Genomic DNA, 57,671 nt, shown 5'->3' with positions numbered 1-57,671 from the left:
GTCGGGTGACGCAGTGGTAGAGGGAGGCGATGTTCTCGTCGCCGCCGACCGCCGCGATGATCGCGGCGGCGTCTTTCTGGTACTTCATGGAACTCTCCGATGAGTAGAGAATCCCGGGCTTCACGCGGAGGGTCCTGACGCGGCTTCGGATTCGGTGGTGGGGTGTGGGATGTGGGGTGGTGCGGGTTCGTGGTGCGGGTCTAGAGGAAGTTCGCGATGTGCAGGCCGATGTAGACCTTCTCCGAGGCGCTCATGGCGTGCCCGTGGCTGCGCATCACGAAGGCATCGACCTTGTCGACGCTCGCGAACGCATCCGGTTTCTGCTCGCGCAGGATGCGCAGCAGTTCGGCGTCGTCGCGCTGCACGGTCTCGCCGAGCAGCACGCGCTGGGCGAAGAAGCGCAGGTGGGTGACGAAGCGGAGGTAGGCGGGGCTGTCCTCCTCGTAGTCGAGCCCGTAGTGCAGGCGCACGATCTCGAGGATGGCGTGGGTGAGCTCCATCAGGCGGGCCGCGCTGTCGGCCGCCCCGCCGACCTGCGCGTTGATGACGTGCAGCGCGATGCTGATCGCCTCCTCGGGCGGCAGCTCGACCTCGAGGCGGTCGTTCAGCTCGGTCACGGCGCTCTTCGCGAAGGCGTACTCGGTAGGGTAGAAGCGGCGCACCTCGACGGCCAGGGGCACGGTGAACTCGCCGCCCTCGCGGGCGCGCTGCACGGCGAAGCTCAGGTGATCGGCGAGCGAGGCGTAGAGGCTGTCGCTGATCTTCGACGACAGCTCGGCGCGTGCCCGGGTGACCAGGTCGGCGGTGGCCGACAGGATCTCGGCCGGGATGGAGCCCACGATGCTCGCGAAGTGGCGGCTGGCCGCGTCGTCATCGAGCCGGAAGACCTTCTCGATCAGCGACTCGTCGATGCTCTCGCCGGGCTTGGAATGAAATCCGAGGCCCTTGCCGAAGACGATGACCTCTTGCAGCGAGTCGTCGAGAGCGTCGACCACGCTGTTGTTCAGTACCCGCCGTACGATCACTTCTGCCACTCCTAGGAACACGATCGGCGGCCTCGTCGTCGAGTGCCGCTACGGTGTTGCCTGCAGATGCAGTGACAAGCCACAGGGATACTAACATGACCACTCCGACCTCCGCCCCGACGCCGTCCGGCTCGACGGATCCGATCCGCTGGGGCATCCTCGGTGCCGGAAAGATCGCCTCGGCCTTCGTCGGCGACCTGACCTCCGCCGGGCACACCGTCGCCGCCGTGGGGGCCCGCTCCGGCGACTCGGCCCGGGCCTTCGCCGACCGCTTCGGCATCCCGCACGCGCACGGCGGCTACGACGCGCTGCTGGCGGACGACACGGTCGACGTGGTCTACATCGCCACCCCGCAGGGCCTGCACGAGGAGCACGCGGGGATGGTGTTCGCGGCCGGCAAGGCGGCGCTGATCGAGAAGTCGTTCACGGTCGACGGAGCGAGCGCGCGGCGGGTCGCGGATGCCGCCCGGACCGCCGGGGTGTTCGCGATGGAGGCGATGTGGACGCGCTTCCTGCCGCCCATGGTGGAGCTGCGGCGGGCGATCGACGACGGCAGCATCGGCGAGCTGCGCTCGGTCGACACCGGGCACTACCAGGCCATCCGTCCGCAGCCCGGGAGCCGCCACCTCGACCCTGACCTCGGGGGCGGCGCCCTGATCGACCTCGGCGTCTACGGCGTCTCGTTCGCCGTGCAGCTGCTCGGGGCGCCGACCTCGATCGAGGCGGTCGGCGACATCCTGCCGAGCGGTGTCGACGGCGACGCGACGGTCCTGATGCGGCACGAGCGCGGCTATTCCAGCACCCGGTTCTCGATGCAGCAGGCGGGGCCGAGCCGGGCCGCCGTGATCGGCTCCGAGGGGTACCTCGAGCTCGACCCGTACTGGTTCACCTGGACCTCGCTCAGCCGGCACAGCGGCGGCCGCCCCTCGGTCGAGCTCGAGCGGTTCGACGCCGGACCGACCCCTCGCGGCCTGCACTTCCAGGCCGCCGAGGTCGAGAGGTGCCTCCGCGCCGGGCTGACCGAGAGCCCCGTGATGCCGCTGGAGGAGAGCGTCGTGGTGATGCAGACCCTCGATCGCATCCGGGAGCGGCTGCACGCGAGCTGATTTGACAGCCGCCGCATCGCGCGGTGGACTAGGGGCCGAAACAGGATTGTTACCACGTCCGGGCAAAACCTGAGGTCGTCCCCCCACCCTTTCAGGAGTCATGCCATGCCCGAACGCCGTTTCACCGTCACCGCCCCCTCCGGCCTGCACGCCCGCCCCGTGGGCATCATGGTCAAGGCGGTCACCGAGAGCGGGCACGCCGTGACCATCGGGCGTCCGGATGCGACGGCCGTCGACGCGCGCAGCATCCTGGCCGTGCTCGGCCTCGGCTTCGGCCAGGGCGACGAGGTCGTGCTGCATTCGGACGACGAGTCGGCCGACGCCTTCCTCGGCGAGCTCGCCGAGACGCTCGCCGCCGCGGAGTAGTCGCCGCCGGGGGCAGCGGGCCCCGAGATGGCATGCTGGTCGCATGAGTGACCAGACACAATCCGGAAGCCCCACCCCCGCCAGCCCGACACCCACCACCGTGACCGTCGGCCAGTACCTCGCCACCCGCCTGGTGCAGCTCGGCGCCGACCACGTGTTCGGCCTGCCGGGCGACTTCAACCTCAGTCTGCTCGACCAGATGGTGACCGTTCCCGGTTTCCACTGGACGGGCTCCACCAACGAGCTGAACGCCGCCTATGCGGCCGACGGTTACGCGCGATTGCGCCGCGGCATCGGCGCGCTCGTGACCACCTTCGGGGTGGGTGAGCTCTCGGCCATCAACGGCGTGGCGGGCAGCTTCTCCGAAGACGTGCCGGTGGTGCAGATCACCGGGATGCCGTCCACCGCGGCCCGCGCGCAGGGGCTGCACCTTCACCACACGCTGATCGACGGCGACTACGAGCACTTCTTCCGTGCCTACCGCGAGGTGACCGCCTCGGCCACGATCGTGCGCCTCGCCACCGCCACGCGCGACATCGACGCCGCGCTGATGACGGCGCTGCGCGAGTCGAAGCCGGTGTACCTCGGAATCCCGTCCGACGTGGCGGTCGCGCCCGTGCACGCGGCGAACCTGCGCACGCCCCTGGTGGCGGCCTCCAGCGACGCCGCCGAGCTCGCCCGCTTCACGGCGGCGCTCGCCGAGGCCGTGGCCGCGCAGTCGCGGGTCACGATGCTCGTGGGGCCGCAGGTGCACCGCCGGCGTCTCGAGCCGCTCATCCGGTCGATCGCCGATCACGACGGGGTGTACCTGGCCTCGCAGAACATGTCGAAGGCCATCCTCGACGAGTCGCACCCGGCGTCGCTCGGTACCTACATGGGTGCGTTCACGCGGGTCGACGCGGCCCGCGAGGCCGTCGATTCGGCGCCGTTGCTGGTGCTGGCCGGCACGGTGATGAGCGACTTCCTGACCGGCTTCTTCACGCAGCGCTTCGATGAGGATGCCGCGATCGAGCTCGGGCTGACCTCGGCGCGGATCGCCGACACGACCTTCTACGACGTGCGCCTGGAGGATTCCCTCCGGGCGCTGCACGCGGTCCTCGGGGAGTCGTCCCGGCCGGCGGTCTCGCCGGTCGGGCATCCGGATGTCCCGTCCGCCGCCTCGCCCGTGGCCGGTGAGCCCTTGTCCCAGGAGTATTTCTGGGGCGCGATCCAGGACTGGCTGCAGCCGGGGACGACCGTGATCGCGGATGCGGGCACCTCGTTCTACGGGGCGCTCGACCTCGTGCTGCCCGACGAGTCGGCGCTGCTCGGGCAGCCCGTGTGGTCGTCGATCGGCTACACGATCCCGGCGACGCTCGGAGCCTGCGTGGCCGACCCGTCACGCCGGGCGGTGCTGTTCGTCGGCGACGGAGCGGCGCAGCTGACCGTGCAGGAGCTGGCCACGGTGCTGCATCGCGGCTACACGCCGGTGATCTTCCTGCTGAACAACGACGGCTACACGGTCGAGCGCAAGATCCAGAGCCCGGCGGCGGTGTACCAAGACATCACGCCCTGGGACTGGACCCTCATCCCGGCGGCCTTCGGTGCGGCCGACCGGGTGGTGACAGCGAAGGCCTCCACCCAGGATGAGCTGGCGGCGGCGCTGGAGGTGGCGCATGCCACGACCGACCGATCGGTCTTCATCGAGGTGTGCCTCCCGGAGCGCGACTCTCCACGCCTGCTCACGGTGCTCACCGAGGCCATCGCCGCTGCGGCCGCGAAGCACTGACCCCCGCCCGGCCTCGGCGACTTGCGGGTTTGTGCTCTGATTCCGCAGGAATAGAGCACAAACCCGCACGTCAGTAAGGGGCTCAGCCGGGGAGGAGGGTGCGGGTCCAGGGGGCGCCGGGGGTGGCCTCGGGGCGGGTGAACTCGGTGCGGCGGCCCGCCGTGTCGGGGCGACCCTCCCAGAAGGTGAGGCGGATCGGGGTCACCCGGTAGCCGACCCAGGTGTCGGGCGGGGTGAGCGTGCCCTCCGGATGCTCGGCATCGAACGCGGCCCAGCGGGCGATGCGCTCGGCCAGCGGGAGGGCCGCGAACTCCGGCGTGTTCAGCCAGGCCAGGATCTGCAGGTAGCGCGAGCGCCGGGCGTACACGCGCTCGGCCTCCTCGGCGGGCGCGATGCTCGCGTCTCCCTGGATCACCAGCTGGCGCCCGGGGCCGAGCAGGGTGAGAGCGGCCCGCGGCGACGCCGTGCCGACGATCTTGCGCGAGCGGGAGTCGGTGTGGAAGAAGAAGCCGCTCTCGTCGTATTCGCTGAGCAGCACGGTGCGCGCATCCGGGTATCCGTCGACGCCGAGGGTCGAGAGGGTCATCGTGGGGCGCACCGGGTCGTCGTTCCGCGGCAGCCAGTCGGGCAGGATACGGTCGGGCGTCGCGTTGTCGGGGATCTGCACCGGACTCGTGGCGGTGGCGCCGGGCAGGCCGGGCGGCGGCACCGCGCCCGAGGTCTGGCCCTGCATGGATCGGGGAGCGCCGGTCTCGGACGAGTCGCTCACGCCGCCCCGCCCGCGGCGTCGAAGCGGGCGATCTCGGCGAAGGCGGCGACCGAGTCGGCGACCGCCGCATCGAACAACTCGGCGCCGTAGGCGGCCGTTGCGCCGGTCGGGTCGCCGAGTGTGCCGTTGGTGGCGAAGTCGTTGGAGAGCCAGCCGAAGGTGACCCGCTTCTTGAAGCCGATGTGCTCGTAGCCGGCGAGATGCTCCGGCACGCTGCGCTCGGCGAGCGAGAGATCGACCAGCTCGGGCCGCAGGTGCAGCACCAGCGAGGTCTCGGCGTGACCGGCGTGGATGCCGAGACCGAGCTCTTCGGGCCCGTCGTGCGCGCCGGCGGGCACGGTGGCGCCCATCAGGAAGGTCTGCAGCCCGAAGCGGCGGCGCAGCTCGCGGCAGGCCACCTGCAGCAGTGCCAGGTTGCCGCCGTGCCCGTTGAAGAACACGAGCTTGCGGGCGGGGGTCGCGGCGATGGAGTTGCCGAGTTCGACGACGGTCTGCATCAGCGTGTCCCAGCTGATCCACATCGTGCCGGATGCCCAGTGGTGCTCGTCGGACTTGGTGTAGGCGAGGGTCGGCAGGATCCAGACGTCGTGGCCCTCGGCGGCCGCCTGCTCGACGGCGGCGTTCGCGACGCTGTCGGCGATCAGGTAGTCGGTCATCAGAGGCAGATGCGGACCGTGGTGCTCGATGGCGCCGGTGGGGAGCACGATGACGGAGTCGTCGGACAGCGCAGCCGTGGCCGCCGTGCCGGACAGCTCGACTAGACGGCGGCTCATGCGCGCTTCTCCGGGCCGAGCAGGGCGCCCTCGGGCGGAAGCTTGCCGGGGTTCAGGAGGCCGTCGGGATCGGTGTCCGCGGCCAGGGCGCGCGTGCGCTCCACCTGGTGGTCGACGAACCACTGGTGCGGGCTGTGGTAGCCGACGTCGATGGCGAGCAGGCGTTCGAAGCCCTCGTAGACGGCCTCGGGGCTGACGTAGGGTGCCGCGAGCATACCGATCGGGTAGTCGCGCTGGGCCTCGATGTGCAGCAGGCCGCCGGGGTAGACGGCGTGCACCTCGTCGAGCCGGTCGACGAGCGCGTCGCCCGAGACCTCGACGTGGAACCAGCTCTCGTCGGGAACCGACTTCTGCAGCCACTCGATCGGGTGATTGTAGGAGAGCATCGAGATCTTCACCGTGGACTGCGGGCCCTCGCGCACCTCTTCGACCCGGCCGCCGGCGCCCTCGACGAGAGCGGTGGCCGCCTCGATCGTGGCGGCGTCGAGGATGGCGCGCAGCGACGCGCGCCCCTTCGGGATGGCATCGTCGGCGGGCAAAGCATCCGCGATCCGGGGCAGGTCGGCCGAGACCAGCCGGGGGGTGGGCTCGAGCCATCCGACCTGGCGCAGGATCGACGTGGCCTGCTCGAAGGTGGGGAAGCTGGCGTAGAAGCCGCGCCAGTCCTGCATCGGCTCGAGTGCGATGGTGGCTCGGGCGATGATGCCCGCGGTGCCGTAGGTGTGCACGAACGGCTGCGCCTCGGCGCCCTCGACGTGCACCAGTTCGGGCACGGGGGAGGCGTAGACCACGTCGAGCGCGAGCACGTAGTCGCCGCTCATGTTCGAGCCGTGCTTGATGGAGCCGGTGCCGCCGGAGCCGCCCGACAGAAAACCGCCGATGGAGGACTGCGCGGTGGACGGGTACATCAGGATCTGCTGCCCGCTCTCCCGCGCCGCCTGCTCGATCGTGACCATGGGCGTTCCGGCTTCGGCGGTGAGCCAGCCGTCACCCACCTCGGTGACCGCGCGGGCCTTGGACATGTCGAGCACGAGCCCGCCCTCCAGCGGGATGGCCTGCCCGTAGTTGCCCGTGCCCTTGCCGCGCGGCGTCACGGAGACGCCATGGCGCACGGCGGCCGCGACGACCTGGGCGATCTGTTCGGCGTTCGTGGGGAACGCGACGATGTCGGCGAGGCCGAGCGGCAGCTGCTCGGCGAGGATGGGGGACATCTTCGCCCCGTCGACCGAGGCCTTCTCGCGCCCGCGCAGTTCGGTGCTGACGCCTCGCTCTCCCAGGATACCGGCGAGTTCGGCGGCGAGGGCGGTGATGTCTTCAGGGCTGGTCATGCGGCGGATCCTTTGGCGCGGTAGAGCGGATGTGAGAGAAGGCGGGGCTGCTCAGGACATGAGCATCCCGCCGGTGACGTTGAGGGCCTGCCCGGTCATGTAGTCCGAGTCGGCCGAGGCGAGGAACGCGGCGACGCCGGCCACGTCGGCCGGGTCGGCCAGCCGCCCGAGCGGCGAGTACGACGACCACTCGGCCACGTCGTCCGCGGTGCGGGTGTCGGCGCCCATCTCGGTGAGCACGTAGCCCGGGCAGATGCAGTTGGCGGTGATCCCGGATGCGCCGAGTTCGAGCGCGGTCACCCGGGTCAGGGCGATCACGGCCGACTTGGACGCGGCGTAGTGCCCCTGGCCCGCTCCGCCGGTCTTGCCGGCCATGCTGGCCATGTTGACGACCTTGCCGCCGGTGCCGGCCGCGATCATCGAGCGGGCGGCGAGCTGGGTGGTGATCAGCATCGCCGTGGTGTTGATGGCGAACATCGTCTCCCACTCCTGCACCGTGATCTCCAGCAGCGGTGCGAAGCGCAGGATGCCCGCGTTGTTCACGAGCACGTCGATTCCGCCGAGCTTCTCGAGCGCTGTGCCGAAGGCGTCTTCGGTGTTCGCCTGGTCGCCCAGGTCGACCGGCACGAAGTGGCAGCCGATCTCCTGGGCGAAGGCGGAACCCTGCTCGGCCAGACGGTCGAGCACCACCACCTCGGCGCCCTCGGCGGTGCAGCGCCGGGCGATGGCGGCGCCGATCCCACGCGCCCCACCCGTGACGAGCATCCGCGTGCCCTCGAGTCGTCGACTCGGAGCGCGCTGCTCCGTCACGGATGGGAGCGTCATGGTCTCAGCTGCTTTCTGTTCGCGGTGGAGGGGCCGGTGCTCGGTCGGCTACTTCAGGCCGATGGAGGTGTCGATGAACTCGTTGGTGTAGATGTCGTCCACCGCGAGCCCGTCGGACGGGGGAGTGCCGAGACCCGAGAAGATCGGCACGACCGTGTCGAAGAAGGTCCCCATGCGCTTGTCGTCGAAGTCGCCGATGGTGTCGTTCGGGCCGTTGCCCACGATGCCCTCGTCGATCATCGTCTTCACCGAGTAGTCGGCCACGCCCTGAGAGTAGACCCAGCCGGTGTCGAACTTCTCGACCAGGTCGAGGATCATCGTGTTGACCGGCGCCGGGTCGGCGAAGTAGTCGACCTCCGCCTGCTGCAGCACGGGCACGAGCGCCTTGAGGCAGTCGCTGTCGGCAGCCAGGTCGTCCGTGCGCACCGCCATCGCCGACTGGTACGCCTCGTAGCCGGTGTCGTTGATGAGCTGGTACGCGACCGGCTTCATCCAGTCGGCGACCTCGTTCTCGTAGATGTAGGGCTCGGCCGAGGCGAAGCCCTGCTGGGCGTCTTTTCCGCCCGAGGCGATGAAGCTGGCGGGGGTTCCGTCGTAGCTGCCGTCGGCCTGCGCGGTGGGGATGATGTTCGTGGTGTTGAGGTACTCCATGTACGCCGATCCGCCGAAGTAGCGCACCACGGCGCCGGCCTTCACGACGTCTTCGATGGTCTTCGCGTCGGGGTAGGTCTCCGGATCCCACATCACCATCAGCGGGCTGATGTCAAGCGGCGCGAACACGGCCGTGGTGGGCATGTCGGCCGAGAGCAGCACGGCCTCGTCGGTGGTGACGTAGCCGAGCATGATGTCGGGGTCGGTGTACATCTGGCTGGAGACGGTCTGGAAGCCGATCGCCGGCCCGCCGGAGCGGATCTCGACGTCGACGCCGGTGTACTCGCCGGCCGAGTAGAGCGGGCCGGAGACGAGCTTGTTGTCCGAGTCGATCACGGGGTCGGGACCGAGCAGCTGGTACAGGTGACCGTGCTCCGACTCGGGGTTCCAGTCGGTCTGGATGACGACCTTCGCCGGACAGCCGGCTGCCGCGAGGTCGACCGAGCCGATGGTGAGATCGGCGGATGCCGTGGATCCGTCGCTCGCCGAGGATCCGCTGCTGCAGGCGGCGAGGGCGAGGGCGGTGGTGGCCACGAGGCCGGTGGTGAGGATGAGCCGTGTTCGGGTGCTGCGCATGTCTACTCCTTGTGTCTGTGGTGCAGGGAGGGATGGTGCGGTGGTGCGGTGGAACGCTGTGGGCCGGCAGGGCCGGCGGGGGATAGGCCGGCGGGGGATCAGCTGGCGGAGAAGTCGTACCATTTGCCGACGACCCGCTTGCCGAGCCAGCCGAAGAGGATGAAGATCAGCACGCCGAACAGCGAAGCCGTGATGATGGCGGCGAAGAGTTCGGCCGACTGCACCCGGGACTGGTAGTTCGAGATGAGCGACCCGAGACCCGGCTCGCCGCGGCGGAAGAAGTAGTCGCCCACGATCGCGCCGACCACGGCGAGACCGGCGGAGATCCGCATGCCCGCGAAGATGGCGGGCAGGGCGGCCGGGAACTCGAGCTTGGTGAGCACCGTCCAGCGGGACGCCTTCTGCAGCTGGAACAGCTCGCGCTGGCCCTTGTCGACCGACTGCAGCCCGAACAGGGTGTTCGACACCATCGGGAACAACGCGATCATCACGCAGACGATGATGCGGGCCGGGTAGTCGAAGCCGAACCAGAAGCCGATCAGCGGCACCAGGGCGAGGATCGGGATGCACTGCAGGATGACGGCGTAGGGGAACGTCGAGCGCTCGATCCAGCGCGCCTGGCTCATCGCGATGGCCCAGCCGATGCCGATGATCATCGCGATCGCGAGGCCCACCAGGGCCACCACGGCGGTGCGGCCGAGCGCCACCATGATGTCGCTGAACACGTCGGGCTGGAAGAAGGCCTCGGTGAACACCTCGTGAGGGGGCGGCAGCAGGAAGCGGCGCTTGTCGTCGAGCACCACGTAGGAGACGAGGTACCAGATGGCGATGATGCCGAGGGCCACCAGCACCGGCGGCACCCAGGTGGCCGACTTCTTCTTGGTCGGAGTGACCGTGGCCGGCCGCATCAGCGTGCGGTTCTTCGGGGGAGCGGGAGGTGTCGTCGTCATCAGTGGTGACCTTCTCGGAGAGCGTGGGAGACCTGGCCGCAGAGTTCGGCGAACTCGGCGGTGAAGCGGATCTCGGGGTCGCGGGGGAACGGGAACTCCACCGGGAACTCGTCGACGATCTTGCCGGGGCGGCCCGACATGACGACCACCTTGGTGGAGAGGTAGACCGCCTCCGACACGGAGTGGGTGATGAACAGGCCGGCGAACTGCTGCTCGGTGAAGAGCTTGATCAGCTCGTCGTTCAGGCGCTCGCGGGTGATCTCGTCGAGGGCGCCGAACGGCTCGTCGAACAGGAACAGCTCGGGGTCGAGCGTGAGCGAGCGCGCCAGCGAGGTGCGCATCTTCATGCCGCCGGAGAGCGTGCGGGGCAGGTGCTTCTCGAAGCCGGTGAGCCCCACCAGGTCGATCGCTTCCTTGGCGGTCTTCTGCCGTTCCTTCTTCGGCTTGCCGTTCAGCTCGGCGAGCAGCTCGACGTTCGACTGCACGTCGCGCCACGGGAGGAGCGTCGCATCCTGGAACACGTAGCCGATGCGGCTGGTGTCGACCTGCGTCGTGCCCTCCGTGGCCGGGGTGAGGCCGGAGGCGATCCGGAGCAGCGTCGACTTGCCGCAGCCGGAGGGGCCGACGACGGTGACGAACTCGCCGCGGTTGACGGTCAGGGACACTCCGGAGAGCGCCGTGGTGCCGTTCGGGAACGTCATCGCGACGTCGTCGAAATGCAGCAGCTGGTCGGTCGTGGTCGTGGGAGCGACAGGCGGGGTGGCGATGGACATGGAGCTTCTCACCTCGTTTCGAGAATGGGATCGGGGGCGGGGGCGGACGGGGTTTGCTGAGTGATGCTCACCGTAGGAGCACCCTCCGACATCGAGGAGGCTGCGGGGAGGGCGATCTGCCGCCGCACCTCGCTCTGGGCGACGAGGCGGCCCTCGTGCACGACGTACCGGTCGGCGGGCGCGTTGGCGATGACGTCCGAGAGGCTGCCGCCGCGCACGGCCAGCAGCTCCGCCTTCGCGCCCACCGCGACGCCTGCCGCGGGGAGGCTCATCACCGAACGTGCCCCGTCGGACACGGCGGCATAGGCCTCGTCGAGCGTGAGGTGCCCGGCGGTCACCAGCAGCGAAGCCGTCTCCAGCGCGTCGCTGCGGCCGACCGGGTTGAAGGGGTCGCGCACGTTGTCGGCGCCCGCACCCAGGCGAACGCCCGCGTCGAGCAGGGCGCGCACGGCGGTGAGACCGCGAGGCGTGGAGACCGGATGCTCCCAACCCTGCAGATAGAGGTTCGTGATCGGCAGCGTCACCACGCCGATGTTGCTCAGCACCATCTCGCGGATGACCGCGTCGAGCTCGACCGGCTCGAGGGTGCCCAGGCGCACGCAGTGCCCGGCGGTGACGGGGCGGCTCGCGGGCCAGTCGCGCACCACCTCGGCGAGGGTGTGCATCGTCACGGCGCCGTGCAGGCTCTCGTCGGTGTGCATGTCGACACCGCGGGAGCGGCGCTCGGCGATCGCCAGCAGCCGGCGCAGATCGGCGTCGGGGTCGTCGGCCAGGTGCGGGGCGCCGCCCACGAGCTCGACGCCGAGGTCGAGGGCCTCGTGGATGTGCGCATCCGGAACCGTGGGGCCGGCGAGGGCGGTGAGCTCGATGTCGACGATCCCGCGCAGCTCGTCGCGCACCCGCAGCAAGGCCTGCACCCCGCGCATCGGCTGGTCGCCCTGCAGGATGTCGACGTGGCAGCGGATGGCGGTGGTGCCGTTCTGCAGCATCGCCAGTGCCTGGCTGCGGGCCCGGTCGGCGATGCTGTCGACGGTCATCACGGCGCTGTAGCGCTTCCAGGAGTCGATCGCGAGGCCGAGGTCGCCCATCGGGGGGTCGATCAGATCCCAGGAGAGCGCCTTGTCCAGGTGGGCGTGCGGCTCGGCGGGGGCGGTGAGCAGCAGGAAGCCGTCGAGGTCGAGAGTGTCGGCGGCGGCTCCGGATGCCGCGTCGGCGGTCGTCGCCGTGGCAGAGGTGCCCGCATCCGTCGACCCGGCGGGCCGCACCGAGCGCACGAGGGATCCCGACAGCTCCACGTCGACGATCGAACCGTCGGCGAGCCGCGCGTTCCGCAGGTGCCGGAGGGGGCGGGGAAGCGTGGTCATCGATCGTCTCCCCACAGGAATCCTGGGCGCGGTGGCCCGAGTGATGATCATCACGTCGTCGGGGTGATCGGTGCCGGCGGACGCCGGTCGGATGTTGATGGCTTCAACATGGGCCACGCTACGGACGGCGCGTTTCCAGCACGTAACGCAAAGATTTCCGAATGTAAATTGCCGCTCGAGCCGATTTCGCGCCCCGTACAGTTCGTGGTTACTGTCTGTATCGAACGCGGTGCCGACCGCTGTCCCCTCCGCTGTCTTCACCGCCGTCCCACCTCGTCCCGAAAGGGGTTCGCCATCACCTCCGGAAGCGTCGTCCTCGACGAGCAGACCGTGCGCCTGGGCGCGCGCATCCGCTCGTTCCGGCAGGCGCGCGGGCTGACGCTGGTCGAACTGGCCCGCCTGGCGGGGTTGTCGCATCCGTTCCTCAGCCAGCTCGAGCGCGGTCAGGCCCGCCCGAGCATGGTGTCGCTGGAGCGGATCGCCCGGGCGCTCGGCTCCAGCCAGATCGAGCTGATCGCCGCCGCCACCGACGACCTGGTTCCCGGCAACGGCGGCGCCCGGGTGTCGATGGTGCGCCGGATGGAGGGGCCGCAGGGACCCTTCGGCGGGGGCGAGGCGCGCATCCTCGTGCACGGCGACGTGCCGTTCGTGCCGATGGAGTTCCGCGGCCGCAACCGAACGCTGGGCGAGTTCTACCGGCACGACGAGGCGGAGTTCCTGCACGTGGTGCGCGGCGCGGTGCTCGTGGATCTCGGCGACGAGGGCACCTTCGAGCTCGAAGCCGGCGACTCGATCCACTACGCCGGCGGCACGCTGCACCGGTGGTGCTCGCGAGGCGAGGGCGAATACCAGTTGTTCATCGTGAAAGAGCGGAGGGAGGGCGCATGAGTGCTGCTGCTTCTGCCGGTTCCGGCGCCTCGGCGCTCGCCGAGATCGATGCGGTCGTCGCATCCGCCTCCGTCATCGCCGAAGACGTGGTGTTGCTCGAGTTGCGAGCGGTCGACGGATCGCTGCTGCCGGCCTGGACGCCGGGCGCCCACCTCGACGTGGTGGTGCAGCCGGGCGTCGAACGGCAGTACTCGCTCTGCGGCGACCCCGCCGACCGCAGCCGCTACCTGGTGGCGGTGCTGCGCGAGCCCGACGGGCGGGGCGGATCGGAGCACCTGCACGCCCACATCACTGCGGGGTCCGCGCTGCGGCTGCGGGGCCCGCTCAACCACTTCGCACTGGTGCCGCCCACGCCCTCGACCCGGTACCGGTTCATCGCCGGCGGGATCGGGATCACGCCCATCCTGCCGATGATCCGGGCCGCGGAGGCCGCCGGAGCATCCTGGACCCTCGACTACGCCGGCCGTTCGCTGGAGCGGATGCCCTTCGTCGACGAGCTCGTGCGGGAGTACGGCGACCGCGTGACGGTGCACACGCCGGATGCCGGACGCCGGCTGGACCTGTCCGTCCTCGACGCCGAGGACGCCCTCGTCTACTGCTGCGGGCCGGCACGGATGCTGACCGCGCTCGAAGCACGCGCCACGGAGGCCGGATGGCCGTCGGGCACGCTGCACCTGGAGCGCTTCGAGGCGCGCGAGGTCACCGAGCCCGTGCGGCACGAGTCGTTCGAGGTGGAGCTCGAACTCACCGGGGTGACGCTGGAGGTGCCGCCGGACCGCTCGATCCTCGACGTGGTCGAGGAGGCCGGCGTGCTCGTGCTCTCCTCGTGCCGCGAAGGCACCTGCGGCACCTGCGAGACCCCCGTGGTCTCGGGCGAGGTCGACCATCGCGACTCGGTGCTCACCCCCGACGAGCAGGAGGCGAACGAGGTCATGATGATCTGCGTCTCCCGCGCCGCCTGCCCAAGGCTGGTGCTGGAGCTCTAGAGCGACCCGAAGGTCTCCGCGGGAATCACAGTTTTCGCTCCACCCGAGAGCTGAGCACTCGACGTCTCAGGCCGTACTCGACGTCCCAAGGTGATCGTGTGGCCGGAGGGTGCGAGCGAAGCCCGCGCCCTCCGACCGCGCGATCACATATCGCGCGGCGCCGGGCAGGGACCGGCGCCGCGCGATGACGCCGAGCGAAGCCCGGCGCCACCGGCAACAAACACAGCCGGTGTTCGCAGAGACACTCCCGTCACCCCCGTCGAGCCACAAGAAGCCCGCTGAGCCCCGCTGCCAGCACCCGCTCGTCGTGCGCCACCAGCCGGTAGTCGCGGACTACCACCTTCCCGGCTACCACCACGTGCTTGGGGCGGCGGCCGGGGGAGGCCCAGAGCAGGCCGGCGACGGGGTCGGCCACGCCGGCGTCGGCTACGCCGGAGACGTCCCAGACGCAGAGGTCGGCGGCGGCGCCGGGGCGCAGGGTGCCCAGTTCGGGGCGGCCGAGGCCGAGGGCCGATCCCTCGGTGGCCATGGAGAGGATGCGGCGGGCCGGGATGGGGGGACCGACCAGGGGAGCGACCTGCATCGCCAGGCGGGCATCCGCCAGCAGGTGACCGGCGTCGTTGCTGCCGCCGCCGCTGGTGCCGAGTCCGACCGGGATGCCGGCATCCTGGAGCGCCGCCACCGGGGCGATGCCCCAGCCCATCGGCAGGTCGCAGCCGGGCGCGTGCGTGGCGGTGACACCGCGGGCCGCGAGCAACGCGATCTCCTCGGGGGTGACGGCGCACAGGTGGGCCAGGGTCACGTCGTCGGCCAGCCAGCCCCACTCGTCGAGGAGGTCGATCGGGCGACGGCCGTACTTCTCGAGGGCGATGGCCACGTCGACCTGCTCGTTCGCCTGGGTGCGGCGGCGCAGTCCGCGGGCGAGGGCGACCTCGCCCAGCAGCCGGAAGGTCTCCTCGCTGTCGCTGTGCACGCCGGCGGGACCGACCGCGAGCTGCAGCATCCCATCGGCGGTCACGCCTCCGCTCGCACCGGGCACGATGGCCTCGGCGATCGCGTCGGCCGAAGCCGCCGCTTCTTCGGGGTCGTCGCGGGCCGAGCCGCGCACGAAGGCGAGGCGCCCTCCGAGTTCCCGTGCCGCGGCGGCGGTGGCCTCGGCGATGCCGACGGTGTCGGAACCGGCAGGCCAGGTGAGGTGGTGGTCGGCCACCATCGTGACCCCGCTGAGCAGTCCTTCGGCCACCCCCACGAGGGCCGCGGTGTGCGCGAGCTCGGGATCGATGCCGATCGCGGCATATTCGGCCGCCATCCGGGGCAGCCACTCGTGCATCGGCACACCGCGCGTGCCGGGCAGGGTGCGGAACGCGCTCTGCAGCAGGTGGTGGTGCGCGTTCACCAGTCCTGGGGTGACGACGCAGCCCGAGGCGTCGAGGCGCTCGATCGACTCGCCGGCGGCGGGCCCGGCGTCCGGGGCCCCGACCGTGTCGGTCAGACGCAGCTCGGAGCCGGGGCCGGACTCGGTCTCGGCGTCGACGAAGATGCGATGGGCGTCGTGGATGATGAGCATGAGCATTTTCTAACACGCTCATGTGTCAGGCTCATGACGGACCGGATCGAAGAGAGGGGCCCCGGATGCTCGAACTCGCCACCGATCTGCTCGCCGCACGCGACCGGGGGCGCCGTCTCGCGGTGGCGACCGTCATCGCCGTCGACGGGAGCGCGCCGCGGGCCATCGGCACGTCGATGGCGGTGGACGACGAAGGCCGGGTGATCGGCAGCATCTCGGGCGGCTGCGTCGAGGGAGCCGTGTACGACGCCTGCAATCGGGTGCTCGAGACCGGCGCCTCCGAGGTCTGCGAGTTCGGCTTCAGCGATGACGACGCGTTCGCGGTGGGGCTGTCGTGCGGCGGCCGGCTGACCGTGTTCGTGCAGGAGCTGGAGCCTCGGAGGCCGAGCGACCGCGCGAGCGAGGGAGCTCTCCCCGCTGCTGCCGAGCAGGTGCTCGACGAGTTGCGGCGGGCGAGCGAGGGGCGGGACGCGGGCATCGCGGTGCTGCTGCGCCACACCGGAACCACCCTGATGACCCCCCGGCGGCCATCCGAATCCGGGCGATCGGGCGAGTCGGCCGATCCGCTCTCCGCCCGGATCGCCGACGAGCTCGCCGGCGCGATCGACGCGGGCCGCACCGTGCGCCGTCGGGTCGAGTGCGAGGGCGAAGTGCTCGAGGCGGTGCTGCTCGTCAGCGCTCCGCCGCCGCGCCTGATCGTGTTCGGCGCGGTCGACTTCTCGGTGGCGCTCTCGAATGCCGCGCAACTGCTGGGCTACCGGGTCACGGTGTGCGACGCACGCCCCGTCTTCGCCACGCCCGATCGTTTTCCCGGCGCCGACGTGGTCACCCGCTGGCCCGTCGACTACCTCGTGTCGACCGCTGTCGACGAGCGGACCGTGATCTGCGTGCTCACCCACGACGACAAGTTCGACGTGCCACTGATCGAGGCGGCGCTGGCGCTGCCGGTCGCCTACGTCGGGGCGATGGGGTCGCGGGTCACGCACGACCGCCGCTTCGCGAAGCTGCGGGAGCGTGGCCTCGGCGATCAGGAGCTCGCCGCCCTGCACTCGCCGATCGGGCTCGATCTCGGCGCCTCGTCGCCGGAGGAGACGGCGGTGTCGATCCTGGCGGAGGTTCTGGCCGTGCGTCACGGTGGCTCGGGCCGCTCGCTCCGCGGCACGGAGGGCGCCATCCACCTGCGAGCGTCGGCTGAGGCTCCGTAGCGCTCCGGAACAGACGTCGCCGGCTTCCCGGATGAGACGGGCCGGCCTGAGCGGTTCACAGCCCGATCAGCAGAGACGCGGCGATGGCGACCATCACCACCGCGATGAGGCCATCGAGCACCCGCCAGGCCAGAGGTCTGGCGAAGACGGGTCGCAGCAGCCGCGCCCCGAAGCCCAGCGCCGTGAACCAGACGACGCTGGCGGTCGCGGCGCCGATTCCGAACAGCCACCGTGAGTCGCCGTGGGTCGTGGCGACCGAGCCCAGCAGCACCACCGTGTCGAGGTACACGTGCGGGTTCAGCCAGGTGAGCGCGAGGCAGGTGAGCACGGTCGGCAGCAGTCCGGTAGATGCCCGGCTCCCGGCGCTCGCCTCCGTCCCCGGGTCGAGAACCGCGGGCCGGATGGCCCGGCGGGCCGCGAGCGCGCCATAGGCCAGCAGGAACGCCGCTCCGCCGATCCGGGCCACGACCATCAGTGCGGGAACCCGCTCGAAGACGAGCCCGACGCCGCTGATTCCGAGCGCGATCAGGGCGACGTCGGACAGGGCGCAGACGGCCACGACGGCGAGCACCCAGCGCCGCAGGAGGCCTTGGCGCAGCACGAAGGCGTTCTGCGCGCCGATGGCGACGATCAGCGAGAGGCCGAAGCCGAAGCCGGCGAACACGGCCAGGGGATCAAGGGGAGCGCTCACATTCCCGAACCTAGGTGCACTAGCTGATGCGGTCCAGCTAATCTTTCTGATGATCCATTAGAATCACTGATGATGGATCTCGACCTCTCCCAGCTCAGCGCTCTCAAGTCGGCGGTCGCCGAAGGCACCTTCGATGCGGCCGCGCGTACTCTGCGCATCACGCCCTCGGCGGTGAGCCAGCGGATCAAGGCGCTGGAGAATTCGGTTGGCCGGGTGCTGCTGCGGCGCAGCAAGCCGATCGCCCCCACCGAATCCGGCCGGGCACTGCTGCGGCTGGCCCGTCAGCTCGAGGCGCTCACCGACGATGTCGCTCGCGAACTGGACGATCCGGGAGACGATCGTGCGGCATCCGCCGCCGGTGCACCGTCTTTGATCCGGATGCCGCTCGCCGTCAACGCCGATTCGCTCGCGACCTGGATCCTGCCGGCGCTCGCCCCTTTGGCGGGTGAGATCGCGTTCGATCTCTGGCGCGAAGACCAGAGCCAGACCACGGGACTTCTGCGCGAGGGCACGGTGATGGCGGCGATCACCTCGGTGGCGGAACCGGTGCAGGGATGCTCGTCGCGTGCCCTCGGGGTGATGCGGTACCGCGCGGTGGCCGCCCCGTCATTCGCCGAGCGCTGGTTCGCGGATGACCTCGCCCAGGGCCTGCACCGCGCGCCGGTCGTCGTGTTCGACCGGGCGGACGAGCTGCAAGACGGCTTCCTGCGGGATCACGGGCTGCCGTCTTCGACCCCTCCACGGCACTTCGTGCCGGCCTCGGCCGACTTCGCCGAGGCCGTGCGGCTCGGATTCGGCTGGGGGATGCTGCCCGATCAGCAGAGCGTGGGTCTCGGCCTGATCGAGATCGACCCGGGATCGTTCTCGGACGTGCCGCTCTACTGGCAGCAGTGGCAGCTCCACACCACCGCTCTCGACCGCGTCGCGAACACGGTCGCGGCGGCGGCTGCGGCAGCCCTGCGCCCTGTGGCCTGATCGTGCCTGCGATGCCGACCGCGGTCGGTCAGGAATTGAGCAGGCGCCACACCCGATCCCGCGACATCGGCAGTTCGTAGGGCCGCACGCCGGTCGCATCGACGATCGCGTTCGCCAGCGCCGCCGCGACGGCGTTGTACGGAGCCTCGCTCATCGACTTGGCGCCGAACGGTCCCACCTCGTCGTCGGTGTCGGCGAAGTACACCTCCGACTCCGGTACATCCGCCATCTGCGGCAGGTGGTAGCTGCGGAAGACCTGCGTCTTCACCAGACCCTCATCGAGGATCATCTCCTCGTAGAGGGCCGATCCGATGGCCTGGGCCACTCCACCCTCGATCTGCCCCCGGAGCTGTTCGGGGTTGAGCACGAAGCCGGCGTCGGCGGCGTGCACCGACTGCAGGATGCGCACCTCGCCCGTTGCCGAGTTCACGCCCACCCGGAAGGCGTGCACGTTGAAGGCCAGGGAGCGCAGGGCGCCGTCTTCGCTGCCGTTGGCCGTGAGGGAGCCACCGGCAGCCTCTGCGACAGCGCTGAGAGGCACGAATCGCCCACCGATCCGCACGCCCTCGGGTTCGAGCACACCGTCCGCCGAGTCACCCGCGATCTCCGCGGCTGCGGCGAGGATGGCGGCCTTCAGCTGCAGTGATGCCGAGTAGAGCGCCTTGCCGGCGACGGTGGTGCCGGCCGAGCCGAACGCCCCGGTGTCGAACACCGCGGCATCCGTGTCGGACTGACGGATCCGCACCCGATCGGTGGTAGTGCCGAGCACACTGGCGGCGATCTGCGTGTGCACCGTGGTGGTGCCGTTGCCGAACTCCGACGTGCCAACCCCGGCCAGGTACGTGCCGTCGGCCTCGAGCGTGACCGAGACCGTGGAGAAGTGCCCGCGCGGCGGCATCGTGGCGATCATGGAGGCCGCCATCCCGATACCGGTCGACCACTCCGGTCCGCCGGGCGCGGCGACGCCGTTGCCGCGCTGCAGCGCACTCTGCGTCAGGTCGAGACACTGGTCGAGCCCATAGCTGCCGAAGATCAGGTCGTCGCCCTCGACGTGCGCCGCGACGAGTGGTTCTCCCGGGCGCACGACGTTGATCCGCCTCAGCTCGAAAGGATCGATGCCGAGTTCGATCGCGAGCTGATCCATCGCCGCTTCGACCGCGAACACCACCTGCCCGAGGCCGTAGCCGCGGAACGCGCCCGACGGGATGTTGTTCGTGTAGACGACCTCGGCATCCACCTTCTTGTTCGGGGCGGAGTACAGGCTGACGGTCTCGCCGACGCTGTGGAACATCACCCCCGGCCCATGGTTGCCGTAGGCACCGGTGTCGCTCAACACGTCGACCGCCAGGGCGGTGAGCGTGCCGTCGGCGCGGGCGGCGACATCCACCGACACCCGCATGGGGTGGCGGCAGGGCGCGATGGTGAACTCGTCGACGCGCGTGAATTCGAACTGCACCGGCCGCCCGGTGCGGAGCACGCCGAGGGCCACCACGTCTTCGGTGAGGATCTCCTGCTTGCCGCCGAACCCGCCGCCGACCCTGGCGGTGAACACGCGGACGTTCTCGGGGTCCAGGCCGAAGATGTGGCTGATCTCGTCGCGCACGAGGAACGGCACCTGCGTGCTGGTGCGCAGCACGAGCCGGTCGTCGTCGTCGATCCAGCCGATGCTGCCGTGGGTCTCGAGAGCCGCATGCGACACGCGATGCGTCTGCCAGGTGCCGGAGACCCGCGCGGCGGCCTCGTCGAACCCCGCCTGCACCGAGCCGATCTCGCTGTGCACCGAGGCGATCACGTTGCGCTCGGGCTCGGCGATCCGCGACTCGGCGGGCGCCTTGTCGGCGTGCAGCAGCGGGGCACCCGGTCGCCGGGCCGCCTCGGGGTCGAACACGGCCGGGAGGATCTCGTATTCGACGTCGATCAACCGGCAGGCCGCCTCGGCGATGGCGATGGTCTCGGCCACGACGGCGGCGATCCGCTGGCCGCGATAGCGCACCACCGTGTCGAAGAGGCGGGTGTCGTCGGGATCGTCGGTGCGGAATTGGTGGCGCGCAGTGGAGTAAAGGGTGTCGGGCGAGTCGGCCGCGGTGAGGACGGCGAGCACGCCGGGCAGCTGTTCGGCCGCGCGGGTGTCCATGGAGAGGATGCGCGCGTGGGCGTGCGGGCTCTGCAGGAGTTTCAGGTGCGTGACCCCCGGCACCTCCACGTCGAACGTGTAGGCCTCGCGGCCACTCACGATCCGCGGGCCGGCCGGCGCGCCCACCGAGCGCCCGACGCTGCGCACCGCCGTGGAAACGGGTGCGGGTGATGCGGCCGGAGCAGCGGCGGGGCTCGAGCCCGCGGGCGTCGCCGGGGCCGGAGCGGTCGCCGAGGTCGCGGGTGCCGAAGCGGACGCCGGGCTCACCGTTCCCTCGGCCTGCCCGTGCGCGGCCGAGCCGCAGATTCCGGCGCAGGCCGGAGCCGCGCCGTCGGCCCCGGCGGCGCGGCCCGCGGAGGCGCACACGCCCTGCCGGATCGACGCCCGGATGGCCCGGTACCCGGTGCAGCGGCAGAGATTGCCCTTCATCAGCCGCGGAAGATCGTCGAGCTGCTCGGGCTTCAGCGTGGTGGCCGTGACGACCATGCCGGCGGTGCAGAAGCCGCACTGGAACCCGGCGTTGTCGACGAAGCTCTGCTGCACCGCACTGAGGTCTCCCGGCTCGCCGAGGCCGGCCGCCGTGGTGATGATGGCGTCTTCGGCGCGGTACGCCGGGTAGATGCAGGAGTGCACGGGCATGCCGTCGACGATCACCGAACAGGCACCGCAGTCGCCGGCATCGCAGCCCTTCTTGACCTCGAAGTGCCCCTGGTCGCGGATGAAGGTGCGCAGGCACTGCCCGGGCGCCGGATCGGCCTCGAGCTGTTCGCCGTTCATGATGAACTTCACGACCGCACCTCCGGGATGCTCGCCGAGTCGCCGGCCGACGCGGGAGAGGCCAGTTCGTCGCGGACCTCGATCGCGAGCAAGCCCGACACGGCTCGCCGCCAGTCGGCCGCCCCGTGCGGATCGGTGAACCAGCTGGGGATGGCGGCGACATCGCGCTCGAGCGACTCCGCCGACGGGATCGACCGATACCGCAGCTGTTCCGGATGCACCGTGGCACCGGAGACCGTCAGCGTGAACGATTCGTCGGGGTCGAGCCGTCCGACGACGACCGCGCCGGATCGGCCCAGGGGCGAGAGGGCGATCTTGCGGTACGCCGTGCGTGCCTGCAACGACGACAGCGGGACGTGCAGCGATCGCATCACGTCGCCCGGCCGCAGGACGGTGGTGCCGTTCCCGGTCACGAACTCGGCGACCGGCATGCGCTCGTCGATCCCGCCCGCCCGCCAGATCAGCGCCTCGGCGTCGAGCGAGGAGAACAGCGAAGTCATCGGCCCGGCCGGCAGGGCGGAGCAGATGTTGCCGCCGGCCGTCGCCACGTTCCAGACCTTGAACGAGCCGAGCAGGGCGGTGCAGCACTGGTAGAACAACGGATGCGCCGGCCAGCCGTGGTCATCCGGCATCGCGGCCAGCTCGGCGAGCGTGCAGGTCGACGCGACCTCGAGCCCGTCGTCGGTGACCGTGAGCGAGGGCCAGCCGAACGACATCAGGTCGACGAGCGACGTGAGGTGGTCTTGCGGCTCGGAGAAGAGCCACGAGCCTCCGGCGAGCGGCGCGACCTGCTCGCTCAGGGCGCTCAGATCGTCTCGATGGTGAGCCGGGACGATCCGGGTGATGGTGTTCAGATCCACGGTGACTCCGTTCGTGAGCAGGTGCACGACTCAGTAGACCGTAGCAATGTGTCTGCGGTGTAACGCAGACCCCTTCTGGGGACAAATCTCCCGAGAGCGCCGTCTGTGGAGAACTCGCCTAGCCGATCGAGGCGACCCACTCGCTCGTGCCGTCCGTGAAGGCCTGTTCCTTCCAGATCGGCACCGTCGACTTCACCTCGTCGACGAGGGCCGCACAGGCGGCGAACGCCTCCGCGCGATGGGCCGAGGCCACCGCGCAGGCCAGGGCCACGTCGCCGATGCCGAGCTCGCCGATCCGGTGGGCGACGGCGACGGTGACGGCCGGGTAGGCCGCGGCGATGCTCTCGGCGGCCGCCCGGATGCGATCGGCCGCCGAGGGATGGGCGGTGTACGACAATCCCGTCACACCCTTGCCGTCGTCGTGATCGCGCACCACGCCTTCGAAGGTCACGACCGCGCCGTCGGCCGCTCCGGCGACGGCGGCCGAGCACTCCTCGACCGTGATCGGGGTCTCCTCGATCCGGGCGAAGCGCACCCGTGCGGCGCTGTCGGAGGCGCTCGCCGGAGACTCCGACGGTCCGATGTCAGTCGGTCCTGGCATGGTCGCCTCCATGGATCTGATCGACCAGATGGTCAAGCACCGAGCCCAGAACGACGAGTCCGTCGCGCACCCCTCCCGACGAGCCCGGGAGGTTCACCACGAGGGTGCTCCCGGCCACTCCGGCGAGCCCCCTGGAGAGCAGGGCGAGCGGCGTGTGGGCGGTGCCGGCCCGCCGGATCTCCTCGGCCACACCGGGGATCTCGAAGTCGATCACGGAGCGGGTCTGCTCGGGGGTGCGGTCCGTCGGCGAGACACCGGTGCCGCCGGTGGTCACCGCCAGCTGAGCGCGTTCGGCGACGGCCCTGCGGAGCGCCTCGCCGACCGGCTCGCCATCCGGAACGACCTCGACCTCGACCGACCACCCCCGGGCCTCGAGCCAGTCGCGGATCAGCGGCCCGGTGGTGTCGTCGTACACACCCGAGGCGGCACGGTTCGACGCCACCACCACCTGCGCCGTGCGTCCGGCCGGCCCCGTCACGAGCGGCTCCACTCGCCGCTGGCGCCGCCGCTCTTGCTCAGCACCTCGATGTCGGTCACGCGCGCGCCGCGGTCCACCGCCTTGATCATGTCGTACACCGTCAGAGCGGCGACGGATGCCGCCGTCAGCGCCTCCATCTCGACCCCGGTGACCCCGGTGGTCGACACGGTGGCGACCACCCGTACGCTGTCGTCGCCGGTCTCGAAGTCGACGGTCACCCCGGTGATCGGGAGCGGATGGCAGAGCGGGATGAGGGTCGAGGTCTGCTTGGCCGCCATGATCCCCCCCACCCGGGCGACGGCGAGGGCCTCGCCCTTCGGCAGCTCGCCGGCGACGAGCAGGGAGATGACGTCGGCACGCGTGTGCAGCACGGCCTGTGCCGACGCGATCCGCTTGGTCACGGCCTTGCCCGAGACGTCCACCATGTGCGCGGCGCCGCCGGGCGTGACGTGGGTGAGCGCGGTTCCCTCAGCCATCGATCCTCCAGAAGTCGAGTTCGTCGCCCGCGGCGACGTCGGTGACGCCGACCGGCACGTGCACGAGCACGGTGGAGGCGGCGTAGGAGTGCAGCAGGTGGCTCGAGGGGCCGCCCACGAGTTCGAGGGTGCCATCCGGGCGCAGGATGCCCCGGCGCAGCTGGTGGTGCGCCGGTGGCGAGTCGAAACCGTGCGCCACCGGTGCCCGCCGCACTTCGCGCAGGGCCGGCTCGGGAGCCGAGTCCACCCCGGCGAGGAGAACGGCCAGCAGAGCAGGCCGCACGAAGGCTTCGAACGACACCAGTGCGCTGACGGGGTTGCCGGGAAGGCAGACGACGGGCAGCGGATGCTCGCCCGCCCCGATCACGATCCGGCCCAGTCCTTGCGGCCCGCCGGGCTGCAAAGCGACTTTCAAAAACTCCACTCCGAGCGGCCCGAGCGCATCGCGCACGACCTCCCGGGCACCCGCGCTGACCCCGCCCACGGTCACGACCAGATCCGCGTCAGGAGCCCCATCTGCCAGCACCGCGAGAAGGTCGTCGGCCTCGTCGGAGCGGCAGGGCCGGGCGGTCACGGTGCAGCCGATCTGCTGCAGCGCCACCGAGAGCGCGAGCGAATTGGAGTCGAAGATCTGGCCGGGCTCGAGTTCGGTTCCGGCATCCCGGATCTCGTGCCCGGTCGAGACGAGCAGCACCCGGGGGCGCCGGCGCACCGGAACCTCGGTGAGTCCGGTGCCGGCGATCACGCCGTAGTGAGCCGCACCGAGGGGTGTGCCGGCTTCGAGCAGCACGTCGCCGCGGGCCACGTCGCTGCCGGTGGCGCGCACGAAGGTGCCCGCCACCACGGGAGCGGTGAACGCCACGGTGGCATCGCGGACGGCGTCGGAGGGGAAGACCGGCGGATCGGCGCGTTCGATCTGCACCACGGCGTCCGCGCCCGACGGGATCGGCGCGCCGGTCATCACCGGGGTGGCCGTGCCCGGCCGATGTGCGCGGAAGGGATCGCCCGCGGCGACCCGCTCGGCCACGGGAAGCCGCACCGGCTGCCCCGGGGTCGCCTCCGCGAGGTCGGCGGCGCACACCGCGTAGCCGTCCATCTGCGAGTTGTCGAAGGAGGGCAGACTGCTCGGAGCGATCAGATCGACCGCGAGCACGCGGTGGGCGTACAGCGCCGGATCCGCCGCGACCCGGTCGGCCGACAGGGGGAGCGTCTCCGTGCCGAGCGTCTGCGCGATCGGGGCGAGGAGAGCGAGCACGGCGCGGCGGTGATCCTCGATCGTTCGCATCGCCCCAGTCTGCCGCATCCGCTCGCCGGCCGAGCGGTCGGCGGCGGTTCGTGCGCTGCGCCACCGCGTCTCGACCCGAGCTGCCGCGCCTCCTGCCGGGTCTGCCTGGCCTCCCGGCAGGACTGTCAGCGCGAGCGCGTAGGCTTTCGGCATGAGCGTCGTCCTCGGCATGCCCCGGCCGCGCCCCGGTTCCGACCGCGGTGCCGCCTCCGGCGAGGGCATCCGTCGCCCGGTCGTCGCTCTGCCGGGCGAACGCCCGCAGGTCCCGGGCCTGATCGACCGTTTCGACCGCCAGGCGACCGACCTGCGCATCTCTCTCACCGACCGCTGCAACCTGCGCTGCACCTACTGCATGCCGGCGGAAGGCCTGCCCTTCCTGCCCCCGCCCGCTCTGATGTCGAAAGAGGAGATCACCCGGCTGGCCCGGATCGCGGTCACCGAATTCGGCGTGCGGCAGGTGCGCTTCACCGGCGGCGAACCGCTGCTGCGCAAAGACCTGGTCGAGATCGTCCGGTCGGTGGCACAGCTCGATCCCCGCCCCGAGATCTCGCTCACCACCAACGCGATCGGGCTGTCCAGCCGCGCCGAGGCACTCGCCGAGGCGGGCCTGGACCGCATCAACGTCTCGCTCGACTCGATCCACCCCGACACCTTCGCGATCATCACTCGACGACCTTTCCTCGATCGCGTGCTGGCCGGGATCGACGCGGTCGGCGCCGCCGGGCTCGTGCACACGAAGATCAACGCGGTGCTGATGCCCGGCATCAACGACCACCAGGCCGTCGAACTGCTCGAGTGGGCGCTCGCCGGCGGCCACGAGCTGCGCTTCATCGAGCAGATGGCGCTGGATGCCGACCACAGTTGGAACCGCGACACCATGATCACGGCTGCCGGCATCCGCGCCCTGCTGGCCGAGCGGTATGTGCTCACGCCCGACGACGCTCCGCGCGACGGTGCCCCGGCCGAGCTCTACCAGGTGCGGGAGCGTACGAGCGCCTCGGCCGCCACGGGTGCGGCAAGCGCGGTAGGCGGCACGGAGGAGGCGACCGGCCCGGCGCTCGGCCTCGTCGGCATCATCGCCTCCGTCAGCGAGCCGTTCTGCAGCGATTGCCGGCGTACCCGCCTCACGGCCGAAGGTGCCGTGCGCAGCTGCCTGTTCTCGCACACCGAGACGGATCTGCTCGGTCCGATGCGCGCGGGCGCCGACGATGCCGAGGTGGCCGACCTGTGGCGCGGCGCGATGTGGGCGAAGCCCGCCGGTCACCTCATGAACGAAGCGGGATTCGAGCAGCCCGACCGCCCGATGAGCGCGATCGGGGGCTGAGGCGGGCATGGCAGTGACACTGCGTTATTTCGCGGCCGCGAAAGCCGTGCTCGGCCGGGGCGGCGAGACCCGCGAGGCCGCCGGCATCCGGATCGGCGAACTCCTGCGCACCCTGGCGTCGGAGACGGCCGATCCGCCGGCCGCATCGGCCGTTCTCGAGCGCTGCTCGTTCCTGCTCAACGCCGAGGCGACGACCGATCTGCGCGCCGTGCTCGCCGACGGCGACACCCTCGACGTGCTGCCTCCTTTCGCCGGCGGCTGAGCCGTCCCAGCCGCGCGGTGCCCGGTCACGCCAGAGGCCGAGCCGAGTCGCGTCGACTTGCCACAAGTTGTGCCAAGTCGCGCCGAAAAGCGACGACTTGTGCCAAGTCGCGGGTCGCTGCGGCGACTCGGGCCACCTGAGCGCAACGGCGGCGGCTCAGTAGCGCGGCTTGTCGGTCTCGATCTCGGCGGCCCAGGCGTCGATCCCGCCGCGCACGAACTGCACGTCGTCCCACCCGTGGGCGCGCAGCTGAGCGGCGGCGTGCGCCGAGCGCGGCTCGTGGTGGCAGTACAGCACGATCTTCTCCTGCGGCGGCAGGATCTCGCGGGCGGCGTCGCTCAGGATGCGACCCAGCGGCACGAGCTCCGAGCCCTCGATCGCCACGATCTCGTACTCGTACGGCTCGCGCACGTCGACCAGCACGAAGTCGGCCTCGTCGCGGGAGCGGGCCGCCAGCAGGTCGGCGAGTTCCGAGACGGAGATCGACTCCGGCTGAGCAGCGGGCTGAGGGGAGGAAGCGTCGGTCACGACAGGCCTTTCGAAGAGTTTGGTTGCGGGGCCGGTGGAGTCCGCCCCCTGCCGGGTGATGCTGTACGGCTCGCCGATGTTGGCGGCGCCGGAGCGCGAACGCGAGGCGCCCGGCTGACCGCGCTTGGGGGCGGGCGCGAAGGCGACCTCCCGCCAGCTGGCGTCGAGGGCGTCGTGCACGAGGAGCCGGCCGAGGAGGGGCTCGCCGTAGCCGCCGAGCAGCTTGAGGGTCTCGGTGGCCATGACGGCGCCGATCGCGGCGCAGACGGGGCCCAGCACGCCGGCGACGGCGCAGGATTCAGCCGGATCGGCGCCCGGCTGCTCGGGGTAGAGATCGTCGAGAGTGCGGTCCAGGCCCGCCGGGGCCGTGGCCCAGAACACCGTCACCTGGCCGTCGAAACGCAGCACCGACCCCCACACGAGCGGCTTGCCCACCAGCGCGCAGGCCGCGTCGACCACGTACTGCACCTCGAAGTTGTCGGTGCCGTCGACCACCACGTCGTACTCGGAGACCAGTTCGAGCACGGTCGACGGCGTGACCTCCTCGTCGTGCTCGACCACCTCGATCAAAGGGTTCATCGCCCGGATCGCCGCGGCGGCGGAGGCCGTCTTGCGCTGCCCGACGGCCGCATCCGGGTGGATCGTCTGCCGCTGCAGGTTCGACACCTCGACCGTGTCGTGATCGGCGATGCCGATGGTGCCCACACCCGCCGCCGCGAGGTACTGCAGCACCGGCGACCCCAGGCCCCCGGCGCCCAGCACGAGCACCCGGGAGTTCTTGAGGCGACGCTGCCCGTCGAGCCCCACCTGCGGCAGGGCGATCTGACGGGCATAGCGCAGCAGCTCGGCGCGGCTCAGTTCGGCGCCGGCGGAGACGAGGGCCTGAAGCGGCATCCTGAGGTCCTTTCGTGCTCGTGCGGCCTTCGAGCTATCTCGGCCTTTCGTGCCCTTCCAGCGTAGGGCGCTGGGGCGTAGGGTCGTCCGCATGTCACTGCGCTGGGAGCAAGTCGTCGTCGATTCTCAGGATCCCTTCCGCCTCGCGAGGTGGTGGAGCGAGGCCCTGGACTGGCCGATCGTCTATCAGAGTGAAGACGAGAACGATCCGGATCCGGAGGTCGAGGTGGGCCCGGAGTCGGGCGCCCACCCCACCATCCTGTTCATCCGCGTGCCGGGGTCGAAGACGATCAAGAACCGCCTGCACTTCGACTTCGTCCCCGACGATCAGGATGCCGAGGTCGAGCGCCTGCTCGCCCTCGGGGCCACGCGGGCCGACATCGGCCAAGACGAGGTGAGCTGGGTGGTGCTCGCCGACCCGGAGGGCAACGAGTTCTGCGTGCTCAGCGCGCGCTGATCCGCCTGAACACCCGGGATTGGGTACCGTAGGGGCACACCGACACGAGAGGTCACCCCTGTGTATCTGAAGAGCTTGACCCTCAAGGGATTCAAGTCCTTCGCCAATCCCACCACCTTCGCCTTCGAGACCGGCGTCACCTGCGTGGTCGGCCCGAACGGATCGGGCAAGTCGAACGTGGTCGACGCCCTCGCCTGGGTGATGGGGGAGCAGGGCGCCAAGACGCTGCGCGGCGGCAAGATGGAAGACGTCATCTTCGCGGGCACCTCCACCAAGGGCCCGCTCGGCCGGGCCGAGGTCACGCTCACCATCGACAACGCCGACGGCGCGCTGCCGATCGAGTACTCCGAGGTGACGATCAGTCGCACGCTGTTCCGCAACGGCGGCAGCGAGTACGCCATCAACGGCGACAGCTGCCGGCTGCTCGACGTGCAGGAACTGCTCTCCGACTCCGGCCTCGGCCGCGAGATGCACGTGATCGTGGGTCAGGGACAGTTGGATGCGGTGCTGCACGCGACCCCCGAGGGCCGCCGCGGCTTCATCGAAGAGGCGGCGGGCATCCTGAAGCACCGCCGCCGCAAAGAGAAGACGCAGCGCAAGCTCGAGGCGATGCAGGCCAATCTCACCCGGCTGAGCGATCTGGCGGGCGAGATCCGCCGCCAGCTCAAGCCCCTCGGGCGCCAGGCCGAGATCGCCAAGGAGGCGCAGTCGATCGCGGCGGTGGTGCGCGACGCCAAGGCGCGCCTGCTGGCGGACGAGATCGTGGGCCTGCGCACCGCGCTCGATCAGCACTCCCGCAGCGAGAGCGAGCGGCACACCGAGCGGCTCGTGCTGCAAGAGCGCCTTGAACAGAACCAGCTGCGCATCGCCCGGCTCGAACAGGCGCAGGTCGGCGACGCCGTCGATCTCGCCCGCCGCACCAGTTTCGGCCTCGAGTCGGTGCAGGAGCGCCTGCGCAACCTCTTCAACCTCGCCAACCAGCGGCTCGCCCTGCTGGGCGGCGAGGAGGGGATCCCGGATGCCGCGCCGAGCGTCAGCCCGGGCATGGTGGAGGAGTCCCGGGCCGAAGCCGTGCGGCTGGCCGGCGAGGTCGGCGCGGCGCAGGGCGCGTGGGAGGCGGCGCAGCTGGTCACCGTCAAGGCGCGCGGTTCGCTCGACGCCCTCGACGAGCAGATCGCCTACCAGAGCTCCCTCGTCTCCAAGCACGACCTCGAGCTGTCCAAACTCACCGGTCAGCTGGAGTCGGCGAACTCCCGGCTGGCCGCGGTACGCGGCGAGGTGCTGCGGCAGCAGAACGCGCTCGATGCGGCGACGAGCCGACGCGAGAGCGCCCAGGCCGATTTCGCGCGAGCCGAGGCCGAGGCGGGCGACGTCGTGGTCGACCAGACCGATCTCGACGAGGGCTACGAGTTCGCCCAGTCCCAGGTGTTCGAAGCCGAGGCCGAGATCGAGCGACTGCGCGAAGAACTGCACACCCACGAGCGGGAGCGCGACGGGCTGGCCGCCCGCACGAGCGCGCTCACCATGGCGCTCGACCAGAAAGATGGATCGGCCGACCTCGTGGCGGCTCGCCTGGCGGGCATCCGGGGCCTCGTCGCCGAGCACGTGAAGGTGAAGCCGGGGTTCGAGGCGGCCGTGGCGGCGGCGCTCGGCACGCTCGCGGATGCGGTGCTGGCCGCCGACGCCGACGCGGCGATCGAGGCGGCCGAGGCCGCGGCGGCGGAGGACATGGGGCGCGTGGAACTCGTGATCGCGGACTCCGGTTCGCCGGACGAGGCCGGATCGTCGGCGGGCCCGTCAGGGTCGGGGCGCTTCGTGGCCGAGACCCTGGTGTCCGGCGTCGACGGGCTGGTGCCCGCGATCTCGGTGGTGCAGGCGCCGGGCGGCGTGCTCGGCATCCTGGGCTCCGTCGCGATCGCGGACGACCTCGCCTCGGCCCGCCGGGCCTGGCTCGCGATCGAGTCGGGCGGCGCCGAGGGGCGCGCGGCGGCTTCCGGGCTCACGGTCGTCACCCGGCAGGGCGAGGTGCTCACCCGATACGTGCTGCGAGGCGGGTCCGGAGCGACCCGCTCCCGGATCGAGCTCGTCGCCGAACGCGACTCGGCCGCGGTGTCGCTCGACGAGGTGAACTCGGTGATCGAGCGGGCTCGCTTCGCTCTGGCCGAGCAGCGCGGGATCGTGCAGGTGGCGAAGGAGCAGTCGCAGGCCGCCCTCTCCGCCCTGCGCGAGTACGACGCCAAGCTCGCGGCTCGCACCGAGCTGCTGAGCCGGCTGCGGGCGCAGGTCGAGGCCAGCGCGGGCGAGCTCGATCGACTGGGCACCGGTTTGAAACTGGCTCAGGATGCCGTGGTGCAGGCCGAGCAGGCGGCCGAGAAGGCGAAAGGCGAGCTCGAGAGCGTGCGGGAGCGGCCGCGGCCGATCCTCGATGTGAGCTCGCGGGATGCCCTGCTCGGTGAGCTCGAGGCGGCGCGCGAGCGCGAGGTCGAGGCGCGGCTCGGGGTCGAGACCGCTCGCGAACGGGTGCGGGCCGAGCAGGCGCGCACCGCCGGTCTGGAGCGGCAGCTCGAGGCCGACCGGGCCGCCGCCGAGGCGGCTGCGCGGCGCGCCGTCATCCGTCGCCGGCAGATCCGCTCGGCCACCGACGTCGCCGAGGCCCTGCCGCCGGTTCTGGCGTCGATCGACCGGTCCGTGGGCGAGGCACGGCTGCAGCTCGCCCAGCGCGAGGCCGAGCGCGCGGAGCAGAACGAGGAACTGGTCGCGTTGCGGCGCGACGAGTCCGCGTTGCGCGAGCGCTTGCAGGCGATCACCGAGAACGTGCACGGACTCGAGCTGCAGATCTACGAGAAGAAGCTGCACCTCTCGGGACTGCTCGAGAGGGCGGCATCCGAACTGGGACTGATCGAGGAGGTGCTGGTGGCCGAGTACGGGCCCGACCAGCTGATCCCCGACGACAGCGAGGTGGTGCTGATCGACACCAGCGCCGAGGCGATCGAGGCCGCCGCAGCGCAGCTCGCTGAGGCGGCAGAGGCCGCGGAGGCGGCTGATGCGGAGACGACCGAAGCCGAAGCCGCCGCGGCTGCGCGAGCGGCGGGTTCCCGGCCGCACGCGCCCGACCCGGAGAGCGCCGACGATGCCGTCGACCCCGACGATGCGGCCGCATCCGTCCCCACCGGACGCCCCTTCGTGCGCACCGAGCAGCAACAGCGTCTGGCGCGGGCCGAGCGCAAGCTGGGCGAACTCGGCCGGGTGAACCCGCTCGCGCTCGAGGAGTTCGACGCGCTCGAGCAGCGGCACAAGTTCCTCACCGAGCAGCTCACCGACCTCACCAACACCCGCAAAGACCTGCTGACGATCATCGAGGAGATCGACGAGCGCATGCAGGTCATCTTCGAGAGCGCATTCGCCGACACCAAGGAGGCGTTCGCGCAGGTGTTCCCGGTGCTGTTCCCCGGTGGCACCGGCTCCATCCAGCTCACCGACCCCGAGAACCTGCTCACCACCGGCATCGAGGTCTCGGTGAAGCCGGCCGGCAAGAAGATCGAGCGCCTCTCGCTGCTCTCCGGAGGCGAGCGCTCGCTCGCCGCGGTGGCACTGCTGATCGCCATCTTCAAGGCCCGCCCCAGCCCGTTCTACATCATGGACGAGGTCGAGGCGGCGCTCGACGACGCCAACCTCGGCCGCCTGCTGACCATCTTCGAAGACCTCCGCGAGACCTCCCAGCTGATCGTCATCACCCACCAGAAGCGCACCATGGAGATCGCCGACGCCCTGTACGGCGTCTCGATGCGCCAAGACGGCGTCTCCGCCGTCGTCGGCCAGCGTGTGAAGCAGGAGACCGCCGAATCCGCGGAGCCCGCCGCCTCGTGAGCCCGCGCTCACCGCTGACCAGACCCTGAAGGGGAAGGGGCGCGAGTGGTGGCTGTGCGAGAGGGTCGTGGCGGCCCGAGTGAATGACGGTGGCCCGGGCGGGTGGCGTCGGTGTGGCTGGGTGGCGGCGCGAGCGGGTGGGTGTGGCGCGCGGGTGGCGTCGGCGTGGATGGGTGGGCGTCGGCGCGAGCGGGTGGGTGTGGCGCGCGGGTGGCGTCGGCGTGGGTGGGTGGCGGCGCGAGCGGATGGGTGTGACGCGCGGGGGTGGCGCTGAGGTGGCCGAGGGCGCACAGTGTTCGCATGACGGTATTCGACGAGGTCTGGCGTTCGCTCGAGCAGACGGTGGCCGACGGCTACGCGCCGGGTGTGGTGGCGGGTATCCGCCATCGCGGTCGCACCGAGTTCTTTGCAACTGGTCGCTACGCGTTCGAGGCGGATGCACCGCCGATGCGCGCCGACACGCCGTTCCGCATCGCTTCGCTCGGCAAGCTCGTCGCCGGCGCGCTGTCCACCCTCCTGCTCGACGAGGGCGTGTTCGCGCTCGACGACCCCATCGAGCGCTGGCTCCCCGAGTTCGCCGATCCGAGGGTGCTGGTGGCTCCGGATGCGCCGCTCACCGAGACGGTCGCCGCTGACCGCTCGATCACCGTCCGCGACCTGCTCACGATGACCGCCGGCTTCGCCTTCCCCTTCCCGGAGACACCGCTCACCCGAGCCATGACCGAGCGCGGTGTCGCCACCGGGGTGGTGCCCGCGCAGGTCACCCCCGACGAGTTCGCGCAGCGCCTCGGCGCGCTGCCGCTCGCCCGTCAGCCCGGTGACCGTTTCGCGTACGACACCGCCGCCGACGTGCTGTCGATCCTTCTCGCCCGAGCCACCGGCGGAACCCTCGGTGAGCTCGTCGACGACCGGATCGCTCGGCCCCTCGGCCTGGAGTCGATGGGTTTCTCCGCCAAGGAGCCCCTGCCCACCGCCTTCCGTCTGCGCGAGCGTGCCGACTCCGCCGACGGGCAGGCGGGCCTCGAGGTCGCCCACGAGGTCGTCGCGGCCTTCGAACATCCGCCCCGGATGGAATCCCTCCGAGGCGGCCTCGTCTCGTCGCTGCCCGACTTCCTGCGCTTCCTCACCGCCGTCGCCGACGACGAACTGCTCACCTTCGAGCAGCGACTCAGCCTGACCAGCGACCACCTCACCGACGCCCAGCGCCCCGGCCTGGACGACATGGGCGGCCCCGGCTATGGCTGGGGCTGGCAGACCGGCGTAGACCTCCTCCCGCCGAAGGGCGCGAGCCCCGAGGGCGAAGCCTTCCGCTCGGTAGCCCTCGCCTCGGAGCCCTGGCGCTCCGCGGGCCGCTGGGGCTGGGCCGGAGGCACCGGCACGAGCGCCTACGTCGACCCCGCCCGCGACCTCGCAGCCGCAGTCTTCACCCAGCACGAGCTGGGAGCCCCCACCGACGACTTCGCCTTCTTCTGGGAACCCCTGATGACCAGCATCCGCTAGCAACCACCGAGCGAGACCCGAAGTCTCAGGCCGTACTCGACGACCCAAGGTGAGCGTGTGGCCGACGGGTGCGAGCGAAGCCCGCGCCCGTCGACCGCGCGCTCACATGTCGCGCTGCGCCGGGCAGGGACCGGCGCAGCCCGGTCACGCCGAGCGAAGCCCGGCGCGACCGGCAATAAATCAGTGCGTCGACGGCTCCGACTCGATCTCCGTGCGGTCGCCCGACCACAGCGTGTGGAACGTCCCCTCGCGATCCACCCGCTTGTACGTGTGCGCCCCGAAGAAGTCGCGCTGGCCCTGCACGAGGGCGGCGGGCAGCCGCACCGAGGCGAGCGAGTCGTAGTACGACAGCGCCGCACCGAAGCCGGGAACCGGCACGCCGGAGAGCGCGGCTGTCGACACCACGCGGCGCCAGGCGGCCTCGCCGTCGGCGACGGCCTTGGCGAAGTACGGGTCTTCCAGCAGCGTGGCGAGCGAGGGGTTGTTCTCGTACGCCTCGACGATGCGGTTCAGGAACTGCGCACGGATGATGCATCCGGCGCGCCAGATCTTCGCCACCGCGCCCTTGTCGATCTCCCAGCCGTACTGCTCGGCACCGGCGATGATCTCGTCGAAGCCCTGGGCGTAGGCGACCACCTTCGAGGCGTAGAGGGCGGCACGGATGTCGTCGGCGAACGAGTCCACGTCCACCTCTACCACCGACGGCCGCGACGTGATCGTCGACTGCACCGCAGCGCGCTGAGCGGGCTTGGACGACAGTGAGCGGGCGAACACGGCCTCCGCGATGCCCCCCACCGGCACGCCGAGGTCGAGCGCGTTCTGCACGGTCCACGAACCGGTGCCCTTCGCGCCGGCCTGGTCGAGCACCACGTCGACGAACGGCTTGCCGGTTTCCGCATCCACCTGCGTGAGGATCTCGGCCGTGATCTCGATCAGGTACGACTCGAGGTCGCCCGAGTTCCACGCCGTGAACACCTCGGCCAGCTCGGCCGGCTCGCGCTTGGTCACGGTGCGCAGCAGGTCGTAGGCCTCGGCGATGAGCTGCATGTCGGCGTACTCGATGCCGTTGTGCACCATCTTCACGAAGTGCCCGGCGCCGTCGGTGCCGATGTGCGTGACGCACGGCTCGCCCTCGGCCACGGCGGCGATCGAGGAGAGGATCGGCCCGAGGGTCTTGTATGCCTCGACGGTACCGCCGGGCATGATCGACGGCCCGTTCAGCGCGCCCTCCTCGCCGCCGGAGATGCCGGTGCCGACGAAGTGGATGCCGGTGGCCGAGACGTCCTTCTCCCGGCGGATGGTGTCGTGGAAGTTCGCGTTGCCGCCGTCGACGATGATGTCGCCGGGCTCGAAACGGGCCGCGAGCTCGGAGATGACCGCATCCGTGCCGGCACCGGCCTGCACCATGATGATCGCCGTGCGCGGCTTGCTGAGCGAGGCCACGAAGTCGTCGACCGACTCGGAGGCCACGAAGCCGGCTTCCGGATGCTCGGACACGAGCTTGCGGGTGCGCTCGGGCGAGCGGTTGTAGACGGCGACGGTGTTGCCCTCACGGCTGGCCAGGTTGCGGGCGAGGTTGGAGCCCATCACCGCCATTCCGACGACTCCGATGTTGGCGGTTCCTTCTGGCGTTGACATGCGTGCGGCTCCTCGTAGATGGCGAACCCTTCCAGCGTAGTAGAGCGGGTATGCGCACGAGCGGATGCGCTAGGCTTGGTGACTGAACTTCGGCGAGGGATGCACACGCAACCGCGAGCATCCGTTATCGACGCGGTGGACTGGGCCTTAATACGTCTTTCCTCTCGCTTCACGCGGTCGAGTTGAAAATCACACATCAGGCGGGCCCAGCGCTCGTCGACTACAGCGGGCCGAACGGCTCGCACGAGGAGTACAACCATGAGCGACGACACCAAGATCACCGCGGAGACCCGCACCCAGTTCGGCAAGGGCTTCGCCCGCCGCACGCGCGCAGCCGGCAAGATCCCCGCCGTCATCTACGGTCACGGCACCGAGCCGCAGCACATCACCCTTCCCGGCCACCAGACCGCGCTGATCCTGCGCAAGTCGAACCAGGTGCTCGAGCTCACCATCGACGGCGTCGAGTCGCTCGCCCTGGTGAAGGACGTGCAGAAAGACCCCGTGCTCCAGGTCATCGAGCACATCGACCTCATCGTCATCCGCAAGGGTGAGAAGGTTCAGGTCGAGGTCAACGTGCACCTCGAGGGCGAGTCCGCTCCCGGCACCATCGCCACGCAGGACGCCAACACCGTGCTGCTCGAGGTCGAGGCCACCCACATCCCCGAGAACGTCACCGTCTCGATCGAGGGCCTGGAAGACGGCTCCCTGGTGCACGCCTCCGACATCGTGCTGCCCGCCGGCGCGACCCTCATCAGCGACGAGGAGACCGTCATCGTCGGTATCTCCATCCCCGCCGAGGAGACCGACGACGAGCCCGCCGAGGGCGAGGGTGCGGCCGAGTCCGTCAGCCCCGCCCCCGACGCCGAGTAAGCGCCCTGCGCCTTCTCGCACTGCTGCGACGAACCCCTTCGAACGTGAGCGACACCGATGCGTGGCTCGTGGTCGGGCTCGGAAACCCCGGGCCCGGCTACGCGGCCAACCGGCACAACGTGGGCCAGATGGTCACGGCTGAGCTGGCCGACCGGATGCGCGCCGCGTTCAAGTCGCACAAGACGAACGCGCGGGTCGCCGAGGGACGCACCGTCCCCGGTGGCCCGCGTTTCGTCGTGGCGAACCCGAACACCTACATGAACGTCTCGGGAGGTCCGGTCAACGGCCTCCTGAAGTTCTACGGGATCCCGCCCGAGCGCCTGATCGTGGTGCACGACGAGCTCGACATCCCGTTCGACACCCTGAAGCTCAAGCAGGGTGGCGGGCACGGCGGTCACAACGGCCTGCGCGACATCATCCGGGCCACCGGATCGGCCGACTTCGTCCGGGTGCGCGTCGGTATCGGCCGCCCGCCCGGCCGCATGCAGGCCGCCGACTTCGTGCTGCAGAACTTCTCCTCGGTCGAGCGCGACACCCTGCCCAACCTGATCGTCGACGCGGCCGACGCGGTCGAGCTGATCGCCGCCTCGGGCCTCACGGCCGCCCAGCTCAAGGTGCACACGGCCTGAGTGGCGTCCGTCCGCCCGGGAATCGTGCGAGCGACCGGATGTCGGAGGGTCCGCGTAAACTCAGGGGGTGACTCTCCAGGGAATTATCGACGTACTCGCGCGCGCCTCGACGTTCGAGAAAGCCCTGGCGAACGCCGGGCGTGACAGCGACTTCTCACTGCCCGAGGGCATCCGGGCACCGTTCCTGGCTGCGCTGCTGGCGCGTCGTGTCGAACGCGACCTGCCCGCTGTGATGATGATCGTCACGGCGACCGGGCGTGAGTCGGAGAAGCTGCGCGAGGCCCTCGGATGCTTCGCCCCGAACACCGACATCGTCGAGTTCCCCGCGTGGGAGACCCTGCCGCACGAGCGGCTCAGTCCGAGCGCCGAGATCGTCGGCAAGCGCATCGAGGCGCTGCGCCGGCTCGTGCTGTGGCAGCGCGCTCGTGACAGCGGGGAGAACCCCGCGCCCATGGTGGTCGTCGCCTCGGTGCGCGCCGCTCTGCAGCCGCTGGCCGCGAACCTCGCCGACCTCGAGCCGATCGTGCTGCAGAAGGGCGCCCGCGGTTTCGACCTCTCGGCGCTGTCGCTGCAGCTGGTCGAACTCGCGTACTCGCGCGTCGACATGGTCACCCGGCGGGGCGAGTACGCCGTGCGCGGCGGCATCCTCGACGTGTTCCCGCCCGTGGCGGAGCATCCGTATCGCGTCGACTTCTTCGGCGACGAGGTCGACGAGATCCGTGCGTTCTCGGTGGCCGACCAGCGTTCGCTGCCCGATGCGGTGGGCAGCGTGAGCCTTCCGCCCAGCCGCGAACTGCTGCTCGACGACGCCGTGCGGCAGCGTGCCCGCGAGATGCAGCACGAGTTCCCGAGCCTCTCGGGCATGCTCGAGAAGATCGCGGAGGGCATCCCGGTCGAGGGCATGGAGTCGCTGGCGCCCGCGCTGCTCGACGAGCTCGTGACGGTCGCGCACTACCTGCCGAAGGGCGCGGCGGTCGCCGTCGTAGGCCCCGAGCGCGTCGCCACCCGGGCGCTGAACCTCTCCGAGACGAACCGCGAGTTCCTCGCCGCCGCCTGGACGGCCGCCACCGCCGGGGCCGAGGCCCCGATCGACCTGGCTTCGGGCGAGTTCATCACCCTGAACGCGCTCCGCCACGCCGCCGGCACCGGCCGCGCCTGGTGGACGTTCAGCGAGTTCCAGCAGGGCCCCTCCGACGAGCAGATCCTGCCTGAGCACCGCGAGCTCGAAGAGCACCTCACGCTGCGCATCGCCGCCGATGCGGTGCCGAGCTTCCAGGGCAACGCCGAGGGTGCCATCCAGCACGTCGCCTCGCGTCTCGCCGACGGCTGGGTCGTCGCGGTCGCCGCGAAGGGGCAGGGGCTGGTCGAGCGCGCGGCCGATGTGCTCGCCGAGCGCGAGGTGCCCGGCCGCATGGTCGACGACTTCCCGGCCGAACCCGACACCGGTGTCGCCTATCTGCTGAAGGCCGCCGTCGAGCACGGCTTCGAGCTGCCCGAACTGAAGCTCGCACTGATCGGCGAGACCGAGTTCTACGGCCGCACGGTCGGCTACGACACCCGCCAGGTGAAGAAGCTCGCCAGCCGCCGAAAGAACGTGGTCGACCCGCTGCAGCTGAAGACCGGCGACTTCGTGGTGCACCAGACCCACGGCATCGGCAAGTTCCTCGAGCTGACGCAGCGGGAGGTGTCATCCGGTGGCCGCAACGCGGTGAAGACCACGCGCGAGTACCTCGTGATCGAGTACGCGCCGAGCAAGCGCGGCTACCCGGGCGACAAGCTCTACGTGCCCACCGACCAGCTCGACCTGCTCTCGCGCTACGTCGGCGGCGAGGCTCCGGGCCTCAGCAAGATGGGCGGCAGCGACTGGGCCGGTGCGAAGAGCAAGGCCCGCAAGGCCGTGCGCGACATCGCGGTCGAGCTCGTGAAGCTCTACTCGGCGCGGATGGCGTCGAAAGGGCACGCGTTCGGTCCCGACACCCCGTGGCAGCACGAGCTGGAGGAGTCGTTCCCGTTCCAGGAGACGCCCGACCAGCTCACCGTGATCGACGAGGTGAAGGCCGACATGGAGCGGCCGATCCCGATGGACCGGCTGCTCTCGGGCGACGTGGGCTTCGGCAAGACCGAGATCGCCATCCGGGCCGCGTTCAAAGCGGTTCAGGACGGCAAGCAGGTCGCGATGCTGGTTCCGACCACGCTGCTCGTGCGTCAGCACATGGAGACCTTCGCCGAGCGCTTCGCCGGCTTCCCGGTGCACCTGAAGGCGCTCAGCCGCTTCCAGAGCGAGAAGGAGATGAAGGAGACCATCGCGGGGCTGGCCGACGGCACGGTCGACATCGTAATCGCGACCCATCGCATCCTGAGCGACAACATCGCCTTCAAAGACCTGGGGCTGCTCATCATCGACGAGGAGCAGCGCTTCGGGGTGGAGCACAAAGACCAGCTGAAGAAGCTCAAGACCAACGTCGACATCCTCGCGATGAGCGCCACGCCCATCCCGCGCACGCTCGAGATGGCGGTCACTGGCATCCGCGAGATGTCGACGCTCGCGACGCCGCCGGAAGACCGGCATCCGATCCTCACCTTCGTGGGCCCGTACTCCGACAAACAGGTCTCGGCCGCCATCCGGCGCGAACTGTTGCGCGAGGGCCAGGTGTTCTTCGTGCACAACCGCGTGTCGTCGATCAACAAGGTGGCCGCTCAGCTGGCCGAGCTCGTGCCCGAGGCGCGGGTGGCCGTGGCGCACGGGCAGATGAACGAGCACGTACTGGAGCAGGTGATCGTCGACTTCTGGGAGCGCAAGTTCGACGTGCTCGTGTCGACCACGATCATCGAGACCGGTATCGACATCGCGAACGCGAACACGCTGATCGTGGACCGGGCCGACAAGTACGGTCTGTCGCAGCTCCACCAGCTGCGCGGGCGCGTCGGCCGCGGGCGCGAGCGCGCCTACGCGTACCTGCTGTTCGACGAGCACAAGCCGCTGTCCGAGACGGCGAACGACCGGCTGTCGGCGCTGGCGGCCAACAACGAGCTCGGTTCGGGCATCCAGGTGGCGCTGAAAGACCTCGAGATCCGCGGCGCCGGCAACCTGCTCGGCGGCGAGCAGGCCGGGCACATCGCGGGGGTGGGCTTCGACCTCTACCTCCGGATGATCGGCGAGGCCGTCTCCAGCTTCCGGGGCGACGTGGCGGAGGGGCAGACCGAGCTGCGCCTCGAGCTGCCGGTGGATGCGCACATCCCCGAAGACTACGTCGACAGCGAGCGGCTGCGACTCGAGGCCTACCAGAAGCTCTCCACCGCTTCGGCGCCGACGGCTTCCGACGACTCGATCGACCGCGTGATCGAGGAGCTCACCGACCGGTACGGCGAGCCGCCTGCCGAGGTCGCGAACCTGATCGCGGTCTCGCGCCTGCGCCGCCAGGCCCAGAAGTCCTCACTCAGCGAGGTCGTCGCCATGGGCTCGAACCTGCGTGTGGCGCCGGCCGACCTGGCCGATTCGATCCAGGTGCGCCTGCAGCGGATGTACCCCGGCTCGAAGTACTTCGCCCAGACGAACGCGGTCTCGATCCCGCTGCCAATCGTCGAGGGTACCCCCCTGGCCGACGCCGCCCTCATCAACTGGACCTCGGCCCTCCTCGACGCGATCTTCGCCCCCGCGAAGACCCCTGCCACCACCTGACGCAGCCCGGGTAGCGCGATCACGTCCGAACTCCGGGGGTCGGACGTGATCGCGCGATCCGAGGTCGGCGTGGGAGGCTGGGGGAATGGCTGAGATCCCGGATGCGGCGACCGAACTCGAGCGGCTCGTGAAGGTGACCGCGTTGCTGCGGGCGCCGGGCGGATGCCCGTGGGACGCCGAGCAGACGCACGCGTCGCTCGTGCAGTACCTCACCGAGGAGACGCACGAGCTGATCGACGCGATCGAGGCGGGGTCGCGCGAGGAGATGATCGAGGAGCTCGGCGACGTGCTCTACCAGGTGGTCTTCCACTCCGACATCGCCGCGAACACCCCGGGCGAGGATTTCACGATCGAGGACGTCGCCGCGCACATGACGGCGAAGATGGTGGGCCGGCATCCGCACGTCTTCGGCGACCTCGACCTCGAGACCGCCGGTGACGTCGAGAACGCCTGGGACTCGTTCAAGGCCCGGGAGAAGCCCAGCCGCACCAGTGTGCTCGACGGCATCCCGCTCGGGATGCCCTCGCTCGCCCTGGCCGACAAGCTGATCGGCAAGGCCCAGAAGGTGGGGGTTCTCGAGAAGGACGCGCCGGCGATCGTGCCCGTCGCCTCCGAGGACGAGCTCGGCCCGTTGCTGCTGGCGATCGTGGCTTCGGCGAAGGCGCAAGGGCTGGATGCCGAGCGGGCCTTGCGCACCACGCTCCGAGGCCTCCGCCAGGAGATCGCGGAGTCGGAGGCGCTCGCCGCCGCGGACGCCGGGATCGTGGCGATCCCTTCGGAGGACTGACGCCCCTGGCAGCACCGCGGGTCGCGTGGCTGAAGAGCCTCAGGCCACAGCGAGCCAGGCGGTCACCGCGCTGATCCGCCGCCAGGTCGCCGGATCGCCGAAGTCGGCCGGGTCGGCGAAGACCGCGATGCGGGCCGCATCCGTCGCCTCGTAGCGGATCTGTACCTCGTCACTGGCCGGGCCGATGGCGAGCGCGGGCGGCTCGCTCGAGGGGAGCGGATCGGCGGACGCCACCGCGTCGAATCGAGCGGCCCGCAGCACGTAGACGGTGAGCACGGTCGCGGTGGCCGAGGTGGCGTGCGGCATCACCTCTTCGTGGGCGTGCAGGCCGATCTCGAGGCAGGGGAGCGCACCGGCCGGCGACGCCGAGGTCGAGCGCAGGCGGATGAGCGTGATCGGCTCGGTTCCGGGGGCGCCGAGCGCGGCCAGACGAGCGGGCATCTCGTCGTGGCGGTCGAACTCGATCGTGAGGGCGTTCGCCTCGGCCAGCCGGCTGACCCGATGGCGCAGAAGGATGCGGCGACGGGCCGCGCGCTGCGTGAGCACCCACGCGATCACCCACAACACGGCGATGCCGAGGCTGAGCCAGGGCACCAGCTCGAGCTCCCAGTCGCTGAGATACAGCCCCAGGAACAGGATGAGGACCGCGCCACCGAGAAACCCCAGGACGCGCGCGACGGGATGCCGGCGCGGTGCGGCGAAGCGGCGCCGGAACTCCCGGAGGGCGTGGCGGTCGATCCGTTCGTTCAGGGCGCTCAGGTCGAACGCGCCGGTGTGCTGCTGCTGCTGGACCATGGGGTCACCTCGCGATCTCGTCGGAGACAGTCTCGCATTAAGTGAGCATAGATCACTAGTGCGAACCGGCGACGGATCGGCGGGACGTCACGCGTGCGGAGCGCCCCGCTGCCGCCCCCGACCCCGCCGGCGCAGCGCCGCCCGGCCGCCGACCAGTGCGGCCGCCCCCAGGAGCACCTGCACCCCGAGCCCCCAGAACCAGGTCGGGTTCCCCGGATCGGCCGGCTCTTCGAGGAGGATCGCGGCGGAACCGCCGTCGCTGCACTCCTCGATCGACATCTCGGGCTGCGGCGGCTCCTGCGCCGACCGGTAGCTCTGCGCCGCGTCGCCGAGCAGGGTGGCGGGCCGGCCGTCGCCGTCGACATCGCCGGCCGCGGCATCCGACACCATCACGAAGGGATTCGTGACGACCAGCCACCAGACCGACTCGTAGTGCGCGACGGTGTCGTCGGGGGAGGTCTTGGTGACCGGCGGCAGGCATCCGATCGGCTCGCCCGAGGCGTCACGCTCGGCCTCGATCTCGATCGTGACCAGCGGCTGGGACGCCGCCGATCCCGCGATCAGTAGGGCGATCGGTGTTCCGAGGATCAGGACGGCGAGCACCAGGTAGGTGATGAGGATCGAGGCGATCGGCCGGCGGAAGATCCCCGACAGCCCCACGGCCAGGGCCGTGAAGACCGCCGATTCGGCCGCGAGCATCGCGAGGGTGACGAGCACGGTGACGGGGGAGAGGCGCCCGAACCCGGCCGAGATGAGCAGCAGGGGAAGGGCGACGACGACCAGCGAGAGCGAGCCGATCCAGGCCGCGAGCCACGAGCCGACCACCAGCGCGCTCGTGCCGGGCTGCGCATCCGGCGTCGCATCCGGCGACGTCGTGGCCGGCGAGGAGGCCGGCGAGCGGCCGTTCAGCGCGCTCCCCGCGAACACCGGTGCGAGCACGGCCGCGAACCCGAGCGTCACCCAGGTCACCATCGAGAACACCGCGCCGCCGCCGGTCGGCGAGCTCCCGGCGACCACCGTCGCGAAGAAGGCGACGACCACCAGCAGCACGGCGACGGCGCCGAGCGCGATCCAGCCCGCGGGCCGGCGGATGCTCCGGCGCAGGCCCTCCGCGACGACGCGGCCGATTCCGCCCGACGCATCCACCGAATCGCTCATGAGCACCGACCCCCATCCGGACGCGGGCCATCCCTCGCCGACCGGCCCCCGGCGCGGTCGCTGCGTCTCCTGCCGACCGAGCCTAGCGGCCCCGGCGCGTCGGGCGCCCGCGCACTCGCTACCCTTGAACGCATGGCTTCCCCCGTCTCACCCCCGCGCGGCATGCGCGACTTCCTGCCGGCCGACAAGGCGAAGAGGGAGCGGGTGCTCGGCCTCATCCGCGCCACCTATGCGGCCCACGGTTTCGACGAGATCGAGACGCCCGTGGTGGAGGACTACGCGCGCCTGCACGCCGGCCTCGGCGGCGACAACGAGAAGCTCGCCTTCAACGTGCTGAAGCGCGGTCTCGACGCCGAGGCGCTGACCGCCGCCGCGGCATCCGGTGACGCCGACGACCTCGCCGACCTCGGTCTGCGCTTCGACCTCACCGTGCCGCTCGCGCGCTTCTACGCCACGCACCGCTCGAACCTGCCGCAGGTGTTCCGCTCGGTGCAGATCGCCCCGGTCTGGCGGGCCGAGCGCCCGCAGAAGGGTCGCTACCGCCAGTTCGTGCAGTGCGACATCGACATCATCGGCGAGGCCGGCATCCTGGCCGAGACGGAGCTGCTCACCGCCACCCTGGCCACGCTCGATGCGCTCGGGCTCACCGGCTGCCGCATCCGCATCAACGACCGCCGCATCCTGTTCGGGATGCTCGACGCCTTCGGGTTCGCCCCCGCCGAGCACTCCTCGGTGCTGATCACGGTCGACAAGCTCGACAAGGTCGGCACCGCGGGCGTGATCGGCGAGCTGCGGGGCAAGGGGGCGACGGATGCGGCCGTCGACGCCCTTGAGGCCTACTTCGCGGCCTCGCCTCCCGCAGCCGCTGCAGACCCCACAGGCACCACGGCCGGCGACGTGGCCGAGGGCGACGTGCTCCCGGTCGAGTCGACTCCGCTGACGGCCGAAGCCGTGGCGTCTGCCCTGCCGGCCGGCGTCGCCCCCGAGGCGGTCACCGCGCTGGCCGAGATCGGCCTCGCGCTGCGCGCCGCCGACGTGGCGGGTGAGCTCGTGTTCGATCCGTTCCTCGTGCGCGGGATGGGCTATTACACCGGCACGATCTTCGAGATCGAGCACCCCGACTTCTCGTTCTCGCTCGGCGGCGGCGGCCGCTACGACGGCATGATCGGCCGTTTCCTCGGCGAAGACGTGCCGGCCTGCGGGTTCTCGATCGGCTTCGAGCGCATCATCGACCTGATCGAGGATCCCGGATCCGGCGACCTCGAGTCGATCGTCCTCGTGCACGACAAGGCCGCCGATCCGGCCCGCCTGCTCTCGCTCAAGACGCAGCTCGTGTCGCGGGGCACTCGCGTGCGCCTCGAGCGCCGCACGAAGAACCTCGCCCCGCTGCTCGATCGTGCCACATCCGCGGGTTTCGCCTCCTTCGCCCTCGTGGGCCGCGAGACCACGGATGCCTCGACCCTCGACGTGAAGCCTCTCGCCTGAGCACCGAGGAGCAATTCTCCCGAGAGTGACACATAGATAGTTTGGCTATGTAAACTAGTTGACTGTGAACACAGTCATCGAACCCCAACAGGATCTCTCCGAACTGCTCTCCGACCTCGTGTCGGTCACGCACCGCCTCACCCGCATCGCCGCTCAGGCGACGGGCGAGTCCACGTCTCCCGCCACCTGGCGCACCCTCAGCGTGCTCAGCACCTTCGGGCCCATGCGGCTCGGTGAGCTCGCCAAGCAGAGCCGCGTCTCGCAGCCCACCATGACCAAGATCGTGGCGAACCTCAACGAGCTCGAGTGGATCCGCCGGATCGCCGACGTCGACGACGCCCGCGCCTGGCAGATCGCCCTCGCCCCCAAGGGGATGCGCGCCCTCGCCGAATGGCGCGACCGCCTCGGTCAGGCGCTCGCCCCGATGTTCGACCACCTCGACCACGCCGAGCTCGACACCATCGGCCGCGCCCTCGACCTGCTGCACGAGTGCACGGATGTGCGGGCCGATTCGACCGTGAAGGCGGCCTGAGCATGAGCGCCCCCGCCGACACCGCGAAGGGCGCCGGAACCCCGACGCCGCACACCCCGAACCAGCCCGCCACGAGCGGCAACGCCAGCGCCCGCAAGACCCCCGCCCCCAAGAACTCGATCCTGCACCAGCCCAAGGCCGTCTGGGCCGTGGCCTTCGCCTGCGTGATCGCCTTCATGGGCATCGGCCTGGTCGACCCGATCCTCCCCGCCATCGCCGACAGCCTCGATGCCACGCAGACCCAGACCAGCCTGCTGTTCACCAGCTACCTGCTGATCACCGGCTTCGCGATGCTCTTCACGAGCTGGATCTCCACCCGCATCGGCGCCCGCACCACGCTGCTGATCGGCCTCGCCCTGATCGTCGCCTTCGCCCTCGCGGCAGGCCTCTCCGGCAGCGTCGAAGAGGTCATCGGCTTCCGCGCCGGCTGGGGTCTCGGCAACGCCCTGTTCATCTCCACCGCGCTCGCCACGATCGTGGGCGCGGCCAGTGGGGGAGCGAGCTCGGCCATCATCCTGTACGAGGCCGCGCTCGGTCTCGGCATCGCGATCGGCCCGCTGCTCGGCGGTCTGCTCGGCTCGATCAGCTGGCGTGGCCCGTTCTTCGGCACCAGCGTGCTGATGGCGATCGGCTTCATCGCCATCGCCACGCTCATGAAGAAGGCCCCGCAGAAGCCCGTGCCCACCCCGCTGAGCGCCCCGTTCAAGGCCCTCACCCGCCCGGCCCTGGCCATCCTCGCCATCGCGGCGCTGTTCTACAACATCGGCTTCTTCATCCTGCTCGCCTACACCCCGTTCCCGCTGGGGCTGGACGAGATCGGTCTCGGTCTCACCTTCTTCGGTTGGGGCCTGGCCGTGGCCATCACCTCGGTGTGGGTGGCCCCGTGGCTGACCCGCCGCATCCCGCGCACCCGCGTGCTCTGGACCGTGCTCATCCTGCTGGGCCTGGATCTCGTGGCCGCCGGCCTGCTCGTGTCGAGCACCGCGGGCCTGATCACCTGCGTCGTCGTGGGCGGTGCGCTGCTCGGCGTGATGAACACCGTGCTCACCGAATCGGTGATGGCGGCGACGGATCTGCCCCGCCCGGTCGCCTCCTCGGCCTACTCGGCCGTGCGCTTCCTCGGTGGTGCGGTCGCGCCGCCCGCGGCCTCCATCATCGCCGGAGCGTTCACGGCCGCGACCCCGTTCTACGTGGCCGCCGGATCCGTAGTCGTCGCGTCGCTCGTCATCATCCTGGGTCACCGCGCCATCGCGCACGTCGACCACGAGGAGGAGGGCGAGCTCGAAGAGGCCGAGGCGATCACCGCGGGGGAGTAGCCCTGATTCGTGCACAGCAAGAAATATTGCGCGATCTGCAGTAATTAGTTGATCGGCATCAACGATCTGAGTATTGTTGATGCCGATCAACTTTCTACGTACTGGAGAACCGTGTCCCTCACCACTTCGAAAGCCGCCGCCGGCGCCCCGGCGGAACCCCAGAAGATGCGGCGGGAGGTGCTCGCGCCGCTGTCCGGCCTGCTGCTCGGCATGTTCGTGGCGATGCTCGCCTCCACCGTCGTGTCGAGCTCGCTCCCGAAGATCATCGGCGACCTGGGCGGCACCCAGTCCGGTTACACCTGGGTCGTCACCGCGACCCTGCTCGCCACCACCGTCTCGACGCCCATCTGGGGCAAGCTCGCCGACCTCACCAACCGCAAGCTGCTCATCCAGCTCTCCCTGGTGATCTTCGTGGTCGGATCGGGTCTCGCGGGTCTCGCGCAGAGCACCGAGATGCTCATCTTCTTCCGCGTGCTGCAGGGCCTCGGCGCCGGTGGCCTCACCGCCCTCGTGCAGGTCGTGATGGCCGACATCATCCCGCCCCGCGAGCGTGGCCGCTACATGGGCCTGCTCGGCGCCGTGATGGCCGTGGCGACGGTCGGCGGCCCGCTGCTCGGCGGCGTGATCACCGACTCGGCCGGTTGGCGCTGGAACTTCTATATCTCGGTCCCCTTCGCGGTGGCCGCGATCATCCTGCTGCAGCGCACGCTGCACATCCCCACGCACAAGCGCAAGGTCAAGATCGACTACCTCGGTGCTGCGCTGATCGCCGCGGGCGTCTCCCTGCTGCTGGTCTGGGTCACCCTGGCCGGCAACCAGTTCGAGTGGGGCTCGGCCACGAGCCTCCTGATGGTCGGTGGCGCCGTGGTGCTGCTGGGCCTCGCCGTCTTCACCGAGTTCAAGGTGAAAGAGCCCATCATCCCGATGACGCTGTTCAGGAACCGCACCTTCTGGCTGGCCGTCATCGCCAGCATCTCGGTGGGCGTGGCCATGTTCGGCACCAGCGTCTTCCTCAGCCAGTACATGCAGCTGGCCCGCGGCAAGACCCCTACCGAATCGGGCCTGCTGACCATCCCGATGATCGGCGGCGTGCTGATCTCCTCGATGGTCACCGGCCAGCTGATCAGCCGTTTCGGCAAGTGGAAGCGCTACATGGTGACCGGATCGGTGCTGCTCACCGTCGGCCTGCTGCTGATGGGTACCATCCGCTATGACACCAGCTTCTACCTCGTGTTCGTGTACATGTTCGTGATGGGCGCCGGCGTCGGCATGGTGATGCAGAACCTGGTGCTGATCGTGCAGAACGCGGTGGATCCGCGCCAGATCGGCACGGCCAGCGCCTCGGTCGCGTTCTTCCGCAGCCTCGGCGGCACCATCGGCGTGAGCGTGATGGGCGCGGTGCTCGGCAGCCGCATCACCACCCTGGTCACCGACGGCCTGGTGAAGATGGGTGTCGACCCCTCGCAGACCGGTTCGCTCGAGGGGGGCGGCATCCCGGATCTGAGCACGCTGCCCGCCCCGATCCGCACCCTGGTCGAGTCGGCGTACGGCGAGGCCGTGGCCGACGTGTTCGTGATCGCGGTGCCGCTGGCGATCATCTCGATCATCGCGATCGCCTTCCTGCCGAACCGCCCGCTCGGCACCAAGACCTCGGTGGAGCAGATCGCCGAGGCCGAGGCCGCCACCCTGGTAGCCGTCTCCGCCGCCGAGATCGCCGGCGACACGCAGAGCGAGGAGCAGATCGAGGCCGCCTACGAGGCTCCGGATGCCTCCGCTCCCGCCTCCACGACACCGGGGTCGCCGGGGCCGCGGTGATCCAGGCCGATGCCCATGGGGCCGATACCCTTGGGGCTGTGACCTCAGACGAACGGGCCGACGCCACTCTCGCCGTGGAGGACGAGATGGCGCGGCTCGTCCGGGCGGTGCGGGCCACCATCCACGAGAACTCCGAGCGGTTCTCGCCCGAGCTGCAGCCCTCGGGCTACTCGGTGCTGCGCACGATCGTGGCCCAGCATCCGGTCACCCCGGCCGCCGTGATCGCCGCGGTGGGCATGGACAAGAGCGCCGTCAGCCGGCAGCTGCGCATCCTCAAAGACCTCGGCTTCGTCACCAGCGAACCCGATCCCGACGACCGGCGGGCGAGTCTGTTCTCGCCCACGGCCGACACGCTCGAACGGATGGCGATCATCCGCCAGCAGAACAAGGTCGCCTACGCCGACACCTTCGACGACTGGGACACGAGCGACGTCACCACCTTCGCGCGCCTGCTGGGCGCCTTCATCGACAGGATCGAGAGACGATGACGTCTGTTGACACGACCGCCGCCCCCGAGGCCCCCGCCGCCGCCCTTCCGCTGCGCGAGCGCAAGAAGGCCGAGACCCGCACCGCCATCCACGAGGCCGCCCTGCGCCTGGTGGCCGCGAACGGCGTGGAGCACGCCTCGGTGGATGCCATCTGCTCCGAGGCGGGCGTCTCGACTCGCACCTTCTTCAACTACTTCCCCTCGAAGGTCTCGGCCCTGGTAGGTCTCTCCGCGTTCGAGATCACGGATGCGCAGCGCGAGCGCTTCCTCGACCACGACGGCGAGCGGGGGCTGGTGCGGGATCTGTGCACCCTGATCGGCTCGATCATGGACTCCACCGACCGGCCGGGAGCCGACCGCGAGGCGATCCGCGAGGTGCTGGTGCACAACCAGGAGATCGCGCCCGAGGTCATCAAGTTCGCGGCCGAACTGCGCCGCGACATCCTCACCCTCACCGAGCGGCGCACCACGCCCAGGCGTGCGCAGCTGGCCGTCTCGCTCGTGATGTCGGCCGTGGACTGCGCCCTGCACCGCCCCGTCGACGCCCCCGGCGAGGGAGAGTTCACCCACTGGTTGTTCGCCGCCGTCACCGACATGCAGGCCATCGCGCGCGAATCGTTAGACTAGAGCCGCCCAGATCAGGGCTCTGATGCACAAGGAGAAAACCACCCGTGGCACTTATCGAAGCCGTTGGCGCTCGCGAAATTCTTGACTCCCGAGGAAACCCGACCGTCGAGGTCGAGGTTCTTCTCGAAGACGGCGTCGTCTCGCGCGCCGCCGTTCCCTCCGGCGCCTCCACCGGCGCGTTCGAGGCCTACGAGCTCCGCGACGGCGACAAGGGCCGCTACCTCGGCAAGGGCGTGCAGAAGGCCGTCGACGCCGTGATCGACGAGATCGGCCCGGCTCTGGAGGGCTTCGACGCCACCGACCAGCGCCTCGTCGACGCCGCCATGATCGCCCTCGACGGCACCGAGAACAAGAAGCGCCTCGGCGCGAACGCCATCCTCGGCGTGTCGCTGGCCGTGGCCCGCGCGGCGGCCGACTCGGCCGACCTGCCCCTGTTCCGCTACGTCGGCGGCCCCAACGCGCACACCCTGCCCGTGCCGCTGATGAACATCGTCAACGGTGGCGCGCACGCCGACACCGGTGTCGACATCCAGGAGTTCATGGCCGTGCCGCTCGGCGCCGAGTCGTTCTCCGAGGCGCTGCGCTGGGGCGTGGAGACCTACCACTCGCTGAAGTCGCTGCTGAAGTCGAAGGGCCTGTCCACCGGCCTCGGCGACGAGGGCGGCTTCGCCCCGGAGCTGCCGAACAACCGCGAGGCGCTCGACTTCATCCTCGAGGCCATCACCCAGGCCGGCTTCACCCCCGGCAAGGACATCGCTCTCGCCCTGGACTGCGCCGCGAGCGAGTTCTTCGACGGCGGCGTCTACAACTTCGAGGGCCAGAAGCGCTCCGCGCAGGAGATGTCGGCCTACTACGCCGACCTCGTGGCCAACTACCCCCTCGTCTCGATCGAAGACCCGCTGAACGAAGACGACTGGGAGGGCTGGGCCCACCTGACCGCCGAGGTCGGCTCCCAGGTGCAGCTGGTCGGCGACGACCTCTACGTCACGAACCCCGCGCGTCTCGCGCAGGGCATCGCCGAGAAGGCCGGCAACTCGATCCTGGTGAAGGTCAACCAGATCGGCACGCTCACCGAGACGCTCGACGCGGTCGCTCTCGCGCAGCGCTCCGGCATGACGGCGATCCTCTCGCACCGCTCCGGCGAGACCGAGGACACCACCATCGCCGACCTGGCCGTGGCCGTCGACGCCGGCCAGATCAAGACCGGTGCGCCTGCCCGCAGCGAGCGGGTCGCCAAGTACAATCAGTTGCTGAGGATCGAAGAGGAACTCGCCGAGGCCGCCGTGTACGCCGGCCGCAGCGCGTTCCCCCGCTTCTCCGCCTAGCCCGGCGGCCGAACACCCAGCTCCACCGCCGCCGATCCGGGCCGAGTGGCCCGAACAGAGGTAGTTTCATGCGGCAGCGCACACCGTCATCCCGCCCCGCGCGGGTGCCGGTCGCGCTGCCGCAGAACTCCCAGGCGGCGCCCGCCCAGTGGTTGCGCAGCATCCGCTTCTCCGGCTTCACGGCGCTGATGTTCGTCGTGATCGTGATGTTCGTCGTCATCATCGCGCCGGGCCTGCGGGTCTACGTCGAGCAGCGGGCGCAGCTCGCCGCGCTGCACGCCGACGTCGATGCGAAGACCGAGCAGAACGCCGATCTGACCGACGAGATCGCCCGCTGGAGCGACCCGGCCTACATCAAGGCCGAAGCCCGCGACCGGCTCTACTACGTGATGCCGGGCGAGACCAGCTTCCTCATCATCGACGACGTGCCCGCCGCCGGCTCCGACTCCGGCTCCGGGGCGGTCAGCGACACCATCGGCACCACGAACGTCGACTGGCTCTCGTCGGTGTTCGCCTCGGGCATGACCGCCGGGCTCTCCACCCAGACGCCCGAGCAACTCGAATCGAACGGAACAGTGCAGTGACCACCCCGCCCTTCGAGCCGGCTTCCGAGCACGACCTCGCCGTCGCCTCGGCCCAGCTCGGCCGCCCGGTGCGCAACGTGCTGGGTATCGCCGCGCGCTGCGTGTGCGGCAACCCCACGGTCGTCGCCACCGCACCGCGGCTGGCCGACGGCACTCCGTTCCCCACCATCTACTACCTGTCGCACCCCGCGGCGACCGCCGCGATGAGCGATCTCGAGGCCGAGCACGTGATGGTGGAGTTCCAGGATGCGCTGGCCGACGAGTCGCTCGCCGAGTCCTACGCCGCGGCCCACGCCGCCTACCTGGCCGACCGGGCGCAGTTCGGCGAGGTGCCCGAGATCGCCGGCATCTCCGCCGGCGGCATGCCCACGCGCGTGAAGTGCCTGCACGCCCTGGCCGCGCACTCGCTCGCCGCCGGTCCCGGCGTCAACCCGATCGGCGACCTCGCCCTGGCCCGTGGCGACTGGTCGCCCGCGGTCTGCGAGTGCGTCGCGTATCCGATCGAGGTGTGATGGGTTCCCGCCGCCTGGTCGCCGGTCGTGCCGTCGGCACGCTGGTGGTCGTCGCGGTGGCCGGCGGGCTGGTGCTCGCGCCCGGCGCGGTTCCGGCGGCGCACGCCGACAGCATCCGCTCGATGGAGTACTGGCTCGCCGACTACGGCTTCACCTCGGCCTGGGACACCACCCAGGGCGAGGGCGCGACGGTGGCGGTGATCGACACGGGGGTCGACGGCAGCGTGGCCGAGCTGCAGGGCGCCGTGGTGGACGGCACGGACGTGTCGGGCATCGGATCGCCTGACGGGCAGCTGCCCATCGGGGAGAGCTCCGAGCACGGCACGATGGTGGCCTCGCTGATCGCCGGGCGCGGCACGGGCCCCGGCAACGGCGTGATCGGCGTCGCTCCCGAGGCCTCGCTGCTGGCCATCTCGGTGGCGCTGGGCGAGGGATCCGTCGGCTCCGACGAGCAGATCGCGCATGCCGTGCGCTGGGCCGTCGACCACGGCGCCGACGTGATCAACATGTCGCTCACCCGCAACAGCCTCGACTGGCCGGAGAGTTGGGACGACGCCTTCTCCTACGCCTTCGACCACGACGTGATCGTCGTCGCGGCAGCGGGCAATCGGGGCAGCGGCACGACGGAGGTGGGAGCTCCGGCCACCATCCCCGGTGTCGTGGCCGTGGCCGGCGTCGACAAGGCGGGTGACGCCAGCTTCGACGCCTCCTCGCAGGGCATCACGATCGCGGTCGCGGCCCCCAGCGAGCAGCTGGTCGGCGTGGTGCCGGGCGGCGGCTACGTGCTCTGGGACGGCACCTCGGGAGCGGCGCCGCTGGTCAGCGGCCTGGCCGCGCTGGTGAAGTCGGCGCATCCGGAGCTCTCGGCCGCCGACGTCATCCACCGCATCATCGCCACGGCGGTGCCGAAGGGCGATCCGGTGCCCGGTCCCATCTACGGCTACGGATTGATCGACGCCGAGGCCGCGGTCGATGCCGACGTGGCGCCGCTCGCGCCCGGCTCCGCGAATCCGATCGGCGATCTGGCGGCCTGGATCGCGACCTACCGGCCCGCGTCCGGCACGGTCTCGGTCGACACGCTGGTCATTCCGCCGCCTGCCGACCCCGAGACGGAGGCGGCCGCCCCTGACCCGACGACCCCCGCACCGGGGGTGTACGATGTTCTTCATTGGGCGGTGCCGCTGGGGCTCCTGCTCGGGTTCCTCATCCTGATGGCGACATTCGCCTTAGGAGCGGTCACGCATTTCAAAGGGCTGCGCCGCAAGTAGTAGCCTGTACGCAGGCCCCTGTACTGAGGAGATCGTTTCACTGTGCCCAAGATCCTGATTGTCGGCGGCGGCTACGCCGGTTTCTACACCGCGTGGAAGCTCGAGAAGTGGCTCCGTTCCGGCGAGGCCGAGGTCACGGTGGTCGACCCGCTGCCGTACATGACCTACCAGCCGTTCCTCCCCGAGGTCGCGGCCGGCTCCATCGAGCCCCGTCACGCGGTGGTCGGCATCCGCCGTCACCTCAAGAAGACCCGCGTCATCGCCGCGAAGGTCACCCACATCTCGCACGCCACGAAGACCGCGACCATCACCCCGGTCGAGGGTGCGGGCGAGCCGTGGGAGGAGCAGTACGACATCATCGTCGTCACCGCCGGCGCCGTCTCGCGCACCTTCCCGATCCCGGGCGTGGCCGACGAGGCCATCGGCCTCAAGACCATCGAAGAGGCGACCGCGATCCGCGACCGCATCCTCACCAACTTCGACAAGGCCGCCCAGCTGCCGGCCGGCCCCGAGCGCGATCGTCTGCTCACCGTCGTGGTGGTCGGCGGCGGTTTCGCGGGCATCGAGGTGTTCGCCGAGCTGCGCTCGTTCGTCTCGGCGCTCGTGGAGTCGTACCCCGAGATCGGTTTCGAAGACACCCACTTCCACCTGATCGAGGCCATGGGCCGGATCATGCCCGAGGTCAGCCTGCCCACCTCGCTCTGGGTGATCAAGAACCTGGCCGAGCGCGGCGCGCAGATCCACCTCGACACGCAGCTGAAGTCGGCTGTGGGCGGCGTCATCGAGCTCTCGACCGGTGAGTCGTTCGAGTCGGACACCATCATCTGGACGGCCGGCGTCATGGCCACGCCCGACATCAAGAACTCCGACCTCCCGATCGAGGAGCGCGGTCGCCTGCGCGTGCGCGCCGACCTGCGGGTCGAGGGCGACGACGGCATCGTCGAGGGCGCCTGGGGCGCCGGTGACGTGTCGGCCGTGCCCGACCTCACGGGTGCCGGTGTCGGCGGCTTCTGCGTGCCGAACGCGCAGCACGCCGTTCGCCAGGGCAAGCTGCTCGCCAAGAACATCGTCGCCGACCTGCGCGGTGAGGGCGTCAAGGAGTACTACCACAAGAACCTCGGTGCGGTCGCGGGCCTCGGCCTCGGCATCGGCGTGTTCCAGTCGGGCAAGATCGCGCTGAAGGGCCTGCCGGCCTGGTTCGCGCACCGTGGCTACCACGGCCTGGCGATGCCCTCGTGGGAGCGCAAGTTCCGCGTCATCTGGGGCTGGGTGAACAACTTCTTCCTCGGTCGCGACAACGTCTCGCTCGAGGCCCGCGTGCACCCGCGCGCGGCGTTCGAGCAGTTCGCGGCTCGCCCGCGTGTCGCTCCGGCGGCCACCGCCTCGACGCCCGCTCAGGCTCCGGCTGCGGCGGCTCCCGCCGAGAAGAAGGAACTGCAGCCCGCCGGCGCGGCCTCGGCGAACCCCGAGCTGCCCGGGTCGCACAGCTCCGAGCCGGCCGCCACGGCCGAGGTCAACGGCGTCGCCGCCACCGACTCCGCGCCCGAGGCCCCCAAGGCCAAGGCCACGAAGCCGCGCACCAAGGCGCCCACCGCCAAGGCGGCCACGGCCAAAGCCGCGGAGTAGCCCGCCGCCCGCACCGCATCCGGATCCGCCCCTGAACTCGTGTCGGGGGCGGATTCGTGTCTGCGGCTCCGCGGTAGCATGAGGCTCCCGCCCCCATAGCCCAATCGGCAGAGGCAGACGACTTAAAATCGTTTCAGTCTGGGTTCGAGTCCCAGTGGGGGTACGAGTGATATGCGTCTGCAATCGTTGCAATGGCGCGGATCTCGGGGGCTAGGCGACCCGACTTAGGCGCTCCGCACCCACGAGATACCCACCAGCGCCTGAGTGCGTGCGTCATCCAGGTGCTCACCTACGGCATCGAGATCGTCGTCGAACAGGTCCGCATAGATGTCGAGGGTCATGGCTGCGGACGCGTGTCCGAGCATCTTCTGCACTGCCTTCACGTTCGCGCCGGAGGAGACCGCGAGGCTTGCGGCCGTGTGACGCAGGTCGTGGAGCGTGAGCTTCGGGAAGGTGTGGTCGGAGGCCTGAGCGCGAAGGATCGCGGCCCGATACCAGCCGTCACGTGTGGACGGTGTGCGCACGTGGGCGTCGCCCGATCCGAACACCAGCTGCGTCTGCGTCTTGCCCTCGCACAGCGCGGCCAGATCGTCGGAGAGAAATGCCGGGAACGGCACACTGCGTGCCTCGTGGCTTTTCGGCGTGCCGACGATGATCTTGCCGTTCACGAGCACAGCGTTCTGCCTGACGTTGGTTCGGCGGCGCGACATGTCGAGATCCATCACTCGTTGAGCGACCGCCTCGCCCCACCGCTCGCCCGTGTAGGCCAGGAACCGAACCAGCGTCCCGTGCTGCTTCGCGGACAATGCCAGCAGTTCGACCTGTGCGTGTGTGAGGTACGGGTGCGCCCGTTTGGGCTTTCGCGGTAGATCGACTCCCCGGGCGGGGTTCGAGGCGATGCGACGGTCCTTCACGGCGACGTCGAGGATCGCGGCGAGGATGCCGTAGGCGCGGATGACGTGAGTCGCTCCCCGCGGGCCGGGCTTCGTGTGCTTCGTCGTTGCGGTGCCGGCGGCCAGCTCCGCGACCCACTGCTGCACTTCGGAGTGCTGAATCGACGCGACCGGACGCGAGCCCCATTGGGGCTCTACGTAGAGTCGCCAGGTCGACTCGAGCGGGGCCAGTGCGGACGGCTTGAGTCCGACCTTCGTGGTCAGCCATCGCTCACCGAGCACGCCGATGGGCGATCGGGCTGCGCTCGCATCGATGAACTCACCGCGATGCTTGGTGGTCTCCTTAGCATGCATGAAGATCTCGGCTTCGCGCCGTGTGCGGAAGCCTCGCTTGTCGGTCGACTTGTTGTCGGGTTTCCGGTAGCGGACCATGTAGCGGCGGTCGACGTCGCGAGGGCGCCCGCTCTTGGTCAGTGGTCCCTTGACGTAGTAAGACTCGATGCTCGCCATGCATCCATTCTCGGTCGGGTAGGGGGACAGATCGTGGTCCCCTTAGGGGGCGAGTCTTTGGTCCCCTAAGGGGACCAATAATTTGCAAATCAGGGGGCCAAAAAGTTGTCCCCTTAACAAGAAAGAACAGGACTGAGCAGAACAGGAACAGTACGCGCGAGGCGAAAATTCGGGTCGAAACGCTGCATCTGACTTTCAATCGGAGCGTATTCCGTTACCTGTTCCTTGGGTGGGAATAGGTAACGGAATAGTTTGTCTCTCTTCTCGCCTGTGCCACTGCCATCCCCGCGCGGGGCGCGCTTCCCAACCTCCCCCAAACTTCGTCGCAGTTTGACGGAGGTTGGGAAGTAAAGGGGTGGAAGTGGCACAGGCGAGAAGAGAGACAGTGAAAAGAGGGTCAGTGAGTGGGATGAAGAGACGAGGGTGGCGAGAGTCAGGGAGGAGCTAGAATGTCGTCGGCAAAGGTGGGGTGATCATTTGCGCAACAGGTTGTTGCGCAACTGGGGTCAGCCGATCAAGTCGACGAAGCGTTGCAGTTCCCGGGCGTGACGTGGATCGTCGGGACTGACGCCCCGATCGAGGATGGCGGCGATTCGTGCGCGGGGGAGCTGGAAGCTGATGAAAGGTCCCCGAGGCAGGTCGTCGTCAGGTACGAGATCGTTGTCGTCGAGTTCGATTCGGTAGACCCATCCCCGACCACGTCCGGGCTCGCGTCTGGACCAGTAGGCGGCAACCGCCACGGCCAAGGATCTCTCGGTGGTCACATAGACCAGTCCAACCGAGGTGGTGATGCGCCGAAAGCCTGCTCGTTCTGATTCGCCCCTCATGCTCGTGGCACCGGACTCGGCCGGCGGAAGGAGCATGTCTCCCACAGCCAGGCCGGGAAATCCACCGTGATACAGGCGCGTCTTCCCGGCGCGAATGTTCACATTCAGGGTTCGTAGGGCTTCGGGGTCCACGCATTCACGCTACCGGTCGCGTGGCGACGGTCAAGTCCCGTGGAGTGGTGTAACGAACATTCTTCGAGAATGAGCTTGGCTACGCAGTCAACGTGAGGGGTAGTTCCACAGCCACCTCCTCAGCAACGTTGTCCGTGATGAGGCGAA

51 protein-coding genes and 1 tRNA gene (1 of these 52 running past the window's edge) are annotated in these 57,671 nt (G+C 70.2%); 28 read left to right on the top strand and 24 right to left on the bottom strand.

Annotated elements, in window-relative coordinates; genetic code table 11:
• On the bottom strand, positions 1–88 hold the 5' portion of the coding sequence (locus Q0D75_RS04600; protein WP_291049907.1) for a beta-glucoside-specific PTS transporter subunit IIABC. 1,919 nt of this gene lie to the left of the window's left edge; only the first 88 of its 2,007 coding nucleotides appear in the window; it begins with the start codon at positions 86–88; its stop codon lies off the left edge, out of view.
• Positions 89–200: 112 nt separating this feature from the next.
• Positions 201–1,025, bottom strand: coding sequence for a PRD domain-containing protein (locus Q0D75_RS04595; RefSeq protein WP_291049905.1), 825 nt, complete (start codon positions 1,023–1,025; stop codon positions 201–203).
• Between the two features lie 95 nt (positions 1,026–1,120).
• Between Q0D75_RS04595 and Q0D75_RS04590 the strand changes: the two genes are divergently transcribed.
• The 3 genes from Q0D75_RS04590 (at position 1,121) to Q0D75_RS04580 (ending at position 4,265) form a co-directional block, all read left to right on the top strand.
• Positions 1,121–2,131 (top strand): Gfo/Idh/MocA family oxidoreductase, encoded by a 1,011-nt coding sequence (locus Q0D75_RS04590; RefSeq protein ID WP_291049903.1) that lies wholly within the window; start codon positions 1,121–1,123, stop codon positions 2,129–2,131.
• 105 nt (positions 2,132–2,236) lie between these two features.
• Entirely contained in the window at positions 2,237–2,497 is a 261-nt protein-coding gene (locus Q0D75_RS04585) for an HPr family phosphocarrier protein (protein ID WP_291049901.1), read from the top strand.
• Positions 2,498–2,540: 43 nt separating this feature from the next.
• The gene (locus Q0D75_RS04580) at positions 2,541–4,265 is read left to right on the top strand and encodes a thiamine pyrophosphate-binding protein (protein WP_291049899.1); all 1,725 of its coding nucleotides are present in this window, start codon (positions 2,541–2,543) and stop codon (positions 4,263–4,265) included.
• A gap of 82 nt (positions 4,266–4,347) precedes the next feature.
• Here the strand turns inward: Q0D75_RS04580 and Q0D75_RS04575 are convergent, their stop codons facing one another.
• From Q0D75_RS04575 to Q0D75_RS04540, 8 genes are all read right to left on the bottom strand, one after another.
• Entirely contained in the window at positions 4,348–5,034 is a 687-nt protein-coding gene (locus tag Q0D75_RS04575; RefSeq protein ID WP_291049897.1) for a pyridoxamine 5'-phosphate oxidase family protein, read from the bottom strand.
• Entirely contained in the window at positions 5,031–5,807 is a 777-nt protein-coding gene (locus Q0D75_RS04570) for a creatininase family protein (protein WP_291049896.1), read from the bottom strand. The genes Q0D75_RS04575 and Q0D75_RS04570 overlap by 4 nt, the downstream gene beginning before the upstream one ends.
• Complete coding sequence (locus tag Q0D75_RS04565; RefSeq protein ID WP_291049895.1) at positions 5,804–7,135, bottom strand: FAD-binding oxidoreductase; 1,332 nt, start codon at positions 7,133–7,135, stop codon at positions 5,804–5,806. The genes Q0D75_RS04570 and Q0D75_RS04565 overlap by 4 nt, the downstream gene beginning before the upstream one ends.
• Positions 7,136–7,186: 51 nt before the next feature.
• Positions 7,187–7,960 carry an SDR family NAD(P)-dependent oxidoreductase gene (locus Q0D75_RS04560; protein WP_291049894.1) on the bottom strand — a complete coding sequence of 258 codons (774 nt, stop codon included), beginning with the start codon at positions 7,958–7,960 and terminating at the stop codon, positions 7,187–7,189.
• 48 nt (positions 7,961–8,008) lie between these two features.
• The gene (locus Q0D75_RS04555) at positions 8,009–9,187 is read right to left on the bottom strand and encodes an ABC transporter substrate-binding protein (RefSeq protein ID WP_291049893.1); all 1,179 of its coding nucleotides are present in this window, start codon (positions 9,185–9,187) and stop codon (positions 8,009–8,011) included.
• A gap of 98 nt (positions 9,188–9,285) precedes the next feature.
• On the bottom strand, positions 9,286–10,137 hold the full coding sequence (locus Q0D75_RS04550; RefSeq protein ID WP_291049892.1) for an ABC transporter permease: 852 nt from the start codon (positions 10,135–10,137) through the stop codon (positions 9,286–9,288).
• A complete protein-coding gene (locus tag Q0D75_RS04545) occupies positions 10,137–10,910 on the bottom strand; it encodes an ABC transporter ATP-binding protein (RefSeq protein WP_291049891.1) in 774 nt (257 codons plus the stop codon). The genes Q0D75_RS04550 and Q0D75_RS04545 overlap by 1 nt, the downstream gene beginning before the upstream one ends.
• A gap of 8 nt (positions 10,911–10,918) precedes the next feature.
• The gene (locus tag Q0D75_RS04540) at positions 10,919–12,274 is read right to left on the bottom strand and encodes an amidohydrolase family protein (protein ID WP_291049890.1); all 1,356 of its coding nucleotides are present in this window, start codon (positions 12,272–12,274) and stop codon (positions 10,919–10,921) included.
• A gap of 330 nt (positions 12,275–12,604) precedes the next feature.
• Between Q0D75_RS04540 and Q0D75_RS04535 the strand changes: the two genes are divergently transcribed.
• Positions 12,605–13,162, top strand: a complete 558-nt coding sequence (locus Q0D75_RS04535; protein ID WP_291049889.1) for a helix-turn-helix domain-containing protein — start codon at positions 12,605–12,607, stop codon at positions 13,160–13,162.
• Positions 13,159–14,148, top strand: a complete 990-nt coding sequence (locus Q0D75_RS04530) for a PDR/VanB family oxidoreductase (RefSeq protein WP_291049888.1) — start codon at positions 13,159–13,161, stop codon at positions 14,146–14,148. Before Q0D75_RS04535 ends, Q0D75_RS04530 begins: the two co-directional genes overlap by 4 nt.
• Positions 14,149–14,398: 250 nt before the next feature.
• Here the strand turns inward: Q0D75_RS04530 and Q0D75_RS04525 are convergent, their stop codons facing one another.
• Positions 14,399–15,715 (bottom strand): amidohydrolase family protein, encoded by a 1,317-nt coding sequence (locus Q0D75_RS04525; RefSeq protein ID WP_291049886.1) that lies wholly within the window; start codon positions 15,713–15,715, stop codon positions 14,399–14,401.
• A 65-nt stretch (positions 15,716–15,780) separates the two neighbouring features.
• On the opposite strand from Q0D75_RS04525, the gene Q0D75_RS04520 reads away from it, so the two are divergent.
• Complete coding sequence (locus Q0D75_RS04520) at positions 15,781–16,920, top strand: XdhC/CoxI family protein (RefSeq protein ID WP_291049884.1); 1,140 nt, start codon at positions 15,781–15,783, stop codon at positions 16,918–16,920.
• Between the two features lie 55 nt (positions 16,921–16,975).
• Here Q0D75_RS04520 and Q0D75_RS04515 read toward each other — a convergent pair whose 3' ends face one another.
• Positions 16,976–17,611 (bottom strand): LysE/ArgO family amino acid transporter, encoded by a 636-nt coding sequence (locus Q0D75_RS04515; protein ID WP_291049882.1) that lies wholly within the window; start codon positions 17,609–17,611, stop codon positions 16,976–16,978.
• Between the two features lie 69 nt (positions 17,612–17,680).
• Between Q0D75_RS04515 and Q0D75_RS04510 the strand changes: the two genes are divergently transcribed.
• Positions 17,681–18,586, top strand: coding sequence for a LysR family transcriptional regulator ArgP (locus tag Q0D75_RS04510; RefSeq protein WP_291049880.1), 906 nt, complete (start codon positions 17,681–17,683; stop codon positions 18,584–18,586).
• 28 nt (positions 18,587–18,614) lie between these two features.
• Here the strand turns inward: Q0D75_RS04510 and Q0D75_RS04505 are convergent, their stop codons facing one another.
• The 6 genes from Q0D75_RS04505 to glp form a co-directional block, all read right to left on the bottom strand.
• Complete coding sequence (locus Q0D75_RS04505; protein ID WP_291049878.1) at positions 18,615–21,509, bottom strand: molybdopterin cofactor-binding domain-containing protein; 2,895 nt, start codon at positions 21,507–21,509, stop codon at positions 18,615–18,617.
• Positions 21,506–22,384, bottom strand: a complete 879-nt coding sequence (locus Q0D75_RS04500) for an FAD binding domain-containing protein (RefSeq protein ID WP_291049876.1) — start codon at positions 22,382–22,384, stop codon at positions 21,506–21,508. The genes Q0D75_RS04505 and Q0D75_RS04500 overlap by 4 nt, the downstream gene beginning before the upstream one ends.
• 91 nt (positions 22,385–22,475) lie before the next feature.
• Entirely contained in the window at positions 22,476–22,958 is a 483-nt protein-coding gene (locus tag Q0D75_RS04495) for a molybdenum cofactor biosynthesis protein MoaE (protein ID WP_291049874.1), read from the bottom strand.
• Positions 22,942–23,436, bottom strand: coding sequence for a MogA/MoaB family molybdenum cofactor biosynthesis protein (locus tag Q0D75_RS04490; protein ID WP_291049872.1), 495 nt, complete (start codon positions 23,434–23,436; stop codon positions 22,942–22,944). The genes Q0D75_RS04495 and Q0D75_RS04490 overlap by 17 nt, the downstream gene beginning before the upstream one ends.
• The gene (gene moaC / locus Q0D75_RS04485; RefSeq protein WP_291049870.1) at positions 23,433–23,912 is read right to left on the bottom strand and encodes a cyclic pyranopterin monophosphate synthase MoaC; all 480 of its coding nucleotides are present in this window, start codon (positions 23,910–23,912) and stop codon (positions 23,433–23,435) included. The genes Q0D75_RS04490 and moaC overlap by 4 nt, the downstream gene beginning before the upstream one ends.
• Positions 23,905–25,197 carry a gephyrin-like molybdotransferase Glp gene (gene glp / locus Q0D75_RS04480; RefSeq protein ID WP_291049867.1) on the bottom strand — a complete coding sequence of 431 codons (1,293 nt, stop codon included), beginning with the start codon at positions 25,195–25,197 and terminating at the stop codon, positions 23,905–23,907. The genes moaC and glp overlap by 8 nt, the downstream gene beginning before the upstream one ends.
• Before the next feature lie 151 nt (positions 25,198–25,348).
• On the opposite strand from glp, the gene moaA reads away from it, so the two are divergent.
• Positions 25,349–26,521 (top strand): GTP 3',8-cyclase MoaA, encoded by a 1,173-nt coding sequence (moaA, locus tag Q0D75_RS04475; protein WP_291049865.1) that lies wholly within the window; start codon positions 25,349–25,351, stop codon positions 26,519–26,521.
• Between the two features lie 7 nt (positions 26,522–26,528).
• Positions 26,529–26,783, top strand: a complete 255-nt coding sequence (locus tag Q0D75_RS04470) for a MoaD/ThiS family protein (protein ID WP_291049863.1) — start codon at positions 26,529–26,531, stop codon at positions 26,781–26,783.
• A 156-nt stretch (positions 26,784–26,939) separates the two neighbouring features.
• Here Q0D75_RS04470 and moeB read toward each other — a convergent pair whose 3' ends face one another.
• On the bottom strand, positions 26,940–28,205 hold the full coding sequence (gene moeB / locus Q0D75_RS04465) for a molybdopterin-synthase adenylyltransferase MoeB (RefSeq protein WP_291049861.1): 1,266 nt from the start codon (positions 28,203–28,205) through the stop codon (positions 26,940–26,942).
• A 91-nt stretch (positions 28,206–28,296) separates the two neighbouring features.
• Between moeB and Q0D75_RS04460 the strand changes: the two genes are divergently transcribed.
• From Q0D75_RS04460 to Q0D75_RS04450, 3 genes are all read left to right on the top strand, one after another.
• Positions 28,297–28,662: a VOC family protein gene (locus Q0D75_RS04460; RefSeq protein ID WP_291049859.1), complete on the top strand. Its 366-nt coding sequence runs from the start codon at positions 28,297–28,299 to the stop codon at positions 28,660–28,662.
• Positions 28,663–28,722: 60 nt separating this feature from the next.
• On the top strand, positions 28,723–32,529 hold the full coding sequence (smc, locus tag Q0D75_RS04455) for a chromosome segregation protein SMC (RefSeq protein WP_291049857.1): 3,807 nt from the start codon (positions 28,723–28,725) through the stop codon (positions 32,527–32,529).
• A gap of 300 nt (positions 32,530–32,829) precedes the next feature.
• Positions 32,830–34,029, top strand: coding sequence for a serine hydrolase domain-containing protein (locus tag Q0D75_RS04450; protein WP_291049855.1), 1,200 nt, complete (start codon positions 32,830–32,832; stop codon positions 34,027–34,029).
• Positions 34,030–34,209: 180 nt separating this feature from the next.
• Here the strand turns inward: Q0D75_RS04450 and gndA are convergent, their stop codons facing one another.
• Positions 34,210–35,667: an NADP-dependent phosphogluconate dehydrogenase gene (gndA, locus tag Q0D75_RS04445; RefSeq protein WP_291049853.1), complete on the bottom strand. Its 1,458-nt coding sequence runs from the start codon at positions 35,665–35,667 to the stop codon at positions 34,210–34,212.
• Between the two features lie 258 nt (positions 35,668–35,925).
• On the opposite strand from gndA, the gene Q0D75_RS04440 reads away from it, so the two are divergent.
• The 4 genes from Q0D75_RS04440 (at position 35,926) to Q0D75_RS04425 (ending at position 41,632) form a co-directional block, all read left to right on the top strand.
• Positions 35,926–36,537, top strand: a complete 612-nt coding sequence (locus tag Q0D75_RS04440) for a 50S ribosomal protein L25/general stress protein Ctc (protein WP_291049851.1) — start codon at positions 35,926–35,928, stop codon at positions 36,535–36,537.
• A 44-nt stretch (positions 36,538–36,581) separates the two neighbouring features.
• Positions 36,582–37,166, top strand: a complete 585-nt coding sequence (gene pth / locus Q0D75_RS04435) for an aminoacyl-tRNA hydrolase (protein ID WP_291049849.1) — start codon at positions 36,582–36,584, stop codon at positions 37,164–37,166.
• 67 nt (positions 37,167–37,233) lie between these two features.
• Positions 37,234–40,845: a transcription-repair coupling factor gene (mfd, locus tag Q0D75_RS04430; protein WP_291049847.1), complete on the top strand. Its 3,612-nt coding sequence runs from the start codon at positions 37,234–37,236 to the stop codon at positions 40,843–40,845.
• 85 nt (positions 40,846–40,930) lie between these two features.
• The gene (locus Q0D75_RS04425; protein WP_291049845.1) at positions 40,931–41,632 is read left to right on the top strand and encodes a MazG family protein; all 702 of its coding nucleotides are present in this window, start codon (positions 40,931–40,933) and stop codon (positions 41,630–41,632) included.
• Between the two features lie 39 nt (positions 41,633–41,671).
• Here Q0D75_RS04425 and Q0D75_RS04420 read toward each other — a convergent pair whose 3' ends face one another.
• Entirely contained in the window at positions 41,672–42,427 is a 756-nt protein-coding gene (locus Q0D75_RS04420) for a hypothetical protein (protein ID WP_291049843.1), read from the bottom strand.
• Between the two features lie 87 nt (positions 42,428–42,514).
• The gene (locus tag Q0D75_RS04415) at positions 42,515–43,585 is read right to left on the bottom strand and encodes a hypothetical protein (RefSeq protein ID WP_291049842.1); all 1,071 of its coding nucleotides are present in this window, start codon (positions 43,583–43,585) and stop codon (positions 42,515–42,517) included.
• Positions 43,586–43,717: 132 nt separating this feature from the next.
• On the opposite strand from Q0D75_RS04415, the gene hisS reads away from it, so the two are divergent.
• From hisS to Q0D75_RS04355, 12 genes are all read left to right on the top strand, one after another.
• Positions 43,718–45,070, top strand: coding sequence for a histidine--tRNA ligase (gene hisS / locus Q0D75_RS04410; protein ID WP_291049841.1), 1,353 nt, complete (start codon positions 43,718–43,720; stop codon positions 45,068–45,070).
• Positions 45,071–45,134: 64 nt separating this feature from the next.
• Entirely contained in the window at positions 45,135–45,602 is a 468-nt protein-coding gene (locus Q0D75_RS04405) for a MarR family transcriptional regulator (RefSeq protein WP_291049839.1), read from the top strand.
• Positions 45,603–45,604: 2 nt separating this feature from the next.
• Complete coding sequence (locus Q0D75_RS04400) at positions 45,605–46,918, top strand: MFS transporter (RefSeq protein ID WP_291049838.1); 1,314 nt, start codon at positions 45,605–45,607, stop codon at positions 46,916–46,918.
• A gap of 165 nt (positions 46,919–47,083) precedes the next feature.
• Entirely contained in the window at positions 47,084–48,733 is a 1,650-nt protein-coding gene (locus tag Q0D75_RS04395; protein ID WP_291050003.1) for an MDR family MFS transporter, read from the top strand.
• A gap of 38 nt (positions 48,734–48,771) precedes the next feature.
• Positions 48,772–49,221 carry a MarR family winged helix-turn-helix transcriptional regulator gene (locus Q0D75_RS04390; RefSeq protein WP_291049836.1) on the top strand — a complete coding sequence of 150 codons (450 nt, stop codon included), beginning with the start codon at positions 48,772–48,774 and terminating at the stop codon, positions 49,219–49,221.
• Positions 49,218–49,847 (top strand): TetR/AcrR family transcriptional regulator, encoded by a 630-nt coding sequence (locus Q0D75_RS04385; RefSeq protein ID WP_291049834.1) that lies wholly within the window; start codon positions 49,218–49,220, stop codon positions 49,845–49,847. The genes Q0D75_RS04390 and Q0D75_RS04385 overlap by 4 nt, the downstream gene beginning before the upstream one ends.
• 44 nt (positions 49,848–49,891) lie before the next feature.
• Positions 49,892–51,172, top strand: coding sequence for a phosphopyruvate hydratase (gene eno, locus Q0D75_RS04380; protein WP_291049832.1), 1,281 nt, complete (start codon positions 49,892–49,894; stop codon positions 51,170–51,172).
• Between the two features lie 68 nt (positions 51,173–51,240).
• Complete coding sequence (locus Q0D75_RS04375; RefSeq protein ID WP_291049830.1) at positions 51,241–51,756, top strand: septum formation initiator family protein; 516 nt, start codon at positions 51,241–51,243, stop codon at positions 51,754–51,756.
• Positions 51,753–52,268: a DUF501 domain-containing protein gene (locus tag Q0D75_RS04370; protein WP_291049829.1), complete on the top strand. Its 516-nt coding sequence runs from the start codon at positions 51,753–51,755 to the stop codon at positions 52,266–52,268. The genes Q0D75_RS04375 and Q0D75_RS04370 overlap by 4 nt, the downstream gene beginning before the upstream one ends.
• Positions 52,268–53,536, top strand: a complete 1,269-nt coding sequence (locus Q0D75_RS04365; RefSeq protein ID WP_291049827.1) for a S8 family serine peptidase — start codon at positions 52,268–52,270, stop codon at positions 53,534–53,536. The genes Q0D75_RS04370 and Q0D75_RS04365 overlap by 1 nt, the downstream gene beginning before the upstream one ends.
• Before the next feature lie 42 nt (positions 53,537–53,578).
• Positions 53,579–55,162, top strand: a complete 1,584-nt coding sequence (locus Q0D75_RS04360; RefSeq protein ID WP_291049825.1) for an FAD-dependent oxidoreductase — start codon at positions 53,579–53,581, stop codon at positions 55,160–55,162.
• 89 nt (positions 55,163–55,251) lie between these two features.
• Positions 55,252–55,325 (top strand) — tRNA-Leu (locus Q0D75_RS04355).
• A gap of 61 nt (positions 55,326–55,386) precedes the next feature.
• Here Q0D75_RS04355 and Q0D75_RS04350 read toward each other — a convergent pair.
• Both Q0D75_RS04350 and Q0D75_RS04345 read right to left on the bottom strand, forming a co-directional pair.
• Positions 55,387–56,565, bottom strand: a complete 1,179-nt coding sequence (locus Q0D75_RS04350) for a site-specific integrase (protein WP_291049823.1) — start codon at positions 56,563–56,565, stop codon at positions 55,387–55,389.
• Between the two features lie 506 nt (positions 56,566–57,071).
• Positions 57,072–57,524 (bottom strand): hypothetical protein, encoded by a 453-nt coding sequence (locus tag Q0D75_RS04345; RefSeq protein ID WP_291049821.1) that lies wholly within the window; start codon positions 57,522–57,524, stop codon positions 57,072–57,074.
• Positions 57,525–57,671: the final 147 nt, after the last annotated feature.

Source organism: Herbiconiux sp., from assembly GCF_023264855.1.
Classification (GTDB): Bacteria; Actinomycetota; Actinomycetes; order Actinomycetales; family Microbacteriaceae; genus Herbiconiux.
Note: the sequence above shows the minus strand (reverse complement) of the source record. Positions and strands in the feature narration are given on the sequence as shown.

Coding starts and splice junctions, on each gene's coding strand:
- Q0D75_RS04350 (WP_291049823.1), bottom strand. CDS start 56,565: ATGGCGAGCATCGAGTCTTACTACGTCAAGGGACCACTGACCAAGAGC.
- Q0D75_RS04550 (WP_291049892.1), bottom strand. CDS start 10,137: ATGACGACGACACCTCCCGCTCCCCCGAAGAACCGCACGCTGATGCGG.
- Q0D75_RS04510 (WP_291049880.1), top strand. CDS start 17,681: ATGATGGATCTCGACCTCTCCCAGCTCAGCGCTCTCAAGTCGGCGGTC.
- Q0D75_RS04375 (WP_291049830.1), top strand. CDS start 51,241: ATGCGGCAGCGCACACCGTCATCCCGCCCCGCGCGGGTGCCGGTCGCG.
- Q0D75_RS04400 (WP_291049838.1), top strand. CDS start 45,605: ATGAGCGCCCCCGCCGACACCGCGAAGGGCGCCGGAACCCCGACGCCG.
- Q0D75_RS04560 (WP_291049894.1), bottom strand. CDS start 7,960: ATGACGCTCCCATCCGTGACGGAGCAGCGCGCTCCGAGTCGACGACTC.
- Q0D75_RS04520 (WP_291049884.1), top strand. CDS start 15,781: ATGCTCGAACTCGCCACCGATCTGCTCGCCGCACGCGACCGGGGGCGC.
- Q0D75_RS04555 (WP_291049893.1), bottom strand. CDS start 9,187: ATGCGCAGCACCCGAACACGGCTCATCCTCACCACCGGCCTCGTGGCC.
- Q0D75_RS04590 (WP_291049903.1), top strand. CDS start 1,121: ATGACCACTCCGACCTCCGCCCCGACGCCGTCCGGCTCGACGGATCCG.
- Q0D75_RS04365 (WP_291049827.1), top strand. CDS start 52,268: ATGGGTTCCCGCCGCCTGGTCGCCGGTCGTGCCGTCGGCACGCTGGTG.
- Q0D75_RS04495 (WP_291049874.1), bottom strand. CDS start 22,958: ATGCCAGGACCGACTGACATCGGACCGTCGGAGTCTCCGGCGAGCGCC.
- Q0D75_RS04580 (WP_291049899.1), top strand. CDS start 2,541: ATGAGTGACCAGACACAATCCGGAAGCCCCACCCCCGCCAGCCCGACA.
- moaC (WP_291049870.1), bottom strand. CDS start 23,912: ATGGCTGAGGGAACCGCGCTCACCCACGTCACGCCCGGCGGCGCCGCG.
- Q0D75_RS04440 (WP_291049851.1), top strand. CDS start 35,926: ATGAGCGACGACACCAAGATCACCGCGGAGACCCGCACCCAGTTCGGC.
- Q0D75_RS04385 (WP_291049834.1), top strand. CDS start 49,218: ATGACGTCTGTTGACACGACCGCCGCCCCCGAGGCCCCCGCCGCCGCC.
- Q0D75_RS04470 (WP_291049863.1), top strand. CDS start 26,529: ATGGCAGTGACACTGCGTTATTTCGCGGCCGCGAAAGCCGTGCTCGGC.
- Q0D75_RS04450 (WP_291049855.1), top strand. CDS start 32,830: ATGACGGTATTCGACGAGGTCTGGCGTTCGCTCGAGCAGACGGTGGCC.
- Q0D75_RS04415 (WP_291049842.1), bottom strand. CDS start 43,585: ATGAGCGATTCGGTGGATGCGTCGGGCGGAATCGGCCGCGTCGTCGCG.
- Q0D75_RS04540 (WP_291049890.1), bottom strand. CDS start 12,274: ATGACCACGCTTCCCCGCCCCCTCCGGCACCTGCGGAACGCGCGGCTC.
- Q0D75_RS04425 (WP_291049845.1), top strand. CDS start 40,931: ATGGCTGAGATCCCGGATGCGGCGACCGAACTCGAGCGGCTCGTGAAG.
- Q0D75_RS04395 (WP_291050003.1), top strand. CDS start 47,084: ATGCGGCGGGAGGTGCTCGCGCCGCTGTCCGGCCTGCTGCTCGGCATG.
- Q0D75_RS04420 (WP_291049843.1), bottom strand. CDS start 42,427: ATGGTCCAGCAGCAGCAGCACACCGGCGCGTTCGACCTGAGCGCCCTG.
- Q0D75_RS04525 (WP_291049886.1), bottom strand. CDS start 15,715: ATGCTCATCATCCACGACGCCCATCGCATCTTCGTCGACGCCGAGACC.
- hisS (WP_291049841.1), top strand. CDS start 43,718: ATGGCTTCCCCCGTCTCACCCCCGCGCGGCATGCGCGACTTCCTGCCG.
- Q0D75_RS04545 (WP_291049891.1), bottom strand. CDS start 10,910: ATGTCCATCGCCACCCCGCCTGTCGCTCCCACGACCACGACCGACCAG.
- moaA (WP_291049865.1), top strand. CDS start 25,349: ATGAGCGTCGTCCTCGGCATGCCCCGGCCGCGCCCCGGTTCCGACCGC.
- Q0D75_RS04460 (WP_291049859.1), top strand. CDS start 28,297: ATGTCACTGCGCTGGGAGCAAGTCGTCGTCGATTCTCAGGATCCCTTC.
- Q0D75_RS04565 (WP_291049895.1), bottom strand. CDS start 7,135: ATGACCAGCCCTGAAGACATCACCGCCCTCGCCGCCGAACTCGCCGGT.
- glp (WP_291049867.1), bottom strand. CDS start 25,197: ATGCGAACGATCGAGGATCACCGCCGCGCCGTGCTCGCTCTCCTCGCC.
- moeB (WP_291049861.1), bottom strand. CDS start 28,205: ATGCCGCTTCAGGCCCTCGTCTCCGCCGGCGCCGAACTGAGCCGCGCC.
- Q0D75_RS04570 (WP_291049896.1), bottom strand. CDS start 5,807: ATGAGCCGCCGTCTAGTCGAGCTGTCCGGCACGGCGGCCACGGCTGCG.
- Q0D75_RS04585 (WP_291049901.1), top strand. CDS start 2,237: ATGCCCGAACGCCGTTTCACCGTCACCGCCCCCTCCGGCCTGCACGCC.
- gndA (WP_291049853.1), bottom strand. CDS start 35,667: ATGTCAACGCCAGAAGGAACCGCCAACATCGGAGTCGTCGGAATGGCG.
- Q0D75_RS04530 (WP_291049888.1), top strand. CDS start 13,159: ATGAGTGCTGCTGCTTCTGCCGGTTCCGGCGCCTCGGCGCTCGCCGAG.